Origin of the sequence: Micromonospora haikouensis (assembly GCF_000876225.1) — a bacterium.
Classification (GTDB): Bacteria; Actinomycetota; Actinomycetes; order Mycobacteriales; family Micromonosporaceae; genus Micromonospora; species Micromonospora haikouensis.
In genome coordinates this window covers 2,646,468-2,704,138 of record NZ_JXSX01000001.1, presented here as the reverse complement: position 1 = coordinate 2,704,138, position 57,671 = coordinate 2,646,468, and the positions used below count along the sequence as shown (strand labels likewise).

General features: G+C 76.0%; 10 protein-coding genes and 2 CRISPR repeat arrays (2 of these 12 cut by a window edge). Of the genes, 3 read left to right on the top strand and 7 right to left on the bottom strand.

Features of this window, described 5'->3' with window-relative positions; all coding sequences use genetic code 11:
• From TK50_RS11415 to TK50_RS32130, 5 genes are all read right to left on the bottom strand, one after another.
• Positions 1 to 11,836, bottom strand: the 5' portion of a protein-coding gene (locus TK50_RS11415) for a type I polyketide synthase (protein WP_043962717.1). Its footprint begins 3,161 nt before the window's first position; only the first 11,836 of its 14,997 coding nucleotides appear in the window; it begins with the start codon at positions 11,834 to 11,836; its stop codon lies beyond the left edge, outside the window.
• A gap of 42 nt (positions 11,837 to 11,878) precedes the next feature.
• Positions 11,879 to 22,300 carry a type I polyketide synthase gene (locus TK50_RS11410; RefSeq protein WP_043962716.1) on the bottom strand — a complete coding sequence of 3,474 codons (10,422 nt, stop codon included), beginning with the start codon at positions 22,298 to 22,300 and terminating at the stop codon, positions 11,879 to 11,881.
• A gap of 227 nt (positions 22,301 to 22,527) precedes the next feature.
• A complete protein-coding gene (locus TK50_RS11405; protein ID WP_052503694.1) occupies positions 22,528 to 23,739 on the bottom strand; it encodes a helix-turn-helix domain-containing protein in 1,212 nt (403 codons plus the stop codon).
• Positions 23,726 to 24,031, bottom strand: a complete 306-nt coding sequence (locus TK50_RS32135) for a hypothetical protein (protein WP_052503693.1) — start codon at positions 24,029 to 24,031, stop codon at positions 23,726 to 23,728. The genes TK50_RS11405 and TK50_RS32135 overlap by 14 nt, the downstream gene beginning before the upstream one ends.
• Positions 24,024 to 24,434: a DivIVA domain-containing protein gene (locus TK50_RS32130; RefSeq protein WP_158499164.1), complete on the bottom strand. Its 411-nt coding sequence runs from the start codon at positions 24,432 to 24,434 to the stop codon at positions 24,024 to 24,026. The genes TK50_RS32135 and TK50_RS32130 overlap by 8 nt, the downstream gene beginning before the upstream one ends.
• A 168-nt stretch (positions 24,435 to 24,602) precedes the next feature.
• Here TK50_RS32130 and TK50_RS11390 point away from each other — a divergent pair, with 168 nt between their 5' ends.
• From TK50_RS11390 to TK50_RS32890, 3 genes are all read left to right on the top strand, one after another.
• On the top strand, positions 24,603 to 25,370 hold the full coding sequence (locus tag TK50_RS11390) for a DUF5753 domain-containing protein (protein WP_043964298.1): 768 nt from the start codon (positions 24,603 to 24,605) through the stop codon (positions 25,368 to 25,370).
• Positions 25,367 to 25,561, top strand: a complete 195-nt coding sequence (locus tag TK50_RS11385; protein ID WP_043964297.1) for a DUF397 domain-containing protein — start codon at positions 25,367 to 25,369, stop codon at positions 25,559 to 25,561. Before TK50_RS11390 ends, TK50_RS11385 begins: the two co-directional genes overlap by 4 nt.
• A 159-nt stretch (positions 25,562 to 25,720) precedes the next feature.
• On the top strand, positions 25,721 to 25,912 hold the full coding sequence (locus TK50_RS32890) for a DUF397 domain-containing protein (protein ID WP_082106401.1): 192 nt from the start codon (positions 25,721 to 25,723) through the stop codon (positions 25,910 to 25,912).
• 278 nt (positions 25,913 to 26,190) lie between these two features.
• On the opposite strand, the gene TK50_RS11380 is transcribed toward TK50_RS32890, so the two are convergent.
• Positions 26,191 to 26,565 carry a hypothetical protein gene (locus TK50_RS11380; RefSeq protein ID WP_199486001.1) on the bottom strand — a complete coding sequence of 125 codons (375 nt, stop codon included), beginning with the start codon at positions 26,563 to 26,565 and terminating at the stop codon, positions 26,191 to 26,193.
• Between the two features lie 977 nt (positions 26,566 to 27,542).
• Positions 27,543 to 27,875: a CRISPR direct-repeat array (repeat unit 28 nt; unit sequence GGATCACCCCCGCGTGCGCGGGGAACAG).
• 94 nt (positions 27,876 to 27,969) lie between these two features.
• Positions 27,970 to 28,366: a CRISPR direct-repeat array (repeat unit 28 nt; unit sequence GGATCACCCCCGCGTGCGCGGGGAACAG).
• A 310-nt stretch (positions 28,367 to 28,676) separates the two neighbouring features.
• A protein-coding gene (locus tag TK50_RS11375) for a type I polyketide synthase (protein ID WP_043962714.1) crosses the window boundary here: on the bottom strand, positions 28,677 to 57,671 show its 3' portion. Its footprint extends 1,026 nt past the window's final position; 28,995 of the gene's 30,021 nt are visible here — the last part of the coding sequence; the start codon falls outside the window, past its right edge; it ends in the stop codon at positions 28,677 to 28,679.

Below are 57,671 nucleotides of genomic sequence, written 5' to 3'. Positions count from 1 at the left end.
CGAACAGCACCGCCTTGAGCGGCCGGGGCAGGTGCGCGTCGAGGTGCTGGCAGACCTCGTCGAGGGCCTCGGCGAAGGCGGGGAACGCCCGGTACAGCTCGCGGCCCATGCCGGCGTGCTGGGCGCCCTGGCCGGAGAAGAGGACGGCGAGGGTGCCGCCGGGCTCGGCGACGTCCCGGGTGAGGGTGGGGTGGTGCTGCCCGGCGGCGAGGGCCCGCAGCCCGGCCACGTACGCGTCGCGGTCGGCGGCGAGCAGCACGGCCCGGTGCCGCAGGTGGGAGCGGCCGGTGGCGAGCACCCGGGCGACGGCGGCGTCGCTGGTGGCTGCGACGTCGGCGGCGGGATCGGCGGGCCCGGCGGCGGCCTCGGCCCAGTCGGCGAGGCGGGTGGCCTGGGCGGCCAGCCCGTCGGCGTCGTCGCCGGAGACCACCCAGGGCAGCAGCGGCGGGGCGGGCGGCTCCGCGTCGCCGGCCTGCGGCTGCGGCCGGTCGTCGGCGGGCGGGGCCTGTTCGAGGATGACGTGGGCGTTGGTGCCGCTGACCCCGAACGCCGACACGGCGGCCCGGCGGGGCCGGTCCACGGCGGGCCACGGGGTCGGCTCGGCGAGCAGCGCGACCGCGCCGGCCGCCCAGTCGACGTGCGGGGTGGGCTCGTCGACGTGCAGGGTGGGCGGCAGCAGGTCGTGCTGGAGCGCCATCACCATCTTGATGACGCCGGACACGCCGGCCGCGGCCTGGGTGTGGCCGATGTTCGACTTGATCGACCCGAGCAGCAGCGGCCGGTTGGCGGGCCGGTCCTGCCCGTACGTGGCCAGCAGCGCCTGCGCCTCGATCGGGTCGCCGAGGCGGGTGCCGGTGCCGTGGCCGTCGACGGCGTCCACGTCGGCGGCGGTGAGCCGCGCGTTGGCCAGGGCCTGCTGGATGACCCGCTGCTGGGCGGGGCCGTTGGGGGCGGTGAGCCCGTTGGACGCGCCGTCGGAGTTGGTGGCGGAGCCGCGTACCACGGCGAGGACCCGGCGGCCGTCGCGGCGGGCGTCGGAGAGCCGCTGGAGCAACAGCAGGCCGGCGCCCTCGCCCCAGCCGGTGCCGTCGGCGGCCCCGGCGAACGACTTGCACCGGCCGTCGGCGGCGAGGCCGCGTTGCCGGGCGAACTCCAGGAACGGGCCGGGGGTGGCCATCACGGTGACGCCACCGGCGACGGCCGTGTCGCACTCGCCAGCGCGCAGCGACTGCACGGCCAGGTGCAGCGCCACCAGCGACGACGAGCAGGCGGTGTCGACGGAGACGGACGGGCCCTGGAGGCCGAAGGTGTAGGAGAGCCGCCCGGAGACGACGGCCGCCACGTTGCCGGTGGCCTGGTAGCCCTCGGTCTCGGCGCGGGCGGCCATCAGCAGCGTGGCGTAGTCCTGGCCGTTGGTGCCGACGAAGACGCCGGTGTTGCTCTCCCGCAGGTCGGCGGGGGCGATGCCGGCGCGTTCGAACAGCTCCCAGCCGGTCTCCAGCAGCAGCCGCTGCTGCGGGTCCATCACCAGCGCCTCGCGCGGGGAGATGCCGAACAGCGCCGCGTCGAACCCGGCGACGTCGGCGACGAAGCCGCCCTCGCGCACGTACGAGGTGCCGGGGGTGTCGGGGTCGGGGTCGTAGATGGCGTCGAGGTCCCAGCCCCGGTCGGCGGGGAACCCGGCGATGGCGTCGCGGCCGTCGGCGACGAGCCGCCACAGGTCCTCGGGGCTGGCCACGCCGCCGGGGTAGCGGCAGCTCATCGCGACGATGGCGATGGGCTCGTCGAGGGCGGCGACGGCCCGGGTGGGCGCGGCGGCCTGCTCGGTGACGCCGAGGATGCGGTCGGCCAGCCAGCCGGCGAGCAGCGTCGGGGTGGGCCGGTCGAAGACGAGGGTGGCGGGCAGCCGCAGGCCGACGGCCTCGCCGAGCCGGTTGCGCATCTCCACGGCGCTGAGCGAGTCGAAGCCGATCTCCCGAAACGGCCGGTCCGCGCCGATCGCCTCGGCGGAGGCGTGCCCGAGCACGGCGGCGGCGTGCACCCGCACCAGCTCCAGCAGGGTGCGGCGGCGTTCCGGCTCGGCGAGGCCGGCGAGCCGGCCGCGCAGCGGGGACGCCTCGGCGGGCTCGTCGTCGTCGCGGCTGCGGGCGGCGATGATCCGGGCCACCTCGGGGATGTCCTCGATCAGCGGCCGGGGGCGGGTCATCGCGAACGTCTGGTGGAACCGGTCCCAGGCGATGTCGGCGACGGTGAGGGTGGTGTCGTCGTCGGCGAGGGCGCGGGCGAGCACGGCCACGGCCAGGTCGGGGCGCATCGGCCGGACCCCGGAGCGGAACATCTGGTCGGCGGCGCCGTCGGTCTCCAGCATGCCGCCGCCGTCCCACGCGCCCCAGGCGACGGCGGTGGCGGCGAGGCCCCGGCGGCGGCGGTCCTCGGCGAGGGCGTCGAGGAACGCGTTGCCGGCGGCGTAGCCGCCCTGGAGGCCGCCGCCCCACACGCCCGCGCCGGAGGAGAAGAGCACGAACGCGGACACGTCGCCGCCGAGGACCTCGTCGAGGTTGACCGCCCCGGCGACCTTGGCGTGCAGGCCGTCGGCCAGCTCGGCGACGTCGGTGCCGGCGAGCGGGCCGGCGTGGGCCACCCCGGCGGCGTGGAACACGGCGTCGACGGTGACGCCGTCGGCGGCGAGCCGGTCGACGAGGGCGCGCAGCGAGTCGGCGTCGGCCACGTCGCAGGCCGCGACGGTGACGCGCGCGCCGAGGCCGGTCAGCTCGGCCTCCAGCTCGGCCGCGCCGGCCGCCGCCGGGCCCTGCCGGCTGGTCAGCACCAGGTGCGCCGTGCCCTCGCGGGCCAGCCAGCGGGCCACGTGCGCGCCGAGGGAGCCGAGGCCGCCGGTGACCAGGGCGGTGCCGGCGGGCCGCCAGCCGGGCCGCTGCGGGGCGGGTTCGGCGGCGGCGCGGGCGAGCCGGCGGGCGAACAGGCCGGAGGTGCGTACGGCGACCTGGTCCTCGTGGCCGACGCCGGCCAGGACGGCGGCGAGCCGGCCCCGGGCGCGCCGGTCCAGCTTCGCGGGCAGGTCGACGAGGCCGCCCCACCGGTCGGCGTGTTCCAGGGCGGCGACCCGGCCGAGGCCCCAGACGAGGGCCTGCCGGGGGTGGTCGAGCGGGTCGGCGCGGCCGGTGGAGACCGCGCCGCCGGTGGCGCACCACAGCGGTGCGGTGATGCCGGCGTCGCCGAGGGCCTGCACGAGGGCGAGGGTGCCGGCGAGGCCGGCGGGGACGACGGGCCGCTGCGGGTGGGGGGTCTCGTCGAGGGCGAGCAGGGACAGCACGCCGGTGACGGCGGCGGCGTCGACCTCGGCGAGCCGCGCGGCCAGGGCCGCCCGGTCGGCGTCGGCGACGGCCAGCGGGGTCACGTCCGCCCCGGCCTCGCCGAGGGCCTGCACGACCTGACCGACGATCGGCTGGCCGGCGTACGCGGCGGGCGCGACGAGCAGCCAGGTCCCGCCGAGGGTGGCGCTGGCGGCGGCGGTGAGCGGCGTCCACTGCACCCGGTAGCGCCAGGCGTCCACGGTGGACTCGTCGCGGCGGCGCTGCCGCCACGAGGACAGCAGCGGCAGGGCCTCGCCGAGCGCGCGGGCGTCGGCGGTGTCGATGCGCATGGCGGCGGCGAGGGCGTCGGCGTCGGCGCGTTCGACGGCGTCCCAGAACTGCCGGTCGGCGGGGTCGTCGGCGGCGGCGGCCGGTCCGGTGCGTACGGGGGCCTCCGGCCAGTAGCGCTGCCGGTGGAAGGCGTACGTGGGCAGCGGCACGGCCGGACCGGTGCGCACGCCGCAGACGGCGTTCCAGTCGGCCTCGACGCCGCGCACGTGCAGTTCGGCCAGCGCGGTGAGGATCCGGGCCCAGCCGCCGTCGCCCCGGCGCAGGGTGTTGACCACGGCCGCCTCGTGTTCGGCGGTGTCGATGGTCTCCTGCATGCCGAAGCTGAGCACGGGGTGCGGGCCGACCTCCAGGAAGACCTGGTGGCCGTCGGCGAGCAGGTTGCGTACGGCCTGCTCGAAGTTCACGGTCTCGCGCAGGTTGCGGTACCAGTAGCCGGCGTCGAGGCTGGTGGTGTCGGTCTGCTCGCCGGTGAGCGCGGAATAGAACGGCAGCTCGGCGGGGCGGGGGGTGATCCCGTCGAGGCTGGCCAGGAGCCGACCGGCGACCGCCTCGACCTGCGGGGAGTGGGAGGCGTACTCGACGTCGATGGGGCGCGTGCGCACGCCGTCGGCGGTGCAGGCGGCGACGAGGTCGGCGAGGTCGTCGACGTCGCCGGCCACCACGACCGACCCGGGTCCGTTGACCACGGCGACGGAGAGCCGGCCGGCCCACCGCTTGAGCAGGTCGCGGGCCCGGTCGGCGGGCAGGGCCACGGAGACCATGCCGCCCCGGCCGGCGATGTCGACGAGCACCTGGCTGCGCAGGGCGACGATCTTGGCGGCGTCCTCCAGGGTGAGGGCCCCGGCGACGCAGGCCGCGGCGATCTCGCCCTGGGAGTGGCCGACGACGCCACCCGGGCGGACGCCCAGCGAGCGCCACAGCCGGGCCAGGGAGACCATCACGGCCCACAGGGCGGGCTGCACGACGCCGGAGGCGACCAGTGGCGGGGCGCCCTCGGCCCCGCGCAGCACGCCGGTGAGGGACCAGTCCACCCAGGGGGTGAGGACGGCCTCGCACTCGGCGATGGACGCGGCGAACACCGGGGAGCTGTCGAGCAGGTCGACGGCCATCCCGGGCCACTGGGAGCCGTGGCCGGAGAACACGAAGACGGGGGCGGTGTTGCGCAGCGCCGTGCCGGTGACGACGCCCGCGACGGTCTCGCCGTCGACGAGGGCGGTGAGGCCCTGGGCCAGTTCGGCCTGGTCCTGGCCGAGCACGACGGCCCGGTGCGGAAACGCCGCCCGGGTGGTGGCGAGGGCGTAGCCGACCTCGGCCGGTTCGACCTCGGGGTGGGCGGCGAGGTGGGCGCGCAGCCGGGCGGCCTGCTCCCGCAGCGCGGCCCGGTCGGTGGCGGAGAGCACGAACGGCACGAGGCCGGCGTCGGTGGCGGCGCCGGGCCGGGACTCGGCGGCGACGACCGGCTCGGGGGCCTGTTCGAGGACGACGTGGGCGTTGGTGCCGCTGATGCCGAAGGAGGAGACGGCGGCGCGGCGGGGCCGGTCGACGGCCGGCCACGGGGTCGCCTCCGTGGCCAGGGTCACCGCACCGGCCGTCCAGTCGATGTGCGGGGACGGCTCGTCGACGTGCAGGGTGGGCGGGACGAGCCCGTGCCGCAGCGCGAGCACCATCTTGATCACCCCGGCGACGCCGGCGGCGGCCTGGGTGTGCCCGATGTTCGACTTGATCGACCCCAGCAGCAGCGGCCGGTCGGCCGGCCGGTCCTGCCCGTAGGTGGCCAGCAGCGCCTGCGCCTCGATCGGGTCGCCGAGGGTGGTGCCGGTGCCGTGCGCCTCGACGGCGTCCACGTCGGCCGGGGTCAGCCGGGCGTTGGCGAGGGCCTGCCGGATGACGCGCTGCTGCGACGGGCCGTTCGGGGCGGTGAGGCCGTTGGACGCGCCGTCCTGGTTGACGGCCGTGCCGCGCACGATCGCGTAGACGCGCCGGCCGTCGCGCTGCGCGTCGGCGAGCCGCTGCACGAGCAGCATGCCGACGCCCTCGCCCCAGCCGGTGCCGTCGGCGGCGGCGGCGAACGACTTGCACCGCCCGTCGGCCGACAGGCCGCGCTGCCGGGAGAACTCGACGAACGTCCCCGGCGTGGCCATCACGGTGACGCCGCCCGCCAGGGCCAGGTCGCACTCGCCACTGCGCAGCGCCTGCGCGGCCAGGTGCAGGGCGACCAACGACGACGAGCACGCGGTGTCCACGGTGACGGCCGGCCCCTCCAGGCCGAACGTGTACGCGACCCGCCCCGACAGCACGCTGCCGGAGGTGCCGGTGCCGATGTAGCCCTCCACCTCGGCGGGCAGGTCCATCAGCCGGGAGGCGTAGTCGTGGTACATGACGCCGGCGAACACGCCGGTGCGGCTGCCGCGCAGCCGGTGCGGGTCGAGGCCGGCGGACTCGAACGTCTCCCACGCGGTCTCCAGCAGCAGCCGCTGCTGCGGGTCCATGGCGAGGGCCTCGCGGGGGCTGATGCCGAAGAAGCCGGGGTCGAACTCCGCCGCCCCGTAGAGGAAGCCGCCGTGCCGGGTGTACGAGGTGCCGCTGTTGGCCGGGTCGGGGTCGAACAGGGTGTCGAGGTCCCAGCCCCGGTCGGCGGGGAACTCGCTGATCCCGTCGCCGCCGGTGGCCAGCAGCTCCCACAGCTGGTCCGGGTTGTCCGCGCCGCCGGGGAAGCGGCAGGCCAGGCCGACGATCGCGATCGGGTCGTCGAGGCCGGTGGCGGTGGCCGCCTCGGCGGGGGTGACGGTGGCGGCCCGGTTCCCGGCGAGTTCCGCGTACACCTGGCCGGCGAGGATGCGCGGGGTCGGGTAGTCGAACACCAGCGTGGACGCCAGCCGCAGCCCGGTGGCCGCGTTGACCCGGTTGCGCAGGTCCACCGCCGTCAGCGAGTCGAAGCCCAGCTCCCGGAACGCCCGGTCCGCCGGCACGGCGTCCGCGCCGCCGTGCCCGAGGACCTGCGCGACGAGGCCCCGGACGAGGGCGTCGACCTGGTCGCGGGCGTCCTGCGGATCCAGGCCGGCGATCCGGTCGGCCCAGTTGCCGTGGCCGGCCTGCCGGCGGGTGGGCACCGCGCCGAGCAGCACCCGCAGCAGCGACGGCACCCGGCCGGCGACGACCCGGGCCCGCATGGCCGGCACGTCGAGCACGGCCGGCACGAGGGCGGGCCGGCCGGCGGCGAGGGCCGCGTCGAACAGTTCGAGGCCGGTGTCGGCGCTCATCGGCGAGATGCCGGCGCGGGCCGAGCGCGCCCGGTCGGCGTCGCCGACCGTCGCGGCCATCCCGGCGGTGTCCCACATCCCCCAGGCGAGGCTCGCGGCGGGCAGGCCGGCCTGCCGGCGGTACGCGGCGAGGGCGTCCAGGAACGTGTTCGCCGCCGCGTACGCGGCCTGGCCGGGTGAGCCGAGCACCCCGGCGACGGAGGAGTACACGACGAACAGGTCGAGGTCCCGCCCGGCGGTCGCCTCATGCAGGTGCCACGCGGCGGCGGCCTTCGGGGCGAGCACCCCGGCCAGCCGCTCGGGGCTGATCGCGGTGACCACGCCGTCGTCGAGCACGCCGGCGGTGTGCACGACGCCGGCCAGCCGGCCGCCGACCCCGGCGACGAGGGCGGTCACCCGGTCGGGGTCGGTGACGTCGGCGGCGACCACCTCGACGCGGGCGCCCAGGCCGGTGAGCCGCTCCGCCAGCGCGTCCGCGCCGGGGGCCGCCGGGCCCTGCCGGGACACCAGCAGCAGCGACCGGGCACCGTACGCGGTGACGAGGTGCTCGGCGACGAGCGCGCCGAGCGCGCCGGTGCCGCCGGTGACCAGGACGGTGCCGTCGCCGAGGGCGGGGGCGGCCGGGGGCTCGGCCGGGGCGGCGGCGCGCACGAGGCGCGGGGTGAGCACGGCGTCGCCGCGCAGCGCCACCTGCCCGCCGGTGCCGGCGGGGTCGTCGGCCACCCGGGCGAGCACCGCCAGGGCGGCGGCGTCGACACCAGCGGCGTCGGTGCCGGCGGCCAGGTCGGCGAGGACGATCCGGTCGGGGTGCTCGGACTGCGCCGAGCGCAGCAGGCCCCACACGGCGGCCCCGGCGAGGTCGGTGACGGGGTCGTCGTCGCGGGTGGCCACCGCGCCCCGGGTCAGCACGACCAGCCGGGTGTCGGCCAGCGCGTCGGCGGCCAGCCACGCCTGGACCACGCCGAGCACGTCGGCCGCGACGGCCCGGACGACGTCGGGCAGGCCGGCGGACGGTACGCCGGGCAACCCGGAGCGTTCGGCGGCGGACAGGCCGGCTCCGGGAGAGGCGACGGGCGGGCCGGCGGCAGGCGCGGGGAGGACCGGGAGCACGAGGGCGCGGGGCAGCCCCTCCCCCGCCTCGTCGGCGGCGGCCAGCACCGCCGCCACGTCTGCGAAGACGGGCAGGTCGAGGGCCCATACCGAGGGGGTCGCGGTCAGCAGCGCCCAGCCGGTGGGCTCCTCGGCGGGCGGCACCTCCTCGGCCTGCCAGGCGACCTCGAACAGCGAGCGGGCGGCGACGCCGGGGGCGGTCAGGCCCGTCATCTCCCGCAGCGCGAGGGCGTCCACCGACACCACGGGTGCGCCCGCGCCGTCGGTGGCGACGAGCCGCACCGCCGAGCCGTCGCGGGTCAGCCGCACCCGCAGCGCCGTCGCCCCGGACGCGTGCACCTGCACGCCGGAGAACGCGAACGGCACCCGGGGGCCGCCGTCGGCGTCGGCGAGCAGCGCCCCCACGGGGTGCAGGGCGGCGTCCAGCAACGCCGGGTGCACGCCGAACGCGGCGGCGGGCCCGGCGGCCTCCTCGGGCAGGGCGACCTCGGCGTACACCTCGCCGTCGCCGGTCCACAGCCGACGCAGCCCCCGGAACGCGGGCCCGTACGCCAGGCCGCGCCCGGCGAGGGCGTCGTACCACTGGGCGAGGTCGACCTCGGTGGCCGCGACGGGCGGCCACACGCCGAGGACGGGCTCGTCGGCGGCGGCCGGTTCGAGGACGCCCTCGGCGTGCCGGACCCAGCCGCCCTCCGGGTCCTCCTCGGACTGGGCGTGCACGGTCACCGCGCGGGCGCCGGTGTCGTCGGCCGCGCCGACGCGCACCTGCACGCGGACGCCGCCGGCCTCGGGCAGGGCCAGCGGGGTGGCGACGGTCAACTCCCGCACCCGGGACGCGCCGACCTCGTCGCCGGCCCGCACGACCAGCTCGACCAGGGCCGCGCCGGGCACCACGACGACGCCGGAGACGGCGTGGTCGGCGAGCCAGCCGTGGGTGGCCAGGGACAGCCGGCCGGTGAGCAGCACCATGTCCTCGCCGGCCACGGAGACCGCCGCGCCGAGCAGCGGGTGCCCGGCCGCGCCGAGGCCGGCGCCGGTGACGTCGGCGATCCGGCCGACCGGCTCCAGCCAGTACCGCTCGTGCGCGAACGCGTACGTGGGCAGGTCGACCCGGCGCGCGCCGGCCCCGGCGAGCAGGGCGTCCCAGTCGACGGGCAGGCCGTCGGCGTGCAGCCGGGCCAGGGCCTCCAGCAGGGCGCGCGGCTCGGGGCGGTCCTTGCGGGACAGCGGCACGAGCACGGCGGTCGGGTCGGTGAGGCAGCTCTGCGCCATCGCGGTGAGCACGCCGTTGGGGCCCAGCTCGACGTACGTGCCGACGCCGGCCTCGGCGAGCCGGTCGACGGCGTCGGCGAAGCGGACGGCCTCACGGACGTGCCGCACCCAGTAGTCGGGGCTGCACAGCAGCTCCGGCCCGGCGACCCGGCCGGTCAGGTTCGACACGATCGGCACGGTGGGCGGGGAGAACGTCAGCCCGGCGGCGACGGCGGCGAACTCGGCGAGCATCGGGTCCATCAGCTCGCTGTGGAACGCGTGGCTGACCCGCAGCCGGTGGATGGGGGTGCCCCGCTCGGCCCAGTGGGCGGCCACCTCCTCGACGGCGGCGGCGTCGCCGGAGACGACCACGGCGGCGGGGCCGTTGACGGCGGCGATGCCGATCCGGCCGGTCACCCCGGCGAGGGACTCGACCACGGACGCCTCGTCGGCGGCGACGGCGAGCATCGCCCCGCCGGCCGGCAGGGCCTGCATGAGCCGGCCCCGGGCGGCGACCAGCGTCGCGGCGTCGGCGAGGGTGAGCACCCCGGCGACGTGCGCGGCGGCCAGCTCGCCGATGGAGTGGCCGACGAGGAGGTCGGGGGCGAGCCCGAACGACCCGGCGAGCCGGAACGACGCCACCTCGACGGCGAACAGGCCGGCCTGGGTGAACACGGTCTGGTGCAGCAGGTCGGCTTCGGGCGTGCCGGCGGCGGCGAACAAGACCTCGCGCAGCGGCCGGGGCAGGTGCGCGTCGAGCGCGGCGCACACCTCGTCGAGGGCGGCGGCGAACACGGGGAACGCCTCGGCCAGCTCGCGGCCCATGCCGGGGCGCTGGGCGCCCTGCCCGGAGAAGAGGAACGCGACCCGGCCCCGGGGCGCGGCGGTGCCGGTGACGACCGGCGCGGCCGGCTCGTCGGTGGCGAGGGCGCGCAGCCCGGCGAGCAGCTCGGCGCGGTCGGCGGCGAGGACGACGGCCCGCCGGGGCAGCCCGGCGCGGGCGAGCGAGGACGCGGCGACGTCGACGGGGCGGGCGTCGGGGTCGGCGTCGAGGTGGTCGGCCCAGCGGCGGGCCAGCGCGGCGAGGGACTCGGGGCTGCGGGCCGACAGCAGGACCGGCGACAGCGGCGGGACGACGGCCGGTGCGGCCGGGTCGGGCTCCTCGGCGGCGGGGGCCTGTTCGAGGATGACGTGGGCGTTGGTGCCGGAGATGCCGAACGACGACACGGCGGCCCGGCGCGGCCGGTCCACCGCCGGCCAGGGGCGGGGCTCGGTGAGCAGCGACACGGCCCCGGCCGACCAGTCGATGTGCTCCGACGGGGTGTCGACGTGCAGGGTGGCGGGGAGCCGGCCGTGCCGCAGCGCCTGCACCATCTTGATCAGCCCGGCGACGCCCGCGGCGGCCTGGGTGTGGCCCAGGTTGGACTTGACCGAGCCGAGCCACAGCGGCTCCGCCCCGGCCCGGTCCTGCCCGTAGGTGGCCAGCAGCGCCTGCGCCTCGATCGGGTCGCCGAGGGTGGTGCCGGTGCCGTGCGCCTCGACGGCGTCCACGTCGGCGGGGGCGAGCCGGGCGTTGGCCAGGGCCTGCCGGATGACCCGCTCCTGGGAGGGGCCGTTGGGCGTGGTGAGGCCGCTGCTGGCCCCGTCCTGGTTGACGGCGCTGCCCCGGATCACCGCGTAGACGCGGCGGCCGTCGCGCTGGGCGTCGGAGAGCCGCTGGAGCAGCAGCACGCCGACGCCCTCGGCCCAGCCGGTGCCGTCGGCGGCGTCGGCGAACGACTTGCACCGCCCGTCGGGGGCGAGGCCGCGCTGCCGGGAGAACTCGGCGAACACGCCGGGGGTGGACAACACGGTGACGCCGCCGGCCAGGGCCAGGTCGCAGTCGCGCTGGCGCAGCGCCTGCACGGCGAGGTGCACGGCGACCAGCGACGACGAGCAGGCCGTGTCGACGGTGACGGCGGGCCCCTCGAGCCCGTATGTGTAGGCGACCCGGCCGGAGACGAGGCTGCCGGAGTTGCCGGTGCCGAGGTAGCCCTCGACGCCCTCGGGCAGGTCCAGCACCCGGGAGGCGTAGTCGTGGTACATCACCCCGGCGAAGACGCCGGTGCGGCTGCCGCGCAGCCGCTGCGGGTCCAGGTCGGCGGACTCGAACGCCTCCCACGCGCTCTCCAGCAGCAACCGCTGCTGCGGGTCCATGGCCAGGGCCTCGCGGGGGCTGATGCCGAAGAAGGCCGGGTCGAACTCGGTGGCGTCGTAGAGGAACCCACCCTGGTCCGTGTACGAGGTGCCCGGGTTGTCCGGGTCGACGTGGAACAGCCGCTCCAGGTCCCAGCCCCGGTCGGTGGGGAAGTCGCCCAGCCCCTCGCGGCCGGCGTCGACGAGGTCCCACAGGTCGTCCGGGCCGCGTACGCCGCCGGGGAACCGGCAGGCCATGCCGACGACGGCCATCGGCTCGCGGTCCTTCGCCTCCACCTCGCGCACCCGCCGCCGCGCCTCGCGCAGGTCGGCCGTGGCACGCCGGAGGTAGTCGAGGAACTCCGCCTCAGTGGGCATCGGGCCACTCCGTATCGGGATCAGACGTCCGGGACATCCGGGTCAGGCCGTTCCGAGCTCGTCGTCGAGCAGGTGGAAGATCTCCTCGGCGGTGGCGGAGGCGAGCCCGCCGTCGCCGGTGCCGTCGTCGTCGGCGTCGGCCTCGGTGTGCGTCCACGCCGACAGCAGTTCCCGCAGGCGGTCGGCGACGGCGGCGCGGTCGGTGTCGTCGGCGGCGACGGCCCGCATGACGGTCTCCAGCTTGCTCAGCTCGCCGAGCACCGACAGCGCGGACGTGCTGCGCTCGGCGAGCAGCGCGCCCCGCAGGTAGCCGACGAGGGCGGTGGTGGTGGGCCGGTCGTAGACGAGGGTCGACGGCAGCCGCAGCCCGGTGGCGGCGGTGAGCCGGTTGCGGAACTCCACCGCCGTCAGCGAGTCGAAGCCCAGCTCCACGAAGCCCTTGTCGGCGTCGATGTCGCGCAGCGACGCGTACCCGAGGACCGCCGCCGCGTGGGTGCGGACCAGGTCGGACAGCACCCGGTCGCGCTCGGCCTCTGCGGTGGCGGCGAGGGTGTCGCGCAGCGCCGCCGCCGCGTCGGCGGCCGGGGCCGCCGCCGGTGCCGCCGCGCCGGCCGGGCGGACCAGGCCGTGCAGCAGCCGGGGCAGCGCCGGCCCGAGCCGGCCGAGCACCCCGAGATCCAGGGCGACGGGTACGACCACCGGGCCGGCGTGGCGCAGCCCCTCGGTGAACAGCTCCATGCCCTCGTCGGCGTCGAGGGGGCGGAAGCCGCCCCGGCTCATCCGCCGCTCGTCGACGTGACCGGGCCGCCCGCCGGGCAGGTCCGGGTTGGCCCACGGCCCCCACGCCATCGACGTGACGGTGAGCCCGCGCGAGCGCCGATGCTGGGCGAGCGCGTCGAGGAAGGCGTTCGCGGCGGCGTGGTTGGCCTGCCCGGGGCCGCCGAACAGCCCGGACGCCGACGAGAACAGCACGAACGCGGCCAGGTCCAGCTTCTCGGTCAGCTCGTGCAGGTGCCAGGCGGCGTCGACCTTCGGCCCGAGGACGGCGTCGAAGCGGGCCGGGGTGAGCGCCGGCAGCACCCCGTCGTCGAGGACCCCGGCGGCGTGCACGACGCCGACGAGGGGCCGGTCGGCGGGGACCTCGTCGAGCAGCACGGCGAGCGCGTCGCGGTCGGTGACGTCGGCGGCGACGATCTGCGCAACGACGCCGAGGCCGGCCAGCTCGGCGACGAGGTCGGCCGCGCCGGGGGCGTCGGGGCCGCTGCGGCTGACCAGCAGGAGCCGGCGTACCCCGTGCCGGGTGGCCAGGTGCCGGGCGACGAGCCGGCCGAGCGCGCCGGTCGCGCCGGTGACCAGGACGGTGCCGGCGGACAGGTCGGGGGCCGCCGCCTCGGCCGGCGGCGGGCCGAGCCGGGCCAGCCGGGGCGCGCGGAGCTGCCCGGCGCGCACGGCGAGCTGCGGCTCCCCGGTGGCCAGGGCCGCCGGCAGCGCCGCCGCCGACCGGGGATCGTCGTCCAGGTCGAGCAGGACGATCCGGCCCGGGTGCTCCGACTGGGCGGAGCGCACCAGGCCCCACACGGTGGCGGCGGGCAGGTCGGTGAGTCGGTCGTCGGCGACGACGGCGACCGCGCCCCGGGTGACCACGACCAGCCGGGCCGCCTCCAGCTCCGGCCGGGCCAGCCAGTCCTGCGCCAGGGCGAGGGCCTCGTGGGCGGCCAGGTGCGCGGCCCGCGCCGGGCCCGGCTCGTCGGCGCGCTGCCCGGTCACGGCGGCGAGCACCGCGTCGGGCCGGGCCGCACCGCCGGCCACGGCCGCCACCAGGTCGTCCAGGCTCGGGTACGCGTCGACGCCCGGCCACCCGTCGCCTCCTCCGAAGGCTTCGGCGGCGGCCGGACCGAGCGCGGCGAGGGCTACGGGCCGGCCAGCGGCCGGTTCCGGGGTGACCCAGTCGAGGCGGTGCAGGGACCGGCTGGCGGTGCGGCGGGCGGCGCTGAGCTGGTCGGCGGTGATCGGCCGCAGCACTAGGGCGTCGAGGGAGGCGACGGGCACGCCGCCGGTGTCGGTGACGGTGGCCGCCACCGACCCGCCGGCGGCGGTGAGCCGCACGCGCAGTTCGCGGGCCCGGGTGGGCGCGATCGCCACCCCGGTCCAGGAGAACGGCAGCCCCGGCTGCGCGCCACGGCTCCCGACGTCGCTGCCGGCGTTTCTCTCGGTGCTGTCGGCGTCGGTGCCGGCGGCGGTCTCGCCGTCGGTGCCGGCGCGGCCGAGGGCGCTCGCGCCGATGGCGTGCAGGGCGGCGTCGAGCAGGGCCGGGTGCACGGTGAACGGGGCCGCGTCGCCCGGCGCGTCGGCGTCGAGGGAGACCTCGGCGAGGAGGTCGTCGCCGTGCCGCCAGGCGGCGCGCAGCGCCCGGAACACCGGACCGTAGTGGTAGCCCTGCTCGGCGAGGTGCGGATACAGGGCGTCGAGGTCGATCGGTTCCGCCCCGGGCGGGGGCCACGCGGCGGCCGGGGCGACGGCCACCGGCCGGGTGGGGGCGAGCAGGCCGTGGGCGTGCCGCTGCCACTGCCGGACGGCCGCCCCGGGCTGGTCGCCGCCGTCGCCCATGGACGGGTGGGCCTCGCCGACGGACGAGTGGACGGAGACGGGCCGCAGGCCGTCCTCGCCGGCCGCGCCGACGCGGACCCGCAGGTCGACGTTCCCCTCCTCCGGCACGGCGAGCGGTGCCTCCAGGACCAGCTCGGTGACGTGGGCGGCGTCGAGGTGCCGGCCGCTGAAGGAGGCCAGCTCGACCAGCGCGGTGCCGGGCAGCAGGACGGTGCCGAGCACGGCGTGGTCGGCGAGCCACGGGTGGGTGGCCAGGGAGATCCGGCCGGTGAGTAGCAGGCCCTCGTCGCCCGGCAGGTCGGCCACGGCGCTGAGCAGCGGGTGGTCGGCGGCGTCGAGGCCGACCGACGGCAGCCCGGCCCGGCTCGCGCCGCTGCCCTGCAGCCAGTAGCGGTCCCGCGCGAACGGGTAGGTGGGCAGGTCGACGATTCCGGCCTCGGCGAGGACCTTGGTCAGGTCGACGGGCAGGCCGATGGCGTGCGCGGTGGCGAGGTTGGTCAGCAGTCGGGTCGGGTCGTCGTCACCCCTGCGCAGGCTGCCCAGGGTGTGGCCGGTGACCCCGGCGTCGTCGAGGATCGCCGTCACCGGCATCGTGAGCACGGGGTGCGGGCTGATCTCCACGAACGTGGAGTGCCCGGCCGCGACAGCGACCCGCACGGCCGCGTCGAACTGGACGGTCTGCCGCAGATTGTCGTACCAGTAGTCCGCCGTCATGCTCTCCGGCTCAACCCAGCCGCCGGTCAGAGTCGACACGAGCCGGACCCGGCCCGGCTGGGGGGCGACGTCGGCCAGATCGGCGCGGAGGCGTTCCGCCACGTCCTGCACCGACGGGGAATGCGACGCGTAGTCCACCGGGATCAGCCGCGCCCGGATCCCGTCGGCCTGACACGCCTCCACCAGATCCGCGACAGGCTGCGGCGGACCCGACACGACCACCGTCGACGGGCCGTTCACGGCGGCCACACCCACACCCGGGAACGCGTGGAGGCGTTCGGTGACCGCGTCGGCGGACAGGTCCACCGAGGCCATCGCACCGGTCCCCCGCAGCACCGCCAGGGCCCGCGACCGCAGCGCCACCGTCTTCGCCGCATCCTCCAGGGACAGGATCCCGGCGACACACGCCGCGCCGATCTCACCCTGCGAGTGACCCACCACCGCCTGCGGGGACACGCCCGCGTGCTCCCACACCGCAGCCAGAGCGATACCCACCGCCCACAGGACCGGCTGCACGACCTCGACCCGCTCCAACCACGACTCGTCATCGCCGGTCAACACCGACACCAGGTCGACATCCAGGAACGGGGCGAGGGCCCGCTGACACTCGGCCAGGCGCGCGTCGAACACCGGCGCACGACCGACCAGGCCGGCCGCCATCCGCGCCGACTGCGCACCCTGACCGGGGAACACGAACACCGGCCCGGAACCGTGACCCGACGCCACACCACTGACCACATTGCCCGCCGGTAGACCACTCGCCAGGGCGTCCAGACCGGCGAGCAGCTCTTCCACGCCCGACCCGACCACCGACGCGCGATGGTCGAACGTGGCGCGGGTGGTGGCGAGGGACCAGGCCAGCGCGGCAGGGTCGAGGGCGTCGCGGTCGCGTACGTGGTTGGCCAGGCGGGCGGCCTGGTCGCGGAGCGCCGCCGCCGACCGGGCCGACACCGGCCAGACGAGGACGTCCGCGTCGACCAGTCCCGGCGCGGGGTCCTCGGCCGGGGCGTCGGCGGGCTCCTCCGGTTGCTCGACGATGACGTGGGCGTTGGTGCCGGACATGCCGAACGACGACACCGCCGCCCGACGCGGCCGGTCCACCGCCGGCCACGGCCGCGCCTCGGTGACCAGGTCCACCGCGCCCGCAGACCAGTCGATGTGCGGCGACGGCTCGTCCACATGCAGCGACGCCGGGACGAGGCCGTGCCGCATCGCCTGCACCACCTTGATCACACCCGCCACACCCGCCGCCGCCTGCGCATGACCGATGTTCGACTTGATCGACCCGAGCAGCAGCGGCCGGTCGCCGGGGCGATCCTGCCCATAGGTGGCCAGCAACGCCTGCGCCTCGATCGGGTCACCCAGGGTCGTGCCCGTGCCGTGCGCCTCCACCACGTCCACATCCGACGTGGACAACCGCGCATTCGCCAGGGCCTGCCGGATCACCCGCTGCTGCGACGGACCATTCGGCGCGGTCAACCCGTTCGACGCCCCGTCCTGGTTCACGGCGCTGCCCCGCACCACGGCGAGGACCCGGTGCCCGTTGCGGCGGGCGTCGGAGAGTCGTTCGACGAGGAGCATGCCGACGCCCTCGGACCAGCCCGTCCCGTCGGCCGACGCCGCGAACGACTTGCACCGCCCGTCGGCGGCGAGGCCCTGCTGGCGGGAGAACTCGGCGAACGTGCCGGGGGTGGCCATCACGGTGACGCCGCCGGCCAGGGCCAGGTCGCACTCGCCCCGGCGCAGCGCCTCACCGGCGAGGTGCAGCGCGACGAGGGACGACGAGCAGGCCGTGTCGACGGTGACGGCCGGCCCTTCGAGGCCGAGCGTGTATGCGACCCGGCCGGAGATGATGCTGTGTGCGGCGCCGGTCATCAGGTAGCCCTCGGTGCCCTCGGGCACCTCGGTGAGCCCCGTCCCGTAGCCGGAGGTGGACGCGCCGACGAAGACGCCCGTACGGCTGCCCTTGAGGCTGCCGGGGTCGAGGCCGGCGCGTTCCAGGACCTCCCAGGAGGCCTCCAGGGTGAGCCGCTGCTGCGGGTCCATCGCGAGGGCCTCGCGCGGCGAGATGCCGAAGAACGCGGGGTCGAAGGCCGGGACGTCGTAGAGGAAGCCGCCGGCCGGGGCGTAGCCGCTGTCCGGGGTGGGGGTGTCCCAGCCCCGGTCGGTGGGGAAGTCGCCGATGGCGTCGACGCCGTCGGTGACGAGCCGCCACAGTTCCTCGGGGCTGCGGGCGTCGCCGGGGTAGCGGCAGGCCATGCCGACGATGGCGACGGGCTCGTCGGTGCTCGCGGCGACGCGGGCCTCGGCGGGCGCGGCGGCGGTCGCGCCGAACGCGGTCTCGCGCAGGTGCCGGGCCAGGTCGGCGGGGGTCGGGTGGTCGAAGACGAGGGTGGACGGCAGGCGCAGCCCGGTGACCTCGTTGAGCCGGGTACGCAGGTCCACGGCGGTGAGCGAGTCGAAGCCGAGGTCGGCGAACGGCCGGCCGCGCAGGTCGTCGGCGGTGGCGTGGCCGAGGACGCGGGCGGTCTGCGCGTTGACGATGGCGAGCAGTTCGCGTTCCTGCTCGGCCTCGGGCAGGTCGGCGAGGTGGCGCAGGGCGTCGGCGACGCCGGCCGGCGCGGCGGCGGCCTCGGCGTCGGCTTCGGCGAGGGCCCGCACCTGGGGCAGCTCGGACAGCAGCGGGCTGGGCCGGGTGAGGGTGAACGCCGGGTGGAAGCGTCCCCAGTCGACGTCGGCGACGGTGACGCAGGGGGTGGGGCGGCGCACCGCCCGGTCGAGGGCGACGAGGGCGTGCTGCGGGTCGATGGTGGGCAGGCCCATCCGGTGCAGCGCCTCGGTGGCGGTGTTCTTGGCGGCCATGCCGTCGGCCCCGCCCCACGCGGTCCAGGACACGGCGGTGGCGGCGAGGCCCCGGTCGCGGCGGTGCACGGCGAGCGCGTCGAGCAACGAGTTGCCGGCCCCGTACGCGCACTGTCCGGCGCTGCCCCACACGCCGGAGATGGACGAGAACAGCAGGAACGCGGTGAGCGGCCGGTCGGCGAGGCAGTCGTGCAGGTGCAGCGCGCCGAGCACCTTGCCGGCGACGACGTGGGAGAACTCGTCGAGGGTGGTGCCGGTGAGCGGGGTGAGCTGGTCGGTGCCGGCGGCGTGCACGACGGCGGTCAGGTCGGGCAGCGTGTCCAGCAGTGCGGCGACGGCGTCCCGGTCGGTGACGTCGCACGCGGCGGCGGTGACCCGCCCGTCGTCGGCGTACCCGTCGAGGAGGCCGGGGGTGGCGGCGCCGCGCCGGCCGACGAGGACGACCCGGCGGGCACCCTTGTCGAGCAGCCAGCGGGTGACGTGGCCGCCGAGCGCGCCGGTGCCGCCGGTGACCAGGACGGTGCCGTCGGCCCACCAGTCGGCGGCGGGCCGGTCGGGGGCGGCGGCCGGGGCGAGCCGGCGGCCCCAGACCCCGCCGGGGCGGACGGCGACCTGGTCCTCGCCGCTGCCGCCGGCCAGGACGGCGGCGAGCCGGCGCAGCACGCTCTCGTCGGGGTGGGCCGGCACGTCGACGAGGCCGCCCCAGCGGTGCGGCTGCTCGACGGCGGCGGCCCGGCCGAGGCCCCACACCAGGGTCTGGAGGGGATGGTCGACCCGGTCGGCGGGGCCGGCCTTGACGGCCCCACTGGTGACGCACCAGACGGGCGCGGCGACGTCGAGGTCGGTGAGGGCCTGGAGCAGCACGAGGGTGGTGGCGGCGGCGACGCTCGTGCCGGGGTGGGCGGGCAGCAGCGCGTCCTGGCCGGCGACGAGGTGCAGCACCCCGGCGACGGGCGCGTCGCCGATAGCGGCGCGCAGCCGGTCGGCGAGCGCGGCCCGGTCGAGGTCGTCGGCCCCGACGCGCAGGGTCGCCGGTTCGTCGCCGCCGGCCCGCAGCAGGCCGGCGAGGCCGTCGGCCCAGGCGGGCGCGGCGTCGGCGGGCAGCACGAGCAGCCAGCGGCCCGCCGGCCGGTCACCCTCGGCGACCGGCACGGGCTTCCACACCACCTGGTACGACCAGCCGTCCGCCACGCCCGAGTCGTGCCGGTCGCGTCGCCAGGCGGCGAGGACGGGCAGCGCGGGCAGCAGGGTGTCCACGGGGTCGGCGTCGCCGGCCGGGGCGGTGCCGAGCTGGTCGCGCAGCGCGTCGACGTCGGCCCGTTCGACGGCCGCCCAGAACGCGGCGTCGGCGGTGGACTCCGTGCCGGCGGGGGCGGGCGGGGCCGTCAGGTCGGGCCAGTACCGCTGGCGGTGGAACGCGTACCCGGGCAGCCGGACCCGGCGGGGGTCGGCACCGGCGAACAGTTCCCGCCAGCCGACGGGCACTCCGGCGACGTGCAGCTCGGCGAGCGCGGTGAGCAGGGACGCCGGCTCGGGGCGGTCGCGGCGCAGCAGCGCCACGGCGGCGGTGGGGTCGGCGTCGGGCCCGAGGATCTCCCGGGTCAGGGCGGTGAGCACCCCGCTGGGGCCGACCTCGAGGTACGTGCCGACGCCGTGGGCGCGCAGCCGCTCGACGCCGTCGGCGAAGCGGACCGCCTCGCGGACGTGCCGCACCCAGTAGTCGGTGCTGCGCAGCGCCTCCGGGTCGGCGAGGTCGCCGGTCAGGTTGGACACGATCGGCAGGGCCGGCGCGCGCAGGTCGAGCCCGGCGACGACGGCGGCGAACCCGGCCAGCATCGGCTCCATCAACGGGCTGTGGAACGCGTGGCTGACTTTCAGCCGGCTGGTCTGCACCCCGCGCGCGGTCCACAGGTCGGCGAGTTCGTCGATGGCCGCCTCGGCACCGGAGACGACCACGGCGGCGGGACCGTTCACGGCGGCGATCCCGACCGTGCCGGTCAACCCGTCCAACGACTCGGCTACGGATGCCTCGTCAGCGGCGACGGCGAGCATCGCCCCGCCGGCCGGCAGCGCCTGCATCAGCCGACCCCGCGCCGCGACCAGCGCCGCCGCGTCGGCGAGGGTGAACACCCCGGCGACGTGCGCGGCGGTGACCTCGCCGATGGAGTGGCCGATCAGCACGTCGGGGGTGACGCCCCAGGACTCCAGCAGCCGGTGCAGCGCCACCTCGACCGCGAACAGCCCGGCCTGGGTGAACACGGTCTGGTCCAGCAGCGCGGCCTCGGGCGTGCCGGCCTCGGCGAACAGGACGGTCTTCAGCGGCTTCGGCAGCCGGGGGTCGAGGTGCGCGCAGACCTCGTCGAGGGCGGCGGCGAACACCGGGAACGCGGCGGCCAGCTCCCGGCCCATGCCGGCGCGCTGGGCACCCTGCCCGGAGAACAGGAACGCCACCTGCCCGCCGCGCGGGGAGCCGGTGACGAGGCCGGGGGCGGTGTCGCCGGCGGCGAGCGTACGCAGGTCGCGCAGCAGGTCGGCGCGGTCGGCGGCGAGGACGACGGCCCGGTGTTCCAGCGCGCCCCGGGTGGTGACCGACGACCAGCCGAGGTCGACCAGCGGAGCCCCGGCGTCGGTCCCGGTGCCGGCGGCTCCGGCGCTGGCGGCGGGGTCGGCGGCTTCGGTGCCGGGGTCCGCCGCTTCGGCGTCGGCGTGGGCGTCGGCGTCGAGCCAGTCGGCCCAGCGGGCGGCCTGGGCGGTCAGCGCGGCGGCGTCCCGGGCGGACAGCAGCACCGGGACCAGGCCGGCGGTCGCCACCGGGGCGGGGCCGGCCGGTCGGGTCGCCGGGGCGGCCTCGGCGGGCGGGGTCCCGGGGGCCGCCGGGGCGGCGTCCGGCGTCTCCGCCGGGGCCTCCTCGATGATCACGTGGGCGTTGGTGCCGCTCATCCCGAACGAGGAGACGCCCGCGCGGCGGGGCCGCTCCCCCGCCGGCCAGGGCTGCGCCTCGGTGAGCAGGGACACCGCGCCGGCCGTCCAGTCGACGTGCGGGGTGGGCTCGTCGACGTGCAGGGTGGCGGGAAGCTGACCGTGGCGCAGGGCCAGCACCATCTTGATGACCCCGGCGACGCCGGCGGCGGCCTGCGTGTGGCCGATGTTCGACTTGACCGAGCCGAGCCGCAGCGGCCGGTCCGCCGGGCGGCCCTGCCCGTACGTGGCGAGCAGGGCGGTGGCCTCGATCGGGTCGCCGAGGCTGGTGCCGGTGCCGTGGGCCTCGACGGCGTCCACGTCGGCGGGGGTGAGCCGCGCGCCGGCCAGCGCCTGGAGCACCACCCGCTGCTGGGCGGGCCCGTTGGGGGCGGTCAGCCCGTTGGACGCGCCGTCCTGGTTGACGGCGGAGCCCCGCACGACGGCGAGGACGGGGTGGCCGTTGCGGCGGGCGTCGGACAGCCGCTCGACGAGCAGCACGCCGACGCCCTCGCCCCAGGCGGTGCCGTCGGCGGCCCCCGCGAACGCCTTGACCCGGCCGTCGAAGGCGAGGCCGCGCTGCCGGGAGAAGCCGATGAACGCGGCCGGGGTGGACATCACGGTCGCGCCGCCGGCCAGCGCGAGGGTGCACTCCCCCTGCCGCAGGGCGTGGCAGGCCAGGTGCAGCGCCACCAGCGACGACGAGCAGGCGGTGTCGACGGAGACGGCGGGCCCCTCCACGCCGAGCACGTACGAGATGCGGCCGGAGACGACGCTGGCGGCGGTGCCGGTGAGGACGTACCCCTCGACGCCGGGCGGGGGCGACTGGAGCAGCGCCGCGTAGTCCTGGCCGGTGGTGCTGGCGAAGACGCCGACCTGGTGGCCGCGCAGCGTCGCCGGGTCGATGCCGGCGTGCTCGAACGCCTCCCAGGACGTCTCCAGCAGCAGCCGCTGCTGCGGGTCCATGCCCAGCGCCTCGCGCGGGGAGATGCCGAAGAAGCCGGCGTCGAATTCGGTGGCCGAGTCGAGGAAGCCGCCCTGCCCCACGTACGAGGTGCCGGGGTGGTCGGGGTCGGGGTGGACGAGCCGGTCGACGTCCCAGCCCCGGTCGGCGGGGAAGTCGGAGATGGCGTCGCGGCCCTCGGCGACGAGCCGCCACAGGTCCTCGGGGGACCGCACGCCGCCGGGGAACCGGCAGCCGATGCCGACGATGGCGATAGGCTCCCGGTGGGCCGCCTCCAGCTCCCCGAGTTTCCTCTTCGTCTGGTGGAGATCCGCGGTAACCCATTTCAGGTATTCCCGGAGAGTGTCCTCAGTCGCCATTGCCGCCACCTCTTCGGGCCGGAAAACCAGGCGGCCCAATACCGTCGACAGACGCCTCAAGCCGCAAAAACCAGAGCCCACGAACCGACCAGAAATTGCCAGACAAACACCACTGCAACACAGACCAGGTCCTACGTACCGGAGGAAGGTATTTGGCCCCGGACGGCGCTGCCAACCCCTAGCGGGCCCCTACCACGGCCCCTGGGCCGGGCCTCGCTGTCCGGCCGTCACCCGAGCCCGAGGGCCGCGGCGAGCCGGGCCACGTCCGCCGGGACCGGTCCGCGGCGCGTCAGGTCGGTGAGCAGCGTACGGGCCACCGGCCGTAACCGGACCTCGGCCGGCGCGGTCCGGTCCGCATCGACCAGGGCGCGCCCGGCGGCGAGCGGGTCGCCGGCCCGGAGGTGCCCGCAGCTGGCGTCGAGCAGGTACGCCGCCCGGTGCTCGGCGGGCAACCGTCGCCAGTGGTCCGCGCCGACGACCCGCTCGTGCAGGAACACCGCCTCGCCGCCGTTGCCCAGCTCGACGGCGGCGGCGACCCGGGCCATCCGCACCGCCGTGGGGCCGAACCCGGTCCAGTGCCGGTCGTGATCCTCGCCGGTCTCACCTGTCTTGTCGGCGATCCGGGCCGCCTGGTCGACCAGTTCCGCTGCGCCGCGTTCGTCGCCGGCTCCGGCGGCGGCCAGGGCGGCCTGGACCAGCAGCGTTCCGTGCAGCGGCAGGTCCGGGAACGGGCCGGCGCGCCGCGCCTCGGGGGCGATGCGGTGCGCGGCGGCGATCGTCACGGCCAGGGCCGGCCGGGGGCGGTGCAGGGCGCGCAGCGCCTGCCCCAGCGGCACGGCGGCCGCCGCGACCAGCAGCGGGTTGCCGGCGGCCACGGACATGGCCCGGTCGGCGGCCAGCCAGCCGAGGTCGCCCACGCCGAGCTTCACCAACACCGACGACGTGATCCGGTACGCCTGCACCAGCAGCTCCGCAGCGCCGTCCCCGTGGGTGGAGTGGGCGTGTTGGGTGTCGCCGAGCAGCTCCGGCAGCACCCGCAGCAGTTGGGGATAGTCGGCGTGCTGGTAGGTCAGCCAGGCGTGCCGTACCCGCTGGTCCAGCTCGCCGACCGGCGGCGCCGCCTGCCGCGCCTGCGGCCCGGTCAGGGCGGTGTCGTAGCGGTCAAGGGCCGCGCGCAGCCCGTCGACGCCCTGCGCGGCGGCGCGGGCGGCCTGCGACGGCAGCGCATCGCGGCCGAGCAGCGCCACCGGGTCGACGCGCAGCACGGCGGCGAGGTCCTGGATGACGGTGTACCGGTCGAGGGCGCGGACCCCCCGCTCGACCTTGTCGACCCAGCTCTTCGACTTGCCGAGCCGGTCGGCGAGCATCTGCTGCGTCATCCGCCGCCGGACCCGCAGCCGGGCGACCCGGCGTCCGATCGGCGGCTCACGGCTGGTCACGACGCCACCGCCCCTCGGGTACGGCCCCGGTGCTCCCCTCGACGGCCCACATCTCCAGCGGCCGGGCGCACCAGCCGACGATCCGGTCGGTTATCTCGGCGCTGCTCATGCCGGTGATCTCCGCGTGGGCGTCCGGCAGGTACGAGGTCAGGTAGCGGACGAGGGTCCTGACGTTGCACCGGCACAGTTCCTTGAGCTGCCGCTTACGGGCCAGGCACGGCCACGGGTCGCCGCAGACCAGGCAGTTCCAGTCCGGCCGCGACGGGCCGTGCAGCGCCGGGTAGTCAGTCATCGCCCGGCCCCTCTCCCGGCCGGCGGTGGCAGCCCTGCCGGCGGGGCGAGTAGGGCGGCCACAGGGGCGGGCGTCGGTACTCGTTGCGGGGCCGCCGCGCCGAGGGGTCGGGCCGCCAGCGCTCGGCGCGGAGTTCCGCTGCGGCCTCCCGGTGGCGGCGGGCCTCGTCCTGGGCGGCGACGAGCTGCCGGTAGAGGGCGTCGAGGTCGGCCTCCAACCGGCGCAGGAACCTGCGGACCGCCTCCGGGTCGAAGCCGCGCCGACCGAACCGGGTCAGCGGGAACTCCTGCCACCGGACGTCGGCGGGGGTCAGCAGACCCCGGCGGGACTGGTAGACCGCACCGCCCTCGATAGCAGGATCTTCCCCAACCGGCCCGGCTGGTTCATCTTCTTTGGGCTCCATGTGCCTCCGGCCTTCGCTGTCGAGAACGCTTCGCGGCCCGGCCACCCTGTCCTCACACTTTCCGACCAGCGGGGGCCACTTACCCGACACGTTGCCGACAGCGACGGGATCAGTACACGACGTTGCCATATGCTCAGGATTGTTCGGGACGTCCATGTTGGAGGCAGGATGAACCTGGCACTTCAAGCGGCCATGGCCGAGGCCGGCGAGACGGCAGAGAGTCTTGCAGCTCAGACAGGGGTAGATCCGAAGACCGCAGCGCGGTGGATCTCCCCGGGACGCGTGCCGCAACCTCGTCGACGTGTGACGGTGGCCGCCATCCTGGGCCGGGACATAAATGACCTATGGCCCGATGTCCTGAAGCGGCGCGAGCCGCAGTGGCTGAGAAAGTGGGTCGACTGGGAGCGCGAAGCAGTCGCGCTACGGTGGTTCGAGCACGCCTGGGTGCCCGGCTTACTCCAGACCGAGGCGTACGCGCGAGCAACACTGGCTCACAACCTCCTGGCCCCGAACGAGATCGAAGAGCGCGTCGCGTCAAGGCTCGAACGAAGCGCCATCCTCTACAGCAACAAGCCCGTGCAGCTCGTCGCCGTCATCGACGTCATGGTCCTGCGGCGTCCCTTGAAGAGTCACCCCGCCGCGATGAAGGCGCAGCTCGCCCACCTGGCTGAGATGGCAGAGCTGCCACACGTACAGATTCACGTGGTTGGTGAAGACGCGGGGCTCTACCCTGGCCTACAGGGTGGATTTATCCTGGGCACACTGGGCGACGGCTCGGTGGTCGCGCACCTCGATCACCAGGTGCGAGCACAGGTGGTGGACCAAGCGGAAGACCTGGTTGCCCTCCAGCAAACGTGGGAGGCGGTCAGGGGCGAAGCGTTCTCCCGTAAGCAGTCACTCAGCCTGATCAAGGAAGCAGCGCAGACATGGACATGACCGACGCCAAGTGGCGCAAGAGCAGCCGCAGCGGCTCCAACGGCGGTTCGTGCGTCGAGGTCGCCGACAACCTGCCGGGCATCGTCCTGGTTCGGGACACGAAGGACCGTGAAGGCGGCACCCTAGACTTCACGCCGGGCAACTGGCAGTCGTTCGTCAACCTGGCCAAGCAGATCGGGCCGGTCGGCTGATCAGCACGACGAGAAGCCCCAGACCACCCGGCAAAGGGCGGCCTGGGGTTTCTCTTGTAGCCCCCATAAAGCTCCGATCGCCTGCTGCCCGCGGAAGCTCCTCGACCACTTGATCGACATACACCGAGTGTGAGGGAGGCGAAAGTGAGCGTTCTGGACATGGGTGCCGCGACGTGGCGGACGAGCACTCGCAGCGGCGCAAATGGCAACTGCGTAGAAGTCGCCCGGCTCGCCAGCGCTGTTGCACTGCGTGACAGCAAGGACCCATCGGGGCCAGCGTTGGTGTTCATGCCCCAGGAGTGGGCGGCTTTCATCGAAGGCGCCAAGGATGGGGAATTCGATCGAGGCTGACCAACTTACCGAATGACACCCAATCTTTAGATCGTGACACGTTCCGCCTCGATCACCAGGTGCGAGCGCAGGCGGTGGACGAAGCAGAGGACTTCGTTCCCCTCCAGCGGGCCGCAGCGGCTCCAACGGCGGTTCGCGCGTCGCGGCTGCTGTTGCCGTTGACGAATGCTGGACTTCTGTCTCGTCGGCGCGCAAGCCTCGCCGCGCCCCCGCCGAGCGCAAGTATCACCGCTTGCCAACGCAAGTTTTCAAACTGGCCGGCCGGTTCGTGCTCCTGTTCAGCGCATCGAGATTAGCGCCTGCTCGATGTGCTCGAAGATGTCCGAATCCGTCTCCTGCTGCCACTCTGGCATCTCCGACCAGTCGGCCACGTAGGAGGGCTTCGGGTTTGGAAAGTGCCTGAATATCTGCGCAGTGCAGCACAGGGCGACGAAGCGACCCTTCTGTTCACGGGTCAACTTTGCGGTTGCACCCTCGGCCACCTCGATGAACTGACGAACCTGCTCGTACACTGTGGCGGCGCTTACCCGTTCCCATTCGGGCGTGGCTTCCCAGGGCGCGACGTAGCCCGGCTTCGGTTCACCGGGATAGCGCTTACGGACTCCGGCGATCCATGCCTCGCGGAACGCACGCCCCGGTTCTTCGACCTGCACGCTGACCCTCCTGTGGTACGTCAATCCCTTGCCCTCACCAGGGCATTGATCTGGCTGTTGAGATGCATGTGAGTGTCGGCAAGGAACGGCTGCTGATGCTGTGTCGATCTGGTTCTCGTGCCGTAGGTCGCCCGCAGGTAGGCGTTGACCACCTCGGCGACCTCCTGCCGGGACATCCGTCGGCCTGAACCACTCGGGGACAGAAGTCGGCGACGGGCGTCACTGAGCAGAGTGTTGGGGCCATCCGACCGACCGAGCTTCGGAGCCATCCCATCGCCACCCTTCAAAACGATCTGGCAGTCCCTTCGGGCAGCCCACAGAGGTCTCCGCCACCCCTTACCCGGCCTGCTGGGACTCGACTGCGTCTCGCTGGACGGGTCCACCACCGGAGCGCCACGCCAGGATGCCAGCGTAGGCGAGCGATCACAAGCGGTAGCCGACATGGCGGACGCTGTCCGCCATGTCGTTGTCGCTGCAGACCCCGCGTGGTCCTCTCCCGAGGCTGCCCCGCTCACGCGCCCGCTCCCTGGTCGGTCGCCGCCTCGTAGAGGGCGTCGGCGAGCGCCATGATGACAGCGTTCATGCCAGGGCCGTCGCTGAAAATGTAGTCGGCCATGGTGTTGTGGCCTCCTGGTTGTTGACGGCTGCCTCAGCTGAGTAGCCACAACGGCGGCCGGACGGGCCACGACTCGAATGAAGCGCCGCCCTCTTCAGGACAGTTCGTCGCCGTCATCGCCATATGGGTGCTGCACCGGCCCATAAAGAGTCACCCCGCCCCGACAACCTTGGACACTTATCGTCCCATGTAGACAGGAGGTGTCCAAGATCCCCCAAGAGCAGTTCACCCGCCAGGTCGAGCAGATCGGGTCAGTACGATGAGAGAAGATCATGGATGGCTGGTCGAATAGGTCCGTGCATGGTCGGAACGTCGGCGCTTGTCAGCTCGCATCGGCCCTGGTTCGGTCACGCCCAAACGCGGATCACCCCCGCGTGCGCGGGGAACAGCGCACCAACCGGGCGCAGACCGCGCTGGAGGTGGGATCACCCCCGCGTGCGCGGGGAACAGAGGTGGTGACGAACGGGGGCATGGCGTACCTCCGGATCACCCCCGCGTGCGCGGGGAACAGGCGATCGCCGAGGCCGAGGAGTGGGCGACCCACGGATCACCCCCGCGTGCGCGGGGAACAGAAGCGGGTCCGGTCGACCACGCCCCACATCTGCGGATCACCCCCGCGTGCGCGGGGAACAGGAGGGGTTGCCGGAATTCGGGGACATGGGGACGGGATCACCCCCGCGTGCGCGGAGAACAGCAAGACGACCTCGACGTGACCGTGATCGACGAGGGATCACCCCCGGCGTGCGCGGGGAACAGTCGACGCCAGCCGACCACGCGCGCTGGACGCCGGGATCACCCCCGCGTGCGCGGGGAACAGGAGTGGCACCTGGCCGTCCTCGGCCCGGGCGGGGGATCACCCCCGCATGCGCGGGGAACAGGCGCAGTCCCTCGCCGCCGGCGAGACTGGAGCGGGATCACCCCCGCGTGCGCGGGGAACAGGTCGCATCCTGGGGCTGTAGCAGGCCCAAGGGTTGGGATCACCCCCGCGTGCGTGGGGAACAGTCTGCGACCGCGCGCAGGTACTCGCCGCGCCACGGATCACCCCCGCGTGCGCGGGGAACAGCCCGGACACGCAGAAGCGGCCCCCGCCGCCTCCGGATCACCCCCGCGTGCGCGGGGAACAGTGCTCTCGGTTGACCTCGTCGATCTCCGCGTAGGGATCACCCCCGCGTGCGCGGGGAACAGGCTTCCTGACCTGCACCGCTAAAGATCAACAACGCCGATTTCATTCACTTGCCCGCCCAAGATCCCTCCACCCGTCCGCCGGTTGCTGGTGACAAGGTACCGCTGACTTGCCGCGCTTGGCGCGCACTCGCCCCCGCTCCTACCATCCCCACCACCCACGACTGCCACCGTTCGGCAACTCCATCCTGGAGTCGTTGGCCCCCGCCGGAGGCAGCCCTAACCCAGGCCACCCGGCAAGGGGCGGCCTGGCTTCTATCTGTCGTTCTCCACAACGACCGCCAACGGAAGCCTCACCAGGCGGTCGAATCGGTCAGAAGCCTCCACCCAGGTTGCCGTCGGGGCCGCCCAGCTCCCGGTGGATGAAGTCGAACAGCTCGGCATCGCTGGCCGCGTCGAGCGTCGGTGCCACCGGCGCGTCGACCGGCGCGGGCCGGTCGTCGCCCCAGCGGGCCAGGAACGCCTGCATCTGCACCAGCAGCTTCTGCCGGGTGAGCTGGTCGGGGGCGCTGGCGGCGAACAGCCCGTCCAGCTTCTCCAGCTCGGACAGCAGCCCCTCGGTGGCCGTCGCCCCGTCGGCCACGACGAGCGTACGCAGGTGGCGGGCCAGAGCCAGCGGCGTCGGGTAGTCGAAGACCACGCTGGCCGGCAGGGTCGCCCCGGTGGCCGACCGGAGCCGGTTGCGCAGCTCCACGGCGGTCATCGAGTCGAAGCCGACCTCCCGGAACGCCCGCCCCGGGCCGAGGTCACCGGCGTCGGGCAGGCCGAGCACCGCCGCCGCCTGGGCGGCCACGAGGTCGACGAGCACGGCGTCGCGTTCGGCGTCGGTGAGCGGGCGCAGCCGGTCCCGCAGCGCGTCGGCGGCCCCGTCGTCGGCCGGTTCGGTGCTGTGCAGGCCGCGCAGCGCCTCCCGGGCCTCGGGGACCTCCCCGAACAGCGGCCGGGCCCGCACGGCGGCGATGGCCGGCACGAACCGGTCCCACCGTACGTCGGCCACCACGACCTGCGCGCCGTCGGCGACGGCCTGCCGCAGCGCGGCGGTGGCCAGGTCCGGGGCCATGCCGGGCAGGCCGCGGCGGCTGAGCTGGTCGAGGTCGGCGTCGGCGAGCCCGTCGGCCCAGGGGCCGAACGCCACCGACGCCACCGGCAGCCCGGCCCGCCGCCGGTTCTCGGCCAAGACCTGGAGCAGGGCGTCACCGGCCGCCTGACCGGACCGCCCGCCGGAGCCCCACACCCCGGAGGTGGACGAGCAGAGCACCAGCGCACCGAGGGCCGCGCCCTCCAGCTCGTCGGCGTAGCGGGGGATGTCGCCGACGGTGGCGACGAGGTCGGCGGCGAGGCCGGCGAGGGTCAGCTCCGCCAGCGGCACGGTGCCGGTGTCGGCGGGCACGTGCAGCAGCGCCGTCACCGGCCGCCCGTCGGCGGCGAGCTGCTCCATCCGGTCGGTGAGTTTCCCGCCGGCCGGCTGGTCCAGCGGCACCACGGCCGCGCCCTGCCGGCCCAGCCAGGCCGTGGCGTGGCCGGCGACGGTGCCCGCCCCGCCGGTGACGAGGACGGTGCCGTGCGGCGTCCAGCCGCCGCCCGTACCGTCGGCCGGGTCGGTGGCCCGGACCAACCGCCGCGCGTACGCGCCCGAGGCGCGGACGGCGAGCTGGTCCTCCCCCTCGGCGTTGGTGAGGGCGGCGACCAGCGCGGCGGCGAGGTCGGCGGTGACCGTGCCGGGCAGGTCGACGAGGCCGCCGACGTGCCGGGGGTGTTCCAGGGCGGCGGCCAGGCCGAGGCCCCAGGTGGTGGCCTGCCACGGCCGGACGGCCGGCGCGTCGTCGGTGGCGACGGCCCCGGCGGTGGCCAGCCACAGCGGCAGCGGCACCTCGGCCGGAAGGCCGGTGTGCGCCTGCAGGAGCAGCAGGTTCGCCGCGAGGCCGGCGGGCAGGGCGTCCTGACCGGGGTGCGGGGCCTCGTCGAGGGCGAGCAGGGACAGCAGCCCGGTCGGCTGGTGCGTCGCGCAGGCCAGGGCCAGGTCGGCGGCGAGGCCGTCCCGGTCGACGGTGGCCGGGTCCACGGTGAGCAGGTGCACGGCCGCCCCACCCGCGCGCAGCGCGTCGGCGACCGCGTCGGCGGCCTCCCGGGGCGGCGCGACGACCAGCCAGGTGCCAGGGTCCCCGGGGGTGAGCCGCTGGGGCCGCCAGGTGACCCGGTATCGCCAGCCCGCGATCGTGTCGTCCTCGTGCTGGCGGCGTCGCCACGACTCCAGCTCCGGCAGGAGGTCCCGCAGGGGCTGGCTGGTGTCGATGCCGAGCCGGTCCAGGTCGCCGTCGGTGACCGCCCGCCAGAACGCGGCGTCGGCCCGGTCCGCCCCGCCGGTCGGCGACGCGGTGAGGGTGGGCCAGTAGCGCTGCGGCTGGAACGCGTACGTGGGCAGCTCCGGCAGGTCGCGCGGGGCCGGTCGGGGGCCGGCGAGCGGGGCGAGCAGCGCCGCCCAGTCGAGGTCCCGGCCGGTCGCGTAGCGGGTGGCGAGGGCGGCGAGCAGCGCCGCCGGCTCCGGCACGCCGGCCCGCAGGGCGGCCACGGCGGTGGCGTCGTCGGGCAGCAGCTCCGCGTTCATCGCGGTGAGCACGGCGGCGGGGCCGATTTCGAGGTACGTGTCGACGCCCGCCCCGCGCAGCGCGGCGATCCCGTCGGCGTAGCGGACGGCCTCCCGCACGTGCCGCACCCAGTAGTCGGCGGTGCGCAGGTCGTCGCCGTCGGCGAGCGCCCCGGTCAGGTTCGACACGACCGGCACCAGCGGCGCGGCGAACGTCAGCGTCTCCAGCACCGCCCGGAACTCGGCCAGCATCGGCTCCATCAGCGGGCTATGGAACGCATGGCTGACCGTGAGCCGGCGCGTCCGCACGCCCCGGTCCCGCCAGGCCCGCTCGATCTCGTCGAGGGCCCCGACGGCACCGGAGACGACCACCGACGTGGGCCCGTTGACAGCGGCGATCCCGACGTCGGCGCGACCGGCGATCGAGGCGAACACGTCGGCCTCGGCCGCGTTGACCGCGAGCATCCCGCCGCCGGCCGGCAACGCCTGCATCAACCGACCCCGCGCCGCCACCAGGGCACACGCGTCGGCCAGAGACAACACCCCCGCCACGTGCGCGGCGGTGATCTCACCGACCGAGTGGCCGCCGACGAAGTCCGGCACCACCCCGAACGACTCCACCAGGCGGAACAGCGCCACCTCGACGGCGAACAGGCCCGCCTGCGTGAAGACGGTCTGGTCCAGCAGGTCGGCCTCGGTGGAACCCGCGTCCGCGAACAACACCGGCCGCAGCGGCTGCGGCAGCAGCGGATCCAGGTGGGCGCACACCTCGTCCAGCGCGGCGGCGAACACCGGGAACGCCGCGTACAACTCCCGGCCCATGCCGGCGCGCTGCGCGCCCTGGCCGGAGAACAGGACGGCGGTGCCGCCCGTCGCCGTCGGGGCGGGCCCGACGAGGGCGGGGTGGGTGCCGCCGGCGGCGAGGGCCCGCAGCGCCGCGACCCGGGTCTCCGGGTCGGCGGCGACGATCGTCGCCCGGTGGGTCAGGTGCGCCCGGCCCTCGGCCAGCGCCCAGGCCACCGTCCCGGCGTCGGCCGCATCGACATCCGCCGTACCGCCGCCCGCAACCACCGGGTCGGAGCCGGCCGGGGTCGTCGGGCCGGCGAGCCGGCGGGCCAGCCGGTCGGCCTGGTCGCGCAGCCCGGCGGCCGTGGCGGCGGAGACCGGCCAGGGCAGCGCCGCGCCGCCCGCCGCCGACCGCTCGGCGAGGCCGGCGGACCCGGACCCGGCGAGGCCGAGGGGCTCGATGGGCTCGACCAGATCTTCCGCCGGTGCCTGTTCGAGGATCACGTGCGCGTTGGTGCCGGAGATGCCGAACGACGACACCCCGGCCCGGCGGGGGCGGCCGTCGGCGTCCCACGGGCGGGCCTCGGTGAGCAGCGCCAGCGGGGACGCCGCCCAGTCCACGTGCGGGGACGGCTCGTCGGCGTGCAGGGTCGCCGGCAGGGTGCCGTGCCGCAGGGCGAGCACCATCTTGATCAGGCTGGCCGCGCCGGCCGCCGCCTGGGTGTGCCCGATGTTCGACTTCACCGAGCCCAGCCACAGGGGACGGTCGGCGGGCCGGTCCGGCCCGTACGCGGCCGTCAGCGCCTGCGCCTCGATCGGGTCGCCGAGGGTGGTGCCGGTGCCGTGCGCCTCGATGGCGTCGACGTCGGCCGGGGTGAGCCCGGCGTTGGCGAGGGCCTGCCGAATGACCCGCTGCTGGGCGGGTCCGTTCGGGGCGGTGAGCCCGTTGGACGCGCCGTCCTGGTTGACGGCGCTGCCGGCCACCACGGCCAGGATGCGCCGGCCGTCGCGGCGGGCGTCGGAGAGCCGTTGCAGGAGCAGGACGCCGACGCCCTCGCCCCAGCCGGTGCCGTCCGCGTCCGCGCCGAACGCCTTGACCCGCCCGTCGGCGGCGAGGCCGCGCTGCCGGGAGAACTCCAGGAACGCCCCCGGCGTCGACATGACGGTCACGCCGCCCGCGAGGGCCAGGTCGCACTCGCCGGACCGCAGCGCCTGCGCGGCCAGGTGCAGCGCGACCAGCGACGACGAGCACGCCGTGTCGACGGTGACCGCCGGCCCGTGCAGCCCGAACGAGTACGCCAGCCGGCCGGACACCACGGACGCGCCGTTGCCGGTGGCCTGGTAGCCCTCCACCTCGGAGCGGGCGCCCAGCAGCAGGGTCGCGTAGTCCTGCCCGTTGGTGCCCATGAAGACGCCGGTGGCGGAGCCGCGTACCCGGTGCGGGTCGATGCCGGCCCGCTCGAACGTCTCCCAGGTGGTGTGCAGCAGCAGCCGCTGCTGCGGGTCCATGGCCAGGGCCTCGCGGGGGTTGATGCCGAAGAACGCGGCGTCGAAGTCGGCCACGCCGTCGAGGAACCCGCCGCTGCGGGCGTAGCTGGTGCCCACCCGGTCCGGGTCGGAGTCGAACAGGGCCGCGAGGTCCCAGCCCCGGTCGGTGGGCATCGGCCCGATCGCGTCGCCGCCATCGAGCAGCAGCTCCCACAGCTCCTGCGGCGACGACACCCCGCCGGGGAAGCGGCAGGCCATCGAGACGATGGCGATGGGCTCGTCGGCCGCCGGCCGGGCCGCGACCACCCCGACCGCCGGGTCGGCGTCGGCCGCGCCGGCCACCAGTTCGGTACGCAGGAACCGCGCCAGCTCCGCCGCCGACGGATGGTCGAAGACGACGGTCGACGGCAGGGTCAGCCCGGTGGCCCGGCCCAGCCGGTCCCGCAGTTGCACGGCGGCGAGGCTGTCGAAGCCGAGTTCCCGGAACGCCCGGCCGGCCGGCACCTGGTCGGTGGAGTCGTGCCCGAGCACCGCCGCCGCCTCGGCGCGTACCAGGTCGACCAGCAGGTTCTCCTGGCCGGTGGCCGGCAGCGCGGCGAGCCGCGCCCGCAGGCCGCTGGTGGCGGCGTCGGCCTCCGGCCGCTGCGCCTCGGGGACGGGAGCCGGGGCGACCCGGTCGAACAGGCGGCTCGGCCGGGCCGCGGTGAACGCGGCGACGAACCGGGACCAGTCCACCTCGGCGACGACCGGCGCGGGCTCGGGGGCGTTGACCCAGCGGCCCAGCGCCGCGACGGCGGCCTCGGGCGCGAGCGGGGTGAAGCCGCGGCGGCGCAGGCCCTCGGCGGTCTCCCCGGCGGCCATGCCGTCGGCCGCCCACGGCCCGTAGGCGAGGGCGGTGGCGGGCAGTCCCTCGGCCCGGCGGGCGGCGACGAGGGCGTCGAGCAGGGCGTTGCCGGCCGCGTAGCCGGCCTGGCCGCCGCCGCCCCAGACGCCGGCGACGGAGGAGAACACGACGAACGCGTCGAGGTCCCGGCTGCGGCAGGCGGCGTCCAGGTGCAGGGCCCCGAGCACCTTCCCGGCGAGGGTCGCCGACAGGTCGGCGGCGGTCGCCTCGTGTGCCGGCACGGTCCCGCCGGACGCGCCGGCGGTGTGCACGACGGCAGTGAGCGCGGGCAGCCCGGCAACGAGGGCATCGACGGCGGCGGCGTCGGTGACGTCGCAGGCGACGACCCGCACCGCCCCGGCCAGCTCCTCGATCAACTCGGCGGCACCGGGGGCGTCCGCGCCACGCCGGGACGCGAGCACCACCTCGGCTGCCCCGTTGGCCAGCAACCACCGCGCCGTGTGCCGACCCAACGCACCCGTACCACCGGTGACCAGCACCGTCCCCGACGGACGCCAACCCGAACCGACCGGCGGGACGGCGGGCACCAGCCGCCGGCCGAAGACGCCGTTGCGGCGTACCGCCACCTGGTCCAGGGTGCCGTCGGCGAGCACCGCGACGAGCGCGGCGCGGGTGCTGCGGTCGGCGCGGGCGGGCAGGTCGACCAGCCCACCCCAGCGGTCGGGCTGTTCCAGGGCGACGGCGCGACCGAGGCCCCAGGCGAGCGCCGCCCAGGCGTCGGCGGCCCGCTCGCCGGCCGTGACCGGCATGGCGGCGCGGCTGAGCGCCCACACCCTGCCGGGCAGGCCCGTGTCGGTCAGCGCCTGGACGAGCGCGAGCAGCGCCGCCGTGCCGGCCGGCACGCCCGGTGCGTCCGGGAGGGCCTCGTCCTGCCGGGGCAGCACGCACAGCACCCCCGCCCAGCCGTCGACGCCGGTGCGGCGCAGCCGCTCGCCCAACTCCGCCCGGTCGAGGGACGGCGGGGCGGTCAGCGTGTCGACGGTCGCGCCGACCTCGGTGAGCGTCTTCGCGACGCCCGCGTCGGTGCCGCCGCCGACGGTGACGACGAGCCACCGGCCGGTCAGCCCGGCCGTCGGTGCGGGCCGCACGGGCTCCCACCCGATGCGGTACGACCAGCCGTCGAGCGCGGTGTCGCGGGTGCGCGCCTGCCGCCAGTGCGACAGCGCGGGCAGGGCCGAGCTGAGCGCGTCCAGGTCGGCGGAGTCGCCGAGTTGGGCGGCGAGGGCGGTGAGGTCGCCGCGTTCGACGGCGGCCCAGAACTCGGCGTCCCCGCCGTCGGTGTCCTTGCGGGGGCGCGGCAGCGCCTCGGGCCAGAACCGCTGGTGCTGGAACGCGTACGTCGGCAGGTCCACCCGGGACGCGCCGCTGCCGGCGAACCACTGCCGCCACGTCACCGGCACCCCGTTGACGTGCAGCTCGGCCAGGGCGGTCAGCAGCGCGGTCGCCTCGGGCCAGTCCCGGCGCTGGGCCGCGACGGTCAGCACGCCCTCGTCGCCGGGCAGCACGTCGGCGGCCAGAGCCGTCAGCACGCTCTGCGGCCCGACCTCCAGGAACGTGCCCACCCCGGCGGCCCGCAACGCGGCGACCCCGTCGGCGAACCGGACGGCCTCCCGCACGTGCCGCACCCAGTAGTCGGCGGTACGGATCTCCTCGGCGTCGGCGAGCGCCCCGGTCAGGTTCGACACCACCGGCACCAGCGGCGCGGCGAAGTCGAGCCCGTCGAGGACGGCCCGGAACTCGGCGAGCATCGGCTCCATGAGCGGACTGTGGAACGCGTGACTGACAGTCAACCGGCGGGTGCGCACACCCCGGTCGCGCCAGACCTGCTCAAGTTCGTCCAGGGCCTCGACGGCACCGGAGACCACCACGGCCGACGGGCCGTTGACGGCGGCGATCCCGACGTCGGCGCGACCGGCGATCGACTCCGCCACCGCCTCCTCGGGCGCGGCCACCGCGAGCATCCCGCCCCCGGCCGGCAACGCCTGCATCAACCGACCCCGCGCCGCGACGAGCTGACACGCGTCGGCCAGGGACAACACCCCCGCCACATGCGCGGCCGTGATCTCACCGACCGAGTGGCCACCGACGAAGTCCGGCACCACCCCGAACGACTCCACCAGCCGGAACAACGCCACCTCAACCGCGAACAGGCCGGCCTGCGTGAAGACGGTCTGATCCAACAGACCGGCGTCGGCGGAGCCCTCCGCCGCGAACAGCACCCCCTTGAGCGGCTGCGGCAGCAACGGATCCAGGTGACCGCACACCTCGTCAAGCGCCGACGCGAACACCGGGAACGCGGCGGACAACTCCCGACCCATGCCGGCGCGCTGCGCGCCCTGGCCGGAGAAGAGGACCGCGAGCTGGCCGCGTTCGGTGGCCGTGCCGGTGACGAGCGCTGCGGAGGGCTCGCCGCCGTCGAGCGCCCGTAGCGCGGCGAGCAGGCCGTCCCGGTCGGCGACCAGGGCGACAGCCCGCTGCTCCAGGGCTGGGCGCGTCGTCACCGACGACCACGCCACGTCCAAAGCGGCAAGCGACCCGTCATCGGCCAGCCAGCGTGCCCACCGGCCCGCCTGACCCGCCAACGCCCCATCCGTGCGAGCGGACAGCAGCACCGGCACCACCGGCGGCGTCACCCGCTCCACCACGACACCCTCGACGACCTCCGCCGGAGGCTGCTCCACGATCACATGCGCGTTCGTCCCCGAGATCCCGAACGACGACACCGCCGCCCGACGCGGCCGGTCCACGGCCGGCCACGGCGTCGCCTCCGTGGCCAGGGCAACCGCCCCCGCAGCCCAGTCGACATGCGGCGACGGCTCGTCCACGTGCAGGGTCGGCGGCACCACCCCGTGCCGCATCGCCATGACCATCTTGATCACACCCGCCACACCGGCCGCCGCCTGGGTGTGCCCGATGTTCGACTTGATCGACCCCAGCAGCAGCGGGGTCGCCCGGTCCTGCCCGTAGGTGGCGAGCAGCGCCTGCGCCTCGATCGGGTCACCCAGCGTCGTGCCCGTGCCGTGCGCCTCGACGGCGTCCACGTCGGCCGGGGTGAGGCGCGCGTTGGCGAGGGCCTGCCGGATCACCCGCTGCTGCGACGGACCATTCGGCGCGGTAAGCCCGTTCGACGCCCCGTCCTGGTTCACGGCAGTCCCCCGCACCACGGCGAGGACCCGGTGCCCGTTACGGCGGGCGTCCGACAGCCGCTCGACCAGCAGCATCCCGACGCCCTCGGACCAGCCCGTCCCGTCGGCGGCGGCGGCGAACGACTTGCACCGCCCGTCCTGCGACAGCCCGCGCTGCCGGGAGAACTCGATGAACGTACCCGGGGTGGCCATGACGGTCACGCCACCCGCGAGCGCCAGGTCACACTCCCCCGACCGCAACGCCTGCGCCGCCAGGTGCAACGCGACCAGGGACGACGAGCACGCCGTGTCCACGGTCACCGCCGGCCCCTCCAGGCCGAACGTGTACGCCACCCGCCCCGACAGCACACTGCCCGACGTGCCCGTACCCACGTAGCCCTCGACCTCGGCGGGCAGGTCCATGAGGCGCGTCGCCCAGTCGTGGTACATGACGCCCGCGAAGACTCCGGTGCGGCTGCCCCGCAGCCGGACCGGGTCGACCCCGGCGGACTCGAACGTCTCCCACGACGCCTCCAGCAGCAGCCGCTGCTGCGGATCCATGGCCAGGGCCTCGCGGGGCGAGATCCCGAAGAACCCGGGGTCGAACTCCGCCGCTCCGTAGAGGAAGCCGCCGTTGCGGGTGTAGGACGTGCCGCTGTTGTTCGGGTCCGGGTCGAAGAGGGACGCCAGGTCCCAGCCCCGGTCGGCGGGGAACTCGGAGATCCCGTCCCCGCCGACGGCCAGCAACGCCCACAGGTCGTCGGGGCTGGCCACCCCACCCGGGTAGCGGCAGGCCATGCCGACGATCGCGATCGGCTCGTCGGTGTCCTTCGTCGCGCTGGCGACAAGGTCGGTCGCCGACTGGCGTACGCCGGCCAGCTCGGACCACAGGTGCTCGGCGAGCACGGCGGGGGTCGGGTAGTCGAACACCAGCGTCGAGCCGAGCCGCAGCCCCGTGGCCGCGTTGACCCGGTTACGCAGGTCCACCGCCGTCAACGAGTCGAAACCCAACTCCCGGAACGCCCGATCCGCCGGCACCGCCTCCGCACCACCATGCCCCAACACCTGCGCGACGAGGCCCCGGACCAGGAGCACGAGTTGCGCCCGGCCTTCGTCTTCGGTGAGGGCGGCGAGCCGATCGGCCCACCCCCCGCCACCGCCCTGCCCCGCCTGGCGGCGGCTGGTGGTGGTGACTCCGACGAGGGTGCGCAGCATGGGCGGCACCAGGCCGCCGGAGGCGGCGGCCCGCAGGGCGGGCACGTCGATGGTCGCCGGCACCAGGGCAGGCCGTCCCGCCGCCAGGGCCGCGTCGAACAACTCCAAACCGGTGGCCGCGCTCATCGGCGTCAGACCCGCCCGCGCCGAACGCGCCCGATCCGCGTCACCGATCGACGCCGCCATCCCCTCGGTGTCCCACATACCCCACGCCAGGGACACCGCCGGCAGACCAGCCCGCCGCCGGAACGCCGCAAGACCATCCAGGAACGCATTCCCCGCCGCATACGCACCCTGACCCGGCGAACCGAGGACCCCCGCGATCGACGAGAACACCACGAACAGATCCAGGTCGAGGCCGGCCGTCGCCTCGTGCAGATGCCACGCCGCGTCGACCTTCGGCGCGAGCACGGCGGCCAGCCGTTCCCCGGTGAGCCCCTCGACGAGCCCGTCGTCGAGGACGCCCGCCGTGTGCACCACCCCGGCCAGGCGACGGCCGTCGGCGGTGAGCCGCCCGACGAGGGACTGCACGGCCTCGGCATCGGTCACGTCACACGCCGCCACCTCCACCGACGCGCCCAGACCCGACAACCGCCCCGTCAGCTCGTCCGCGCCGTCAGCGGCGGCACCCCGACGCGACACGAGCACCAACGACCGCACCCCGTGCACCGACACCAGATGCTCCGCTACCAGAGCGCCCAACGCGCCCGTACCACCGGTCACCAGCACCGCACCGTCGCCCAGCGGGGCAACCGCCGGGACGTCAGGCACCGACGCGCGCACCAGGCGCGGCACCCACACCCCGCCCGAGCGCACCGCCACCTGACCACCGACGACGACATCGTCGAGGGCGCCGGCCAGCACGGCCGGCAGTTCGGTTGCGCCGTCGCCGTCGGCGTCGAGGTCCGCGAGGACGATGCGGCCGGGGTGCTCCGACTGCGCCGAGCGGAGCAGGCCCCACACGGCCGCGCCGGCCAGGTCGGTCACCCGGTCACCGTCACGCGCCGCGACCGCGCCCCGGGTGACGACGACCAGCCGCGTGTCGGCGAGCGCGTCGGAGGCCAGCCACGCCTGCACCGCACGCAACGCCTCCGACGTCACCGCTCGCACCACCTCGAGGGCCGCGTGGGCGGCGGCGACCGGCAGCACGAGGGCGCGCGGGGCGTCGGCCCCTGCGGCCACCGCCGCCAGCAGGGCCGCCACGTCGGGGTACGCCGCCAACTGGGCCGCGCCCGTCGGCTCGCCGAGGAACCCGGCCGCGGTGGCGTCCTCGGGGGTGAGCAGCGCCCAGCCGGACATCTCACCGGTCGGGGCGACCTCGGCGGCCTGCCACACCACCTCGAACAACGACCGCGACGCCGCACCACTGGCGCCGACGCCGGTCAACTCCCGCAGCGTCAGCGAATCCACCGACACCACCGGCGCACCCGACTCGTCCACCGCGACGAGACGAACCCCGGAACCCACCCGGGTCAGCCGCACCCGCAACACCCGCGCACCCGACGCGTGCACCTGCACACCCGAGAACACGAACGGCACCCGCGCCGCCGACGCCTCTTCACCGAGCAGCAATCCGATCGGGTGCAACGCCGCATCCAGCAACGCCGGATGAACCCCGAACCCGTCCGAGCTCCCCGCCTCATCGGGCAGAGCCACCTCGGCGAACACCTCGCCGTCACCGGCCCACACCCGATGTAGCCCGCGGAACACCGGCCCGTACGCCAGACCCAGCCCCGCCAGGCCCGCATACCAACCCGAAACATCCACCTCCGACACACCCACCGGCGGCCACACCGCCACCACCGGCTCCTCAGCGGACGCCCCCTCCAGCACACCCTCGGCGTGCCGAACCCACCCGGCATCACCGTCGCGTCGGGAGTAGATGGTCACCGGCCGCTCCGGCGCGTCGGCGGGGCCGTCGACCCGTACCTGGATGCGCACGCTCCCGGCGTCGGGCACGACCAGCGGCGCGGCCATGGTCAGCTCCCGGAGCCGGGGCAGACCCGCCTCGTCGCCGGCCCGGACGGCCAGCTCCACGAGCGCCGTGCCCGGCACGAGCGTCGCGCCGGAGACCGCATGATCCGCCAGCCAGGGGTACGCGGCGAGGGACAGCCGGCCGGTGAGCACCACCTCGTCGTTGCCGGCCAGGTCGACGGACGCGCCGAGCAGCGGGTGCCCCGCGTCGCCCAGCCCGGCCCCCGACACGTCGCCGATCCGGGGCCGGCCGGCGTTCGGCCAGTAGCGCTGGTGCTGGAACGCGTACGTCGGCAGGTCCACCCGCCGCGCGCCCGTGCCGGCGAACCACTGCCGCCACGACACCGGCACCCCGTTGACGTGCAGCTCCGCGAGGGCGGCCAGCAACGCGGTCGCCTCGGGCCGGTCCCGGCGCTGGGCGGCGACGGTCAGCACGCCCTCGTCACCGGGCAGCACGTCGGCGGCCATGGCCGTCAACACGCTCTGCGGCCCGACCTCCAGGAACGTGCCCACCCCGGCGGCCCGCAACGCGGCGACCCCGTCGGCGAACCGGACGGCCTCCCGCACGTGCCGCACCCAGTAGTCGACGGTGCGCAGGTCGTCGCCGGTGGCGAGGGCCCCGGTCAGGTTCGACACGACCGGCAGCAACGGCGCGGCGAAGGTGAGCGTCTCCAACACGGCCCGGAACTCGGCGAGCATCGGCTCCATGAGCGGACTGTGGAACGCGTGACTCACCGTCAACCGGCGAGTGCGCACACCCCGGTCGCGCCAGGTCTGCTCAAGTTCGTCCAGGGCCTCGACGGCACCCGACACGACCACGGCCGACGGGCCGTTGACGGCGGCGATCCCGACGTCGGCCCGACCGGTGATCGACTCCGCCACGTCGGCCTCGGCCGCGTTGACCGCGAGCATCCCACCGCCGGCCGGCAACGCCTGCATCAGCCGACCCCGAGCGGCGACAAGTGCGCACGCATCGGCCAACGACAGCACCCCGGCTACATGCGCGGCCGTGATCTCACCGACCGAGTGGCCACCGACGAAGTCCGGCACCACCCCGAACGACTCCACCAGACGGACCAGGGCCACCTCAACGGCGAACAGGCCCGCCTGCGTGAACATGGTCTGGTCCAACAGAGCGGCGTCGGCAGAACCCTCATCGGCGAACAGCACCGGCCGCAGCGGTTGCGGCAGCAGCGGATCCAGGTGACCACACACCTCGTCCAACGCCGATGCGAACACCGGGAACGCCGCGTACAACTCCCGACCCATCCCGGCGCGCTGCGCGCCCTGACCGGAGAACAGCAGCGCCAGGTGTCCGCGCTGCTCCGGGGCGCCCACGACCACGGCCCCGGACGGCTCACCCTCGGCCAGGGCCCGTAGCGCGGCGAGCAGGCCGTCCCGGTCGGCGACCAGGGCGACGGCCCGCTGCTCCAGGGCGGGACGCGTCGTCACCGACGACCACGCCACGTCCAAAGCGGCAAGCGACCCGTCACCGGCCAGCCAGCGTGCCCACCGACCCGCCTGACCCGCGAGGGCGGTATCCGTGCGAGCCGACAGCAGCACCGGCACCACCGGCGGCGTCACCCGCTCCACCACCACACCCTCGGCAACCTCCACCGGAGGCTGCTCGATGATCACATGCGCATTCGTGCCGGAGATCCCGAACGACGACACCGCCGCCCGACGCGGCCGATCCACGACCGGCCACGGCGTCGCCTCGGTAGCCAGGGCAACCGCCCCCGCAGCCCAGTCGACATGCGGCGACGGCTCGTCCACATGCAACGACGCCGGCACCACCCCGTGCCGCATCGCCATGATCATCTTGATCACACCCGCCACACCGGCCGCAGCCTGAGTGTGCCCGATGTTCGACTTCACCGAGCCCAGCCACAGCGGCCGGTCGACCGGCCGATCCTGCCCGTACGTGGCCAACAACGCCTGCGCCTCGATCGGGTCACCCAGCGTCGTGCCCGTGCCGTGCGCCTCCACCGCGTCCACATCCGCCGGAGCCAGCCGCGCATTCGCCAGAGCCTGCCGGATCACCCGCTGCTGCGACGGACCATTCGGCGCCGTCAACCCGTTCGACGCCCCGTCCTGGTTCACCGCCGTCCCCCGCACCACAGCGAGGATCCGGCGGCCCTCCCGCCGCGCATCCGAGAGCCGCTGCACCAGCAGCATGCCCACACCCTCCGACCAGCCCGTCCCGTCCGCCGACGCCGCAAACGACTTGCACCGCCCGTCGGCCGACAACCCCCGCTGCCGCGAGAACTCCACGAACGTCCCCGGCGTCGCCATCACCGTCACGCCACCCGCGAGCGCCAGGTCGCACTCCCCCGACCGCAACGCCTGCGCCGCCAGGTGCAACGCGACGAGGGACGACGAGCACGCCGTGTCCACGGTCACCGCCGGCCCCTCCAGGCCGAACGTGTACGCCACCCGCCCCGACAGCACACTGCCCGACGTGCCCGTACCCACGTAGCCCTCGGTGTCCGGCGGCAGGTCGGCCAGCCGGGAGGCGTAGTCGTGGTACATGACGCCGGCGAAGACGCCGGTGCGGCTGCCCCGCACCCCCGCCGGGTCGACCCCGGCGGACTCGAACGTCTCCCACGACGCCTCCAGCAGCAACCGCTGCTGCGGATCCATCGCGATCGCCTCACGCGGCGAAATCCCGAAGAAGGCGGGGTCGAAGTCGGCCGCCCCGGCGAGGAAACCCCCGTGCCGGGTGTACGAGGTGCCGCTACGGTCCGGGTCGGGGTCGAACAGGGTGTCGAGGTCCCAGCCCCGGTCGGCGGGGAACTCGGAGATCCCGTCCCCGCCGTCGGCCAGCAGCGCCCACAGGTCATCGGGGCTGGCCACCCCACCCGGATAACGGCAGGCCATGCCCACGATCGCGATCGGCTCGTCGGTGCCGGCGACGGCGCGGGTCACCGCCCGGCGGGCGGTGAGCTGGCCGGAGACCTGCTCGTAGAGGTGCTCGGCGAGCACGGCGGGGGTCGGGTAGTCGAACACCAGCGTCGAGGCCAGCCGCAGCCCCGTCGCCGCGTTGACCCGGTTACGCAGGTCAACCGCCGTCAACGAGTCGAAACCCAACTCCCGGAACGCCCGATCCGCCGGCACCGCCTCCGCACCACCATGCCCCAACACCTGCGCCACCAGGCCCCGCACCAGCACGTCGATCTGGGCACGGGCCTCGTCGGGGTCCAGGTTTGCGAGCTGGTCGGCCCAGTCTCCACCGCCCTGGCCGGCCTGCCGTCGGGTGGCCGTCGTGCCGACGAGGGCGCGCAGCACCGCCGGGACCGGGCCGCCCGCGCCGAGGGCGGCCCGCATGGCCGGTACGTCGAGCACGGCCGGCACCAGGGCGGGCCGTCCCGCCGCGAGGGCCGCGTCGAACAACTCCAAACCGGTGGCCGCGCTCATCGGCGTCAGACCCGCCCGCGCCGAACGCGCCCGATCCGCGTCACCGATCGACGCCGCCATCCCCTCGGTGTCCCACATACCCCACGCCAGGGACACCGCCGGCAGACCAGCCCGCCGCCGGAACGCCGCAAGACCATCCAGGAACGCATTCCCCGCCGCATACGCACCCTGACCCGGCGAACCGAGGACCCCCGCGATCGACGAGAACACCACGAACAGATCCAGGTCGAGGCCGGCCGTCGCCTCGTGCAGGTGCCACGCCGCGTCGACCTTCGGCGCGAGGACCCGGGCCAGCCGGTCGGCGTCGATGCCGGTGACCACCGCGTCGTCGAGAACACCCGCCGTGTGCACCACCCCGGCGAGCCGACCACCGTCGGCGGTGAGCCGGCCGACCAGGGCACGCACGGCCTCGGCGTCCGTCACGTCACAGGCCGACACCTCCACCGACGCGCCCAGGCCCGCCAGCCGCTCGACCACGGCGTCCGCGCCGGCAGCGGCCCGGCCCCGGCGCGACACGAGCACCAGCGACCGCACTCCGTGCGCCGACACCAGATGCTCCGCCACCAGAGCGCCCAACGCGCCCGTACCACCGGTCAGGAGCACCGCGCCGTCGCCGACGGTCACCGGCGTCTCCGACGTGGACGCGCGCACCAGGCGGGGCACCCGCACCCCACCCGAACGCACCGCCACCTGACCGCCCACGACGGCGTCGTCGGCGGCCCGGGTGAGCAGGCCCAGGGCGTGCCCGTCGAGGTCGCCGTCAACGTCGGCGAGGACGATCCGGCCCGGGTGCTCGGTCTGCGCCGAGCGGAGCAGGCCCCACACGGCGGAGCCGGCAAGGTCCGCTACCGGATCGGCCGGCCCGGCGGCCACGGCGCCCCGGGTGACGACGACGAGTCGCGTGTCGGCGAGCGCATCGGAGGCCAGCAACGCCTGGGTGGCCGCGAGGACGCCGGTGGTGACCGCCCGCACCGCCTCGGGGAGGGCGGCGTCGGGGGCGGCGGCGACCGGCAACACGAGGGCGCGCGGGGCGTCGGCCCCTGCGGCCACCGCCGCCAGCAGGGCCGCCACGTCGGGGTACGCCGGCAGGCCGGGCAGCATCGCCGGCAGGTCCTCGCCGGCCAGCAGCGCCCAGCCGGCGGGGTCGGCGGCCGGGGCGACGTCGGCAGCCTGCCAGGTCACCTCGAACAGCGACCGGGACGCCGCGCTCGCGACGCCCACCCCGGTCAACTCACGCAACACGATCGAGTCCACCGACACCACCGGCGCACCCGACTCGTCCACCGCGACGAGACGGATCTCAGAGCCCGACCGCGTCAACCGCACCCGCAACAGGCGCGCACCCGACGCGTGCACCTGCACACCCGAGAACACGAACGGCACCCGCGCCCCTGCCGGCCCCTCGTCGGCCAGCAACAGCCCGATCGGGTGCAACGCCGCGTCCAGCAACGCCGGATGCACCCCGAACGCCGCCGCGCCCTCGACCTCGTCGGGCAGGGCCACCTCGGCGAACACCTCGCCGTCGCCGGCCCACACCCGACGCAGCCCGCGGAACACCGGCCCGTAGACCAGGCCGAGACCTGCCAGACCCGCATACCAACCGGACAGGTCCACCTCCGGCAGGCCCACCGGCGGCCACGCCCCCACCACCGGCTCCTCGGCTGCCACCGGCTCCAGCACACCCTCGGCGTGCCGAACCCACCCGGAGTCACCGTCGGTCTCGGCGTGCACCGCGACGGGTCGGGCGCCGGTCGGGTCGGGCGCGCCGACGCGCACCTGGACGCGTACGCCGCCGGTGGCGGGCAGCACGAGTGGCGCGGCGATGGTCAGTTCCCGGAGGCGGGAGACGCCCGCCTCGTCGCCGGCCCGGACGGCCAACTCCACGAGGGCGGTGCCGGGGACGACGACCGTGTCGGAGACGGTGTGCTCGGCGAGCCACGGGTGGGTGGCGACGGAGAGGCGGCCGGTGAGCACGACCATGTCCTCGCCGGCGACGGTGACGGCCGCGCCGAGCAGGGGGTGCCCGGCAGCGCCGAGGCCGGCGCCGGTGACGTCGCCCGCGCGGGCGCGGCCGATGCCGAGCCAGTACCGCTCGTGCTGGAAGGCGTACGTGGGCAGGTCTACGCGCTGCGGTTCGGTGCCGGCGTACCACTGGGTCCAGGTGACCGGCACGCCGTGGACGTGCAGCTCGCCCAGCGCGGCGAGCAGCGCCCGCGCGGCGGGCCGGTCGCGGCGCTGGGCGGCGACGGTCAGCACGCCCTCGTCGCCGGGCAGCACGTCGGCGGCCAGAGCCGTCAACACGCTCTGCGGCCCGACCTCCAGGAACGTGCCCACCCCGGCGGCCCGCAACGCAGCGACCCCGTCGGCGAAGCGGACCGCCTCGCGGACGTGCCGCACCCAGTAGTCGGCCCGGGTCAGCTCCTGCGGTTCGGCGAGCGCCCCGGTCAGGTTCGACACGACCGGCACGAGCGGCGTCCGGAACGACAGCCCGTCGAGGACGGCCCGGAACTCGGCCAGCATCGGCTCCATCAACGGACTGTGGAACGCGTGGCTGACGGCGAGCCGGCGGGTGCGCACGCCCCGGCCCTGCCAGAGCTGCTCGACCTCGTCCAGGGCCTCGACGGCACCCGAGACGACCACGGCCGACGGCCCGTTGACGGCGGCGATCCCGACGTCGGCGCGACCGGCGATCGACTCGATCACGTCGGCCTCGGCCGCGTTGACCGCCAGCATCCCGCCGCCGGCCGGCAACGCCTGCATCAACCGACCCCGCGCCGCCACCAGCGCGCACGCGTCGGCCAGCGACAACACCCCCGCCACATGCGCGGCCGTGATCTCACCAACCGAATGCCCACCGACGAAGTCCGGCACCACCCCGAACGACTCCACCAGCCGGAACAACGCCACCTCAACCGCGAACAACCCCGCCTGCGTGAACACGGTCTGATCCAACAGACCCGCCTCGGCGGAACCCTCATCGGCGAACAGCACCGGCCGCAGCGGCTGCGGCAGCACCGGATCCAGGTGACCGCACACCTCGTCAAGCGCCGACGCGAACACCGGGAACGCGGCGGACAACTCCCGACCCATGCCGGCGCGCTGCGCGCCCTGGCCGGAGAAGAGGACGGCGAGCTGCCCGCCGGGGGTGCCGGCGGCGGCGGTGACGACGGTGCCGGCCGGTTCGCCGGCGGCGAGGGCGCGCAGCCCGGCGAGGAGTTCGTCGCGGTCGGCTGCCGCGAGCACGGCGCGGTGTTCCAGGGTGGCCCGGGTGACGACGGACGACCAGCCCACGTCGGCGGGGCGGGGGGTCGGGTCGGCGGCGAGCCAGCGGGCCCAGCGGTCGGCCTGGGCGGCGAGGGCCGCCTGGGTGCGGCCCGACAGCAGCACGGCCGCCGGGTGCGCGTCGCCGGTGTGGGCGGACGCGTCGCCGGAGCGCACCGCCGCCTCGCCGGGTCGGGCGGGCCGGGGGTCGGCGGGCGGCTGCTCGATGACGACGTGCGCGTTGGTGCCGCTGACCCCGAACGAGGAGATGGCGGCGCGGCGGGGGCGGCCCGTCTCGGGCCACGGCCGGGCCTCGGTGGCCAGTTCGACGGCGCCGGCCGTCCAGTCGATGTGCGGGGACGGCTCGTCGACGTGCAGGGTGCGGGGCACCACCCCGTGCCGCATCGCCATGATCATCTTGATGATCCCGGCGGCCCCGGCGGCAGCCTGGGTGTGCCCGATGTTCGACTTGATCGAGCCCAGCAGCAGCGGGGTCGCCCGGTCCTGCCCGTAGGTGGCGAGCAGCGCCTGCGCCTCGATCGGGTCACCCAGGGTGGTGCCGGTGCCGTGGGCCTCGACCGCGTCCACGTCCGCCGGGGTCAACCGCGCGTTCGCCAGGGCCTGCCGGATCACCCGCTGCTGCGACGGACCATTCGGCGCGGTAAGACCGTTCGACGCCCCGTCCTGGTTCACCGCCGTGCCCCGCACCACGGCGAGGATCCGCCGGCCGTCGCGCCGCGCATCGGAGAGCCGCTGCACCAGCAGCATGCCCACGCCCTCCGACCAGCCCGTCCCGTCCGCCGACGCGGCGAACGACTTGCACCTACCGTCAGCCGACAACCCCCGCTGCCGCGAAAACTCCACGAACGTCCCCGGCGTCGCCATCACCGTCACACCACCGGCCAGGGCCAAGTCACACTCCCCCGACCGCAGCGCCTGCGCCGCCAGGTGCAACGCGACCAGCGACGACGAGCACGCCGTGTCGACGGTGACGGCCGGCCCCTCCAGGCCGAACGTGTAGGCGACGCGTCCGGAGACGACGCTGCCCGAGTTGCCGGTGCCGATGTAGCCCTCCAGGCCCTCCGGCAGTTCCTGCACCTGCGAGGCGTAGTCGTGATACATCAGGCCGGCGAAGACGCCGGTGCGGCTGCCCCGCACCCGCGCCGGGTCGACCCCGGCGGACTCGAACGTCTCCCACGACGCCTCCAGCAGCAACCGCTGCTGCGGATCCATCGCGATCGCCTCACGCGGCGAAATGCCGAAGAAGGCCGGGTCGAACTCCGCCGCCCCGGCGAGGAAGCCGCCGTGCCGGGCGTAGGAGGTGCCGGGGTGGTCGGGGTCGGGGTGGAAGAGAGACTCCAGGTCCCAGCCCCGGTCGGCCGGGAACTCGGAGATCCCGTCCCCGCCGTCGGCCAGCAGCGCCCACAGGTCGTCGGGGCTGGCCACCCCGCCCGGATAACGGCAGGCCATGCCCACGATCGCGATCGGCTCGTCGCCGCCGCCGGTGGCGGCGACCGCCTCGGGCCGGTCGGCGGTCACGCCGGTGAGCTGCTCGTGCACGTGCGCGGCGAGGGCCGTCGGGGTCGGGTAGTCGAACACCAGCGTGGACGCCAGCCGCAGCCCCGTGGCCGCGTTGACCCGGTTACGCAGGTCCACCGCCGTCAACGAGTCGAAACCCAACTCCCGGAACGCCCGATCCGCCGGCACCGCCTCCGCACCACCATGCCCCAACACCTGCGCGACCAGACCCCGCACCAGCACGTCCACCTGGGCGCGGGCCTCGTCGGGGGCGAGCGCGGCGAGGCGCTGCGCCCAGCCGCCGGCCGCGCCGCCGCCGGCCTGCCGCCGGGCGGTCGCGGTGCCGACGAGGGCGCGCAGCATCGGCGGTACGCCGGTGGCGGTGGCCGCCGCGCGCAGCGCCGGCACGTCGACGACGGCGGGGACGAGCGCGGCGGCGTCGGCGGCGACGGCGGCGTCGAACAGGGCTACGCCGACGGGCCCGCTGATCAGGCCGAGGCCGGAGCGGGTGACCCGGGACCGGTCGGCGGCGCTGAGGGTGGCGGCCATGCCGTCGGTGTCCCACATGCCCCAGGCCAGGGAGTGCGCGGTCAGGCCCCGGGCCCGGCGGTGGGCGGCGAGCGCGTCGAGGAAGTGGTTGGCGGCGGCGTACGCGCCCTGGCCCGGGGAGCCGAGGACCCCGGCGATGGAGGAGAACATCACGAACAGGTCGAGGTCGAGGCCGGCGGTGGCCTCGTGCAGGTGCCACGCCGCATCGACCTTCGGCGCGAGGACCCGGGCCAGCCGGTCGGCGTCGATGCCGGTGACCACCGCGTCGTCCAGCACCCCGGCGGTGTGCACCACCCCGGCGAGCCGACCACCGTCGGCGGTGAGCCGCCCGACCAGGGCACGCACGGCGTCGGGGTCGGTGACGTCGCAGGCGAGCACGTCGACCCGCGCGCCGAGGCCGGTCAGCTCGGCGGCGAGGTCGGCCGCACCGTCGGCGGCGGGGCCGCGCCGGCTGACCAGGGCGAGGGAGTCCACGCCCCGGTCGGTGACGAGGTGCCGGGCCAGCAGCGCGCCGAGGGCGCCGGTGCCGCCGGTGACGAGGACGGTGCCGCCGAGGGGACGTCGGGCGGGCGCGGGTGGGGTGTCGGCGCGTACCAGACGGGGGGTCAGGATCGTGTCGGCGCGGACGGCGAGCTGCGCCGCAGCCGGGTCGTCGGCGGCGGCGGCGAGCAGCGCGACGGCGGGCGCGTCGAGGTCCCGGTCGAGGTCGGCCAGGACGATCCGGCCGGGGTGCTCGGACTGGGCGGCGCGCAGCAGGCCCCACACGGCCGCGCCGGTCAGCTCGTCGGCGGGGTCGGCGTCGGTGGCCCGGACCGCGCCCCGGGTGACCACCGCGAGGCGGGTGTCGGCGAGGGCGTCGGCGGCGAGCCACGCCTGGACGGCGGCGAGCACGGCGGCGGTGCCGGCCCGCACGGCGGCGGGCAGCGCGTCGGCGGGCAGGCCGGCGGGCGTGGCGGGCACGGGCAGCAGGACCAGCGGGGGTACGTCGCCGGCGGCGGCCAGCTCGGCGACGCCCGGGTGGGCGGGGACGCCGGGCAGCGCGGGCATGGCGGGGCCGAGCAGGGCGGCGCGGGGCGCGTCGGCGGGGGCGAGCGGCTCGGCCCGCCAGTCGACGCGGAACAGCGACCGGGCGGCGAGGGTGGCCGCCGACGGGTCGCCGCCGGTCATCTCGCGCAGGACGAGGGAGTCGACGGTGACCACGGGCCGGTCGGTGTCGTCGACGGCGAGCAGCCGCACGGCGGTGCCGGCGCGGGTGAGCCGGACGCGGAGGGTGTCCGCGCCGACGGCGTGCACCTGGACGCCCGCGAACGCGAACGGGGCCTTGGGGCCGGTGGTGCCGTCGCCGGGCAGCAGGGCGGTGGGGTGCAGGGCGGCGTCGAGCAGGGCGGGGTGCACGCCGAAGCCGGCGCTGCCGTCGGCGGTCGCGGCGGGCAGGGTCACCTCGGCGTAGACGGTGTCGTCGCCGGCCGTCCAGGCGCGGCGCAGGCCCTGGAACACCGGCCCGTACGTCATGCCGTGGCCGGCGAGGGCGTCGTACCAGCCGGCGAGGTCGGCCTCGACGGCGGCGGCGGGGGGCCACGCGCCGAGGCCGGCGTCGGCGGTGGGTTCGACGGCGGTGAGCAGGCCCTCGGCGTGCCGCACCCAGTCGCCGTCGGGGTCGTGGTCGGGCTGGGAGTGCACGGTGACGGCCCGTCCGCCGAGGCCGTCGCGGGGGCCGACGCGGACCTGGACGCGCACCGCGCCCTGGGCGGGGAGCACGAGCGGGGTGGCGATGGTCAGCTCCCCCACCCGGCAGGGGCCGAACTCGTCGCCGGCGCGCAGCGCCAGTTCGACGAGCGCGGTGCCGGGGACGACGACCGCGCCGGCGACCACGTGGTCGGCCAGCCACGGCTGGGCGGCGACGGAGAGCCGGCCGGTGAGCACGGCCGCGTCCTCGCCGGCCAGCCGGACGGCGGCGGCGAGCAGCGGGTGCCCGGCCGCGCCGAGGCCCGCCCCGGAGACGTCGGAGGCGCGGCCGGCGGGCCGCAGCCAGAAGCGTTCCCGCGCGAACGCGTACGTGGGCAGGTCGACCCGGGTCGGGGCGGCGTCGGCGAGCAGCGGGGCCCAGTCGACGGTGGATCCGGCGGCGTACAGCTCGGCGAGGGCGGCGAGCAGGGCGCGGGGCTCGGCGCGGTCGCGGCGCTGGGCCGGGACGGCGAGCAGCTCGTCGCCGGTCAGGGTCTCGCGGACCAGGGCGGTGAGCACCGCGCCGGGGCCGATCTCGACGAACGTGTCCGCCCCGGCGGCGCGCAGCGCGGCGACCCCGTCGGCGAACCGGACGGCCTCGCGGACGTGCCGCACCCAGTAGTCGGCGGTACGCAGGTCGTCGGCGTCGGCGAGCGCCCCGGTCAGGTTCGACACGACCGGCACGAGCGGCGCGGCGAACGTCAGCGTCTCCAGGGTCGCCTGGAACTCGGCCAGCATCGGCTCCATCAGCGGACTGTGGAACGCGTGGCTGACGGCCAGCCGGCGGGTGCGCACGCCCCGGCCCTGCCAGGTCTGCTCGACCTCGTCCAGGGCCTCGACCGCGCCGGAGACCACCACGGAGGTGGGCCCGTTGACGGCGGCGATCCCGACGTCGGCCCGACCGGCGATCGACTCGATTACGTCGGCCTCGGCCGCGTTGACCGCCAGCATCCCGCCGCCGGCCGGCAACGCCTGCATCAACCGACCCCGCGCCGCGACGAGCTGACACGCGTCGGCCAGGGACAGCACCCCCGCCACGTGCGCGGCGGTGATCTCACCGACCGAGTGCCCGCCGACGAAGTCCGGCACCACCCCGAACGACTCGACGAGCCGGAACAGGGCCACCTCGACGGCGAACAGGCCCGCCTGCGTGAAGACGGTCTGGTCCAACAGAGCGGCGTCGGCGGAGCCCTCCGCCGCGAACAGCACCTCCTTGAGCGGCTGCGGCAGCAGCGGATCCAGGTGACCACACACCTCGTTCAACGCCGACGCGAACACCGGGAACGACTCCGCCAACTCCCGGCCCATGCCGGCACGCTGCGCGCCCTGGCCGGAGAAGAGCAGGGCGACGGGGCCCCGGTCGGCGGCGCGGCCGGTGACGACGGCGTCGGTGGGCTCGCCTGCCGCGAGGGCGGTCAGGGCGGCGGCCAGCTCGGCGTGGTCGGCGGTGAGGAGCACCGCGCGGTGTTCCAGGGCGGTGCGGGCGACGAGCGACGTCCATCCGACGTCGACCAGCCGGGGCAGGTCGCCGCCGGTGGTCCGGTCGGCCCAGCGCCGGGCCCACCGGGTGGCCTGGCGGGACAGGCCACCCTCGCCCCGGGCGGAGAGCAGCACCGGCACCAGCGGCGGGGCGGGGTGCCCGGCGTCGCCGTGCGGCCGGTCGGCGGTCACGCCGTCCTGCCGCTGCACGGTCGCGCCGGGCGGCTGCTCGGCGGTCGCGTCGTCGGCCACCGGCGTGGGCGGCTGCTCGATGATCACGTGGGCGTTGGTGCCGCTGACGCCGAACGACGACACGGCGGCGCGGCGCGGCCGGTCCACCTGCGGCCACGGCCGGGCCTCGGTGAGCAGCTCGACCGCGCCGGCCGTCCAGTCGACGTGCGGGGTGGGCTCGTCGATGTGCAGGGTCGCCGGCAGGGTGCCGTGCCGCAGCGCCTGCACCATCTTGATCACCCCGGCGACGCCGGCGGCGGCCTGGGTGTGGCCGATGTTCGACTTGATCGACCCCAGCCACAGCGGCTGGTCGGCGGGGCGGTCCTGCCCGTACGTGGCCAGGAGCGCCTGCGCCTCGATGGGGTCGCCGAGGGTGGTGGCGGTGCCGTGGGCCTCGACGGCGTCCACGTCGGCGGTGGTGAGGCCGGCGTTGGCGAGGGCCTGCCGGATCACCCGCTGCTGCGACGGCCCGTTCGGGGCGGTCAGCCCGTTGGACGCGCCGTCCTGGTTGACGGCGGAGCCGCGCACGATGGCGAGGATGCGGTGGCCGCGCCGCTGGGCGTCGCTGAGGCGTTCGACGAGGAGGACGCCGACGCCCTCGCCCCAGCCGGTGCCGTCGGCGGCGGCGGCGAAGGAACGGCACCGCCCGTCGGCGGCGAGGCCGCCCTGCCGGGTGAACTCGACGAACGCGCCGGGGGTGACCATGACGGTAACGCCGCCGGCCACGGCGAGGTCGCACTCGCCCTGCCGCAGCGACTGCACGGCCAGGTGCAGGGCCACCAGCGACGACGAGCAGGCGGTGTCGACGGTGACGGCCGGGCCCTCCAGGCCGAACGTGTAGGAGACGCGGCCGGAGATGACGCTGTGCGCGCCGCCGGTGAGCCGGTAGCCGTCCAGGTCGGGGGTCTCGTCGCCGGTGCCGTAGCCGGACGGGGACGCGCCGACGAACACGCCGGTGGGGGTGCCGTGCAGGCTGTCGGGGGTGACGCCGGCCTGCTCGAACGCCTCCCAGGTGGCCTCCAGCAGCAGCCGCTGCTGCGGGTCCATGGCGAGGGCCTCGCGGGGGGAGATGCCGAAGAAGACGGGGTCGAAGTCGGTGGCCCCGTCGAGGAACCCGCCGTGCCGGGTGTAGGAGCGGCCGGGCGCGTCGGGGTCGGCGGCGAGGAGCCGGTCGAGGTCCCAGTGCCGGTCGGGGGCGAACTCGGTGATGCCGTCGCGGCCGGAGGCGACGAGGTCCCACAGCCCGTCGGGGTCGCTGACGCCGCCGGGGTAGCGGCAGCTCATGCCGACGATGGCGATGGGTTCGTCGGCGGCGGCCGGGCCGGTGCCGCCCCCGGGGGTACCGGCGGCGGGCGCGGCGTCGTCGAGCCGCAGCAGGGCGGCCAGGTGCCCGGCGAGAGCGGCCGGGTTGGGGTAGTCGAAGATGAGGGTGGTGGGCAGGGCCAGCCCGGTCGCGGCGGTGAGCTGGTTGCGCAGCTCCACGGCGGTCAGCGAGTCGAAGCCCAGCTCCTTGAACGCCCGCTTCGGCTTGACCGCGTCGGTGCCGGTGTGGCCGAGGATGGCGGCGGCGTGGCCGCGCACCAGGTCGGTGAGCTGCCGGTCGCGTTCGGCGCGGGTCACGGCGGCCAGGTCGCGGCGCAGGGCGGCGGCGTGGTCGGTGATGCCGTCGGCGGGGCGGGCGGCGAGGGCGTCGCGGGCCTCGGCGATGTCGTCGAGCAGCGGGCGGGGCCGGGCGGACGCGTAGGCGGGGGCGAAGTGTTCCCAGGCGACGTCGGCGACGACGAGGCAGGTCTCGCCGTGCTCGACGGCGCGGCGCAGGGCGAGCAGCGCGGCGGCCGGCTGCATCGGGTTGAGGCCGCGCCGGCTGAGCAGTCGCTGCGCCTCCTCGGTGGTGGCCATGCCGCCCTCGGCCCAGGCACCCCAGGAGACGGAGGTGGCGGCGAGTCCCCGGGCGCGGCGCTGCTCGGCGAGCGCGTCGAGGTACGCGTTCGCGGCCGCGTACGCGCCCTGGCCGCCGCTGCCCCACACACCGGAGATGGAGGCGAACGTGACGAACGCGTCGAGCGGCCGGTCGCCGAGCAGCTCGTCGAGGTGCACCGCCCCGGCGACCTTGCCGGCCATGACGTGGTCGAGGACGTCGAGGTCGGTGTCGACGAGGGCGGTGAGCTGGGTGATGCCGGCGGCGTGCAGCACGGCGGTGAGCGGGGCGACGTCGTCGAGGCCGGCGACGAGGGCGGCGACCTGCTCGCGGTCGGCCATGTCGCAGGCGGCGACGGTGACCCGTACGCCGGTGGCGGTCAGCTCGTCGGCCAGCTCGGCCGCGCCGGCGGCGGCGAGTCCCCGGCGGCTGGTGAGCACCAGGTGTTCGGCGCCGTTGGCGGCGAGCCAGCGGGCGGCCTGCGCGCCGATCGCGCCGGTGCCGCCGGTGACGAGGATGGTGCCGCGCGGCTGCCACGTCGTGACCCGCCCGGCGGTGCGGGTGGTGGCGCGGGCGAGGCGGCGCACGAACGTGCCGTAGGGGCGGACGGCGAACTGGTCCTCGTCGCCGCCGCCGACGAGGATGCGGGCGACCTCGGCCCAGCAGGCGGCGTCGGGCGCGGCGGGCAGGTCGACGAGGCCGCCCCACTGGCCGGGGTGTTCCAGGCCGACGACCCGGGCGAGGCCCCACAGGGCGTGCTGGGCGGCGCTGGCCACCGGTTCGGCCGGGTCGGTGCCGACGCCGCCGACGGTGAGGCACCACAGCGGGGCGGGCAGGTCGGCGTCGCGCAGCGCCTGCACGAGGCGGGTGGTGGCGACCAGGCTGGTGGGGATGCCGGGGTGGTCCGGGTACTGGTCGTCGGCGAGGCCGAGCAGCGACACCACGCCGGCCAGGGGCGCGTCCCGGTGCGCGGCGAGGGCGGCGGCCAGCTCCTCGCGGGTGGCCCCGGCGGGGTCGACGGCGACGCGCCGCACCCGCCGGCCGTCGGGGGCGGACCCCGGTGCGGCGGCCGGGTCGGCAAGGGCGGCTTCGAGGGCGTCCACCCAGCCGGCCACGGTGGCGTCGCCGGCCGGCAGGACCACGAGCAGGTCACCGGCCACGGTCGGGCCGGCGGGCGGGCCGGCGGGCTTCCAGACGATCCGGTACGACCAGCCGTCGAGCACGGCGCGCTGCAGCCGGGCCTTGCGCCACGACGACAGCACGGGCAGCGCCGGGGCGAGCACCTCCAGGTCGGCGGGCGCGCCGTCGAGCTGGGCGGCGAGGGCGGCCACGTCGGCGCGTTCGACGGCCGACCAGAACTCGACGTCGACGACGTCGGGGCTGACCGGTCCGGTGGCGGTGGCGGCGGCCGTCCGCTCGGGCCAGTAGCGCTGCCGCTGGAACGCGTAGGTGGGCAGGTCGACCAGGGCGTCGGCGGGGGCGAGGACGCGGCGCAGGTCGACGGCGAGGCCGTGGGCGTGGGCGGCGGCGAGGCTGGTGAGCAGCCGCGCGGCGGCGTCCTCGCCGCGGCGCAGGGTGGCCAGGGCCCGGCCGGTGGTGCCGGTGTCGTCGAGGATCGCGGTGAGCGACATGCTCAGCACCGGATGCGGGGAGACCTCGACGAAGTCGGTGTGTCCGGCGTCGACGGCGGTGCGCACGGCGGTGTCGAACAGCACCGGCCGGCGGAGGTTCTCCGCCCAGTAGTCGGCGTCGAGGGCCGCGCCGTCGATCCAGGTGCCGGTGACGGTGGAGAGGATCCGCACGTCGGCGTCGCCGGGCACGACGCCCGCCAGGTCGGCGCGCATCCGGTCGGCGACGGGCTGCACGGCCGGCGAGTGGGAGGCGTAGTCGATGTCGATGATCCGGGCGCGTACGCCCTCGGCGGCGTACGCGGCGGCCAGGTCGGCGACGGCCTGCGGCGGGCCGGAGACGACGGTGGCGGTGGGCCCGTTGACGACGGAGACGCTCAGCCCGTCGGGGAGCCGGCCGGCGACCTCGGCGGCGGGCAGGTCGACCGCGACCATCGCGCCGGTGCCGGCGATGCCGGCGAGGGCGCGGGCCCGCAGGGCGAGGATCTTGACGGCGTCGGCGAGGGAGAGCGCCCCGGCGACGTGGGCGGCGACGATCTCGCCCTGCGAGTGGCCGACGACGGCGCGGGGGGTGAGGCCGGCGTGCCGCCACACCCGGGCCAGGCCGACGCCGACGGCGAACAGGGCCGGCTGGACGACCTCGGTGCGGGTCAGCCACGACTCGTCGGCGCCGGTGAGGACGGCGACCAGGTCCACGTCGAGCCAGCGGTCGAACTCGGCCTGGCACTCGGCGAGGGCCTCGTCGAAGACGGGGCAGGTGCCGATCAGGCCGGCGGCCATCGAGACGTACTGGGCGCCCTGGCCGGGGAAGACCCAGACGGGTCCCTCGCCGGGTTCGCCGGCCACGCCGGTGACGACGGTCCCGGCGGGGGTGCCGGCGGCGAGGGCGTCGAGGCCGGCGAGGAGCTGCGCCGGGTCGGCGGCGACGACGGCGGCCCGGTGCTCGAACTCGGAGCGGGTGGCGGCGAGGGACCAGGCGAGCCGGGCCGGGTCGAGGCCGGCGCGGGCGCGGACGTAGCGGGCGAGACGGGCGGCCTGGGCGCGCAGGGCCGCCGTGGACCGGGCGGACAGCGCCCACACGGTGGCGGCGGGCGCGGCGAGCAGGCCGGGCCGGTCCTCGGGTACGCCGGGGGCGGGCGCGGCGTCGGCCTGTTCGAGGATGACGTGGGCGTTGGTGCCGGAGATGCCGAACGACGACACGGCGGCCCGGCGCGGCCGGTCCACCTCGGGCCAGGGCCGGGGCTCGGTGAGCAGCGACACGGCCCCGGCCGACCAGTCGATGTGCGGCGACGGGGTGTCGACGTGCAGGGTAGCCGGCAGCAGCCCGTGCCGCATCGCCATGACCATCTTGATGATCCCGGCGATGCCGGCGGCGGACTGGCTGTGCCCGATGTTCGACTTGATCGAGCCGAGCCACAGCGGGTCGTGCCCGTCGCGGTCCCGCCCGTAGGTGGCCAGCAGCGCCTGCGCCTCGATCGGGTCGCCGAGGGTGGTGCCGGTGCCGTG

Excerpts from the sequence above, each read along its gene's own strand:
- TK50_RS32130 (WP_158499164.1), bottom strand. The coding sequence starts at position 24,434 with ATGGAGCCCAAAGAAGATGAACCAGCCGGGCCGGTTGGGGAAGATCCT.
- TK50_RS32890 (WP_082106401.1), top strand. The coding sequence starts at position 25,721 with ATGGGTGCCGCGACGTGGCGGACGAGCACTCGCAGCGGCGCAAATGGC.
- TK50_RS11385 (WP_043964297.1), top strand. The coding sequence starts at position 25,367 with ATGACCGACGCCAAGTGGCGCAAGAGCAGCCGCAGCGGCTCCAACGGC.
- TK50_RS11410 (WP_043962716.1), bottom strand. The coding sequence starts at position 22,300 with ATGGCGACTGAGGACACTCTCCGGGAATACCTGAAATGGGTTACCGCG.
- TK50_RS32135 (WP_052503693.1), bottom strand. The coding sequence starts at position 24,031 with ATGACTGACTACCCGGCGCTGCACGGCCCGTCGCGGCCGGACTGGAAC.
- TK50_RS11390 (WP_043964298.1), top strand. The coding sequence starts at position 24,603 with ATGAACCTGGCACTTCAAGCGGCCATGGCCGAGGCCGGCGAGACGGCA.